This window comes from Micromonospora sp. M42 (genome assembly GCF_000568915.1).
In the GTDB taxonomy this organism is placed as follows: Bacteria; Actinomycetota; Actinomycetes; order Mycobacteriales; family Micromonosporaceae; genus Micromonospora; species Micromonospora chalcea.
The window spans coordinates 4,617,092-4,672,984 of sequence record NZ_KK037233.1; the positions used below are offsets into that span (position 1 = coordinate 4,617,092).

The 55,893-nt window shown below is 73.1% G+C and carries 50 protein-coding genes, 1 tRNA gene and 3 pseudogenes (1 of these 54 running past the window's edge); 26 read left to right on the forward strand and 28 right to left on the reverse strand.

Annotated features, from left to right (window positions below; genetic code table 11):
* Positions 1–777: ABC transporter ATP-binding protein (locus MCBG_RS21260; protein ID WP_043327841.1), on the forward strand; the 777-nt coding region annotated here is incomplete at its 5' end.
* A complete protein-coding gene (locus MCBG_RS21265) occupies positions 774–1,877 on the forward strand; it encodes an ABC transporter ATP-binding protein (RefSeq protein WP_043327842.1) in 1,104 nt (367 codons plus the stop codon). The genes MCBG_RS21260 and MCBG_RS21265, both read left to right, overlap by 4 nt.
* Positions 1,878–1,931: 54 nt before the next feature.
* On the opposite strand, the gene MCBG_RS21270 is transcribed toward MCBG_RS21265, so the two are convergent.
* Together MCBG_RS21270 and MCBG_RS21275 are read right to left on the reverse strand one after the other, a co-directional pair.
* Positions 1,932–2,393, reverse strand: coding sequence for a hypothetical protein (locus tag MCBG_RS21270; protein ID WP_043327843.1), 462 nt, complete (start codon positions 2,391–2,393; stop codon positions 1,932–1,934).
* Positions 2,375–3,034 carry an HNH endonuclease family protein gene (locus tag MCBG_RS21275; RefSeq protein WP_043327844.1) on the reverse strand — a complete coding sequence of 220 codons (660 nt, stop codon included), beginning with the start codon at positions 3,032–3,034 and terminating at the stop codon, positions 2,375–2,377. Before MCBG_RS21275 ends, MCBG_RS21270 begins: the two co-directional genes overlap by 19 nt.
* A gap of 108 nt (positions 3,035–3,142) precedes the next feature.
* Here MCBG_RS21275 and MCBG_RS21280 point away from each other — a divergent pair, with 108 nt between their 5' ends.
* Positions 3,143–4,567: an MFS transporter gene (locus MCBG_RS21280; RefSeq protein ID WP_043327845.1), complete on the forward strand. Its 1,425-nt coding sequence runs from the start codon at positions 3,143–3,145 to the stop codon at positions 4,565–4,567.
* Positions 4,568–4,619: 52 nt separating this feature from the next.
* On the opposite strand, the gene leuA is transcribed toward MCBG_RS21280, so the two are convergent.
* Both leuA and MCBG_RS21290 read right to left on the reverse strand, forming a co-directional pair.
* Complete coding sequence (gene leuA / locus MCBG_RS21285) at positions 4,620–6,365, reverse strand: 2-isopropylmalate synthase (protein ID WP_043327846.1); 1,746 nt, start codon at positions 6,363–6,365, stop codon at positions 4,620–4,622.
* Between the two features lie 238 nt (positions 6,366–6,603).
* Complete coding sequence (locus MCBG_RS21290) at positions 6,604–7,878, reverse strand: MFS transporter (protein ID WP_051611334.1); 1,275 nt, start codon at positions 7,876–7,878, stop codon at positions 6,604–6,606.
* Positions 7,879–7,949: 71 nt separating this feature from the next.
* On the opposite strand from MCBG_RS21290, the gene MCBG_RS21295 reads away from it, so the two are divergent.
* Positions 7,950–8,936 carry a DUF5937 family protein gene (locus MCBG_RS21295; protein WP_043327847.1) on the forward strand — a complete coding sequence of 329 codons (987 nt, stop codon included), beginning with the start codon at positions 7,950–7,952 and terminating at the stop codon, positions 8,934–8,936.
* 10 nt (positions 8,937–8,946) lie between these two features.
* Here the strand turns inward: MCBG_RS21295 and MCBG_RS21300 are convergent, their stop codons facing one another.
* Positions 8,947–9,711: a hypothetical protein gene (locus tag MCBG_RS21300; protein ID WP_051611336.1), complete on the reverse strand. Its 765-nt coding sequence runs from the start codon at positions 9,709–9,711 to the stop codon at positions 8,947–8,949.
* A gap of 238 nt (positions 9,712–9,949) precedes the next feature.
* On the opposite strand from MCBG_RS21300, the pseudogene MCBG_RS21305 reads away from it, so the two are divergent.
* A pseudogene (locus MCBG_RS21305) lies at positions 9,950–11,214 on the forward strand (aspartate kinase).
* A 6-nt stretch (positions 11,215–11,220) separates the two neighbouring features.
* A complete protein-coding gene (locus tag MCBG_RS21310) occupies positions 11,221–12,279 on the forward strand; it encodes an aspartate-semialdehyde dehydrogenase (RefSeq protein ID WP_043327848.1) in 1,059 nt (352 codons plus the stop codon).
* A 99-nt stretch (positions 12,280–12,378) separates the two neighbouring features.
* Here the strand turns inward: MCBG_RS21310 and MCBG_RS21315 are convergent, their stop codons facing one another.
* On the reverse strand, positions 12,379–13,830 hold the full coding sequence (locus tag MCBG_RS21315; RefSeq protein WP_043327849.1) for a sensor domain-containing diguanylate cyclase: 1,452 nt from the start codon (positions 13,828–13,830) through the stop codon (positions 12,379–12,381).
* A 178-nt stretch (positions 13,831–14,008) separates the two neighbouring features.
* Here MCBG_RS21315 and MCBG_RS21320 point away from each other — a divergent pair, with 178 nt between their 5' ends.
* The 3 genes from MCBG_RS21320 to MCBG_RS21330 all read left to right on the forward strand — a co-directional run bounded on the left by MCBG_RS21320 (position 14,009) and on the right by MCBG_RS21330 (position 17,637).
* The gene (locus MCBG_RS21320; protein WP_043327850.1) at positions 14,009–14,788 is read left to right on the forward strand and encodes a phosphodiesterase; all 780 of its coding nucleotides are present in this window, start codon (positions 14,009–14,011) and stop codon (positions 14,786–14,788) included.
* A 206-nt stretch (positions 14,789–14,994) separates the two neighbouring features.
* Positions 14,995–15,579: a hypothetical protein gene (locus MCBG_RS21325; RefSeq protein ID WP_223201288.1), complete on the forward strand. Its 585-nt coding sequence runs from the start codon at positions 14,995–14,997 to the stop codon at positions 15,577–15,579.
* A gap of 315 nt (positions 15,580–15,894) precedes the next feature.
* On the forward strand, positions 15,895–17,637 hold the full coding sequence (locus tag MCBG_RS21330) for a bifunctional metallophosphatase/5'-nucleotidase (RefSeq protein WP_043327851.1): 1,743 nt from the start codon (positions 15,895–15,897) through the stop codon (positions 17,635–17,637).
* An 83-nt stretch (positions 17,638–17,720) separates the two neighbouring features.
* Here the strand turns inward: MCBG_RS21330 and MCBG_RS21335 are convergent, their stop codons facing one another.
* Together MCBG_RS21335 and MCBG_RS34830 are read right to left on the reverse strand one after the other, a co-directional pair.
* Positions 17,721–18,695, reverse strand: a complete 975-nt coding sequence (locus tag MCBG_RS21335) for an MFS transporter (protein ID WP_255358622.1) — start codon at positions 18,693–18,695, stop codon at positions 17,721–17,723.
* Positions 18,695–19,009 (reverse strand): MFS transporter, encoded by a 315-nt coding sequence (locus tag MCBG_RS34830; RefSeq protein ID WP_255358623.1) that lies wholly within the window; start codon positions 19,007–19,009, stop codon positions 18,695–18,697. The genes MCBG_RS21335 and MCBG_RS34830 overlap by 1 nt, the downstream gene beginning before the upstream one ends.
* Before the next feature lie 110 nt (positions 19,010–19,119).
* Here MCBG_RS34830 and MCBG_RS21340 point away from each other — a divergent pair, with 110 nt between their 5' ends.
* A complete protein-coding gene (locus MCBG_RS21340; RefSeq protein ID WP_223201289.1) occupies positions 19,120–19,593 on the forward strand; it encodes a hypothetical protein in 474 nt (157 codons plus the stop codon).
* 74 nt (positions 19,594–19,667) lie between these two features.
* Here the strand turns inward: MCBG_RS21340 and MCBG_RS21345 are convergent, their stop codons facing one another.
* The 4 genes from MCBG_RS21345 to MCBG_RS21360 all read right to left on the reverse strand — a co-directional run bounded on the left by MCBG_RS21345 (position 19,668) and on the right by MCBG_RS21360 (position 22,729).
* Positions 19,668–20,771 (reverse strand): calcium:cation antiporter, encoded by a 1,104-nt coding sequence (locus tag MCBG_RS21345; protein WP_043330855.1) that lies wholly within the window; start codon positions 20,769–20,771, stop codon positions 19,668–19,670.
* 77 nt (positions 20,772–20,848) lie between these two features.
* Positions 20,849–21,523 carry an HAD family hydrolase gene (locus MCBG_RS21350; RefSeq protein ID WP_043327853.1) on the reverse strand — a complete coding sequence of 225 codons (675 nt, stop codon included), beginning with the start codon at positions 21,521–21,523 and terminating at the stop codon, positions 20,849–20,851.
* Positions 21,524–21,605: 82 nt separating this feature from the next.
* Positions 21,606–21,682: transfer RNA gene (locus tag MCBG_RS21355), tRNA-Pro, on the reverse strand.
* A gap of 153 nt (positions 21,683–21,835) precedes the next feature.
* On the reverse strand, positions 21,836–22,729 hold the full coding sequence (locus MCBG_RS21360) for a metallophosphoesterase (protein WP_043327854.1): 894 nt from the start codon (positions 22,727–22,729) through the stop codon (positions 21,836–21,838).
* Positions 22,730–22,754: 25 nt separating this feature from the next.
* Between MCBG_RS21360 and MCBG_RS21365 the strand changes: the two genes are divergently transcribed.
* Entirely contained in the window at positions 22,755–23,210 is a 456-nt protein-coding gene (locus MCBG_RS21365; protein WP_043327855.1) for a GatB/YqeY domain-containing protein, read from the forward strand.
* A gap of 69 nt (positions 23,211–23,279) precedes the next feature.
* Here MCBG_RS21365 and MCBG_RS21370 read toward each other — a convergent pair whose 3' ends face one another.
* On the reverse strand, positions 23,280–25,718 hold the full coding sequence (locus MCBG_RS21370; RefSeq protein WP_043330857.1) for a penicillin-binding protein: 2,439 nt from the start codon (positions 25,716–25,718) through the stop codon (positions 23,280–23,282).
* A gap of 402 nt (positions 25,719–26,120) precedes the next feature.
* On the opposite strand from MCBG_RS21370, the gene MCBG_RS21375 reads away from it, so the two are divergent.
* Positions 26,121–26,441 carry a WhiB family transcriptional regulator gene (locus tag MCBG_RS21375; protein WP_043327856.1) on the forward strand — a complete coding sequence of 107 codons (321 nt, stop codon included), beginning with the start codon at positions 26,121–26,123 and terminating at the stop codon, positions 26,439–26,441.
* A gap of 8 nt (positions 26,442–26,449) precedes the next feature.
* Here the strand turns inward: MCBG_RS21375 and MCBG_RS21380 are convergent, their stop codons facing one another.
* From MCBG_RS21380 to MCBG_RS21390, 3 genes and pseudogenes are all read right to left on the reverse strand, one after another.
* Positions 26,450–27,598 (reverse strand): ArsA family ATPase, encoded by a 1,149-nt coding sequence (locus tag MCBG_RS21380; RefSeq protein ID WP_181373731.1) that lies wholly within the window; start codon positions 27,596–27,598, stop codon positions 26,450–26,452.
* A 54-nt stretch (positions 27,599–27,652) separates the two neighbouring features.
* Complete coding sequence (locus MCBG_RS21385; RefSeq protein WP_043327858.1) at positions 27,653–28,627, reverse strand: ArsA family ATPase; 975 nt, start codon at positions 28,625–28,627, stop codon at positions 27,653–27,655.
* Positions 28,628–28,653: 26 nt separating this feature from the next.
* Positions 28,654–29,242: pseudogene (locus MCBG_RS21390) on the reverse strand (hypothetical protein).
* A 336-nt stretch (positions 29,243–29,578) separates the two neighbouring features.
* Between MCBG_RS21390 and MCBG_RS21395 the strand changes: the two are divergent.
* From MCBG_RS21395 to MCBG_RS35280, 8 genes and pseudogenes are all read left to right on the forward strand, one after another.
* A complete protein-coding gene (locus MCBG_RS21395) occupies positions 29,579–30,016 on the forward strand; it encodes a hypothetical protein (RefSeq protein ID WP_043327859.1) in 438 nt (145 codons plus the stop codon).
* A 62-nt stretch (positions 30,017–30,078) separates the two neighbouring features.
* Positions 30,079–30,234 carry a DUF4177 domain-containing protein gene (locus MCBG_RS32610; RefSeq protein ID WP_013289021.1) on the forward strand — a complete coding sequence of 52 codons (156 nt, stop codon included), beginning with the start codon at positions 30,079–30,081 and terminating at the stop codon, positions 30,232–30,234.
* A 5-nt stretch (positions 30,235–30,239) separates the two neighbouring features.
* Positions 30,240–30,701 carry a RidA family protein gene (locus tag MCBG_RS21400; RefSeq protein WP_043327860.1) on the forward strand — a complete coding sequence of 154 codons (462 nt, stop codon included), beginning with the start codon at positions 30,240–30,242 and terminating at the stop codon, positions 30,699–30,701.
* Positions 30,702–30,824: 123 nt separating this feature from the next.
* Positions 30,825–31,619: an MBL fold metallo-hydrolase gene (locus MCBG_RS21405; protein ID WP_043327861.1), complete on the forward strand. Its 795-nt coding sequence runs from the start codon at positions 30,825–30,827 to the stop codon at positions 31,617–31,619.
* Positions 31,616–35,196, forward strand: a pseudogene (locus MCBG_RS21410) (adenylate/guanylate cyclase domain-containing protein). Before MCBG_RS21405 ends, MCBG_RS21410 begins: the two are co-directional and overlap by 4 nt.
* Positions 35,197–35,329: 133 nt before the next feature.
* Positions 35,330–35,788 carry a hypothetical protein gene (locus tag MCBG_RS21415; protein ID WP_043327862.1) on the forward strand — a complete coding sequence of 153 codons (459 nt, stop codon included), beginning with the start codon at positions 35,330–35,332 and terminating at the stop codon, positions 35,786–35,788.
* 30 nt (positions 35,789–35,818) lie between these two features.
* Positions 35,819–36,979: a serine/threonine-protein kinase gene (locus tag MCBG_RS21420; protein WP_369799319.1), complete on the forward strand. Its 1,161-nt coding sequence runs from the start codon at positions 35,819–35,821 to the stop codon at positions 36,977–36,979.
* An 80-nt stretch (positions 36,980–37,059) separates the two neighbouring features.
* Positions 37,060–37,284 carry a hypothetical protein gene (locus MCBG_RS35280; protein ID WP_369799320.1) on the forward strand — a complete coding sequence of 75 codons (225 nt, stop codon included), beginning with the start codon at positions 37,060–37,062 and terminating at the stop codon, positions 37,282–37,284.
* On the opposite strand, the gene MCBG_RS21425 is transcribed toward MCBG_RS35280, so the two are convergent.
* The 10 genes from MCBG_RS21425 to MCBG_RS21470 all read right to left on the reverse strand — a co-directional run bounded on the left by MCBG_RS21425 (position 37,271) and on the right by MCBG_RS21470 (position 48,734).
* On the reverse strand, positions 37,271–37,723 hold the full coding sequence (locus MCBG_RS21425; RefSeq protein WP_043327863.1) for a hypothetical protein: 453 nt from the start codon (positions 37,721–37,723) through the stop codon (positions 37,271–37,273). The genes MCBG_RS35280 and MCBG_RS21425 overlap by 14 nt on opposite strands.
* Positions 37,724–37,999: 276 nt before the next feature.
* A complete protein-coding gene (locus MCBG_RS21430; RefSeq protein WP_043327864.1) occupies positions 38,000–39,163 on the reverse strand; it encodes an acyl-CoA dehydrogenase family protein in 1,164 nt (387 codons plus the stop codon).
* Positions 39,160–41,175 carry an ATP-binding protein gene (locus MCBG_RS21435; protein WP_043327865.1) on the reverse strand — a complete coding sequence of 672 codons (2,016 nt, stop codon included), beginning with the start codon at positions 41,173–41,175 and terminating at the stop codon, positions 39,160–39,162. The genes MCBG_RS21430 and MCBG_RS21435 overlap by 4 nt, the downstream gene beginning before the upstream one ends.
* Before the next feature lie 12 nt (positions 41,176–41,187).
* Positions 41,188–42,795 carry an acyl-CoA carboxylase subunit beta gene (locus MCBG_RS21440; protein WP_043327866.1) on the reverse strand — a complete coding sequence of 536 codons (1,608 nt, stop codon included), beginning with the start codon at positions 42,793–42,795 and terminating at the stop codon, positions 41,188–41,190.
* On the reverse strand, positions 42,792–43,931 hold the full coding sequence (locus tag MCBG_RS21445) for an acyl-CoA dehydrogenase family protein (protein WP_043327867.1): 1,140 nt from the start codon (positions 43,929–43,931) through the stop codon (positions 42,792–42,794). Before MCBG_RS21445 ends, MCBG_RS21440 begins: the two co-directional genes overlap by 4 nt.
* A complete protein-coding gene (locus MCBG_RS21450) occupies positions 43,928–45,604 on the reverse strand; it encodes an acyclic terpene utilization AtuA family protein (RefSeq protein WP_043327868.1) in 1,677 nt (558 codons plus the stop codon). The genes MCBG_RS21445 and MCBG_RS21450 overlap by 4 nt, the downstream gene beginning before the upstream one ends.
* On the reverse strand, positions 45,601–46,395 hold the full coding sequence (locus tag MCBG_RS21455) for a TIGR03084 family metal-binding protein (RefSeq protein ID WP_043327869.1): 795 nt from the start codon (positions 46,393–46,395) through the stop codon (positions 45,601–45,603). The genes MCBG_RS21450 and MCBG_RS21455 overlap by 4 nt, the downstream gene beginning before the upstream one ends.
* Before the next feature lie 30 nt (positions 46,396–46,425).
* Entirely contained in the window at positions 46,426–47,046 is a 621-nt protein-coding gene (locus tag MCBG_RS21460) for a TetR/AcrR family transcriptional regulator (RefSeq protein ID WP_043327870.1), read from the reverse strand.
* Between the two features lie 105 nt (positions 47,047–47,151).
* Positions 47,152–47,895, reverse strand: a complete 744-nt coding sequence (locus tag MCBG_RS21465) for a metallophosphoesterase family protein (RefSeq protein WP_043327871.1) — start codon at positions 47,893–47,895, stop codon at positions 47,152–47,154.
* A 161-nt stretch (positions 47,896–48,056) separates the two neighbouring features.
* Positions 48,057–48,734 (reverse strand): Crp/Fnr family transcriptional regulator, encoded by a 678-nt coding sequence (locus tag MCBG_RS21470; protein WP_007466162.1) that lies wholly within the window; start codon positions 48,732–48,734, stop codon positions 48,057–48,059.
* Positions 48,735–48,953: 219 nt separating this feature from the next.
* Here MCBG_RS21470 and MCBG_RS21475 point away from each other — a divergent pair, with 219 nt between their 5' ends.
* The 6 genes from MCBG_RS21475 to MCBG_RS21500 all read left to right on the forward strand — a co-directional run bounded on the left by MCBG_RS21475 (position 48,954) and on the right by MCBG_RS21500 (position 54,343).
* Positions 48,954–49,631, forward strand: a complete 678-nt coding sequence (locus tag MCBG_RS21475) for an adenosylcobinamide amidohydrolase (RefSeq protein WP_043330858.1) — start codon at positions 48,954–48,956, stop codon at positions 49,629–49,631.
* Positions 49,632–49,716: 85 nt separating this feature from the next.
* A complete protein-coding gene (locus tag MCBG_RS21480) occupies positions 49,717–50,958 on the forward strand; it encodes a CapA family protein (RefSeq protein WP_223201290.1) in 1,242 nt (413 codons plus the stop codon).
* Between the two features lie 59 nt (positions 50,959–51,017).
* Complete coding sequence (gene nth / locus MCBG_RS21485; protein WP_043327873.1) at positions 51,018–51,797, forward strand: endonuclease III; 780 nt, start codon at positions 51,018–51,020, stop codon at positions 51,795–51,797.
* Positions 51,797–52,399, forward strand: a complete 603-nt coding sequence (locus MCBG_RS21490; protein WP_043327874.1) for a TlpA family protein disulfide reductase — start codon at positions 51,797–51,799, stop codon at positions 52,397–52,399. Before nth ends, MCBG_RS21490 begins: the two co-directional genes overlap by 1 nt.
* The gene (locus MCBG_RS21495) at positions 52,396–53,088 is read left to right on the forward strand and encodes an NUDIX hydrolase (RefSeq protein ID WP_043327875.1); all 693 of its coding nucleotides are present in this window, start codon (positions 52,396–52,398) and stop codon (positions 53,086–53,088) included. Before MCBG_RS21490 ends, MCBG_RS21495 begins: the two co-directional genes overlap by 4 nt.
* A 76-nt stretch (positions 53,089–53,164) precedes the next feature.
* On the forward strand, positions 53,165–54,343 hold the full coding sequence (locus tag MCBG_RS21500; RefSeq protein WP_043327876.1) for a MarP family serine protease: 1,179 nt from the start codon (positions 53,165–53,167) through the stop codon (positions 54,341–54,343).
* 15 nt (positions 54,344–54,358) lie between these two features.
* Here MCBG_RS21500 and MCBG_RS21505 read toward each other — a convergent pair whose 3' ends face one another.
* Both MCBG_RS21505 and MCBG_RS21510 read right to left on the reverse strand, forming a co-directional pair.
* The gene (locus MCBG_RS21505; RefSeq protein ID WP_043327877.1) at positions 54,359–55,084 is read right to left on the reverse strand and encodes a phosphatase PAP2 family protein; all 726 of its coding nucleotides are present in this window, start codon (positions 55,082–55,084) and stop codon (positions 54,359–54,361) included.
* A gap of 30 nt (positions 55,085–55,114) precedes the next feature.
* On the reverse strand, positions 55,115–55,893 hold the 3' portion of the coding sequence (locus MCBG_RS21510; protein WP_043327878.1) for a phosphatase PAP2 family protein. Its footprint extends 16 nt past the window's final position; 779 of the gene's 795 nt are visible here — the last part of the coding sequence; the start codon falls outside the window, past its right edge; the stop codon is at positions 55,115–55,117.

Here is a 55,893-nt window from a genome sequence, read left to right on the forward strand (position 1 = left end):
GTGACCGAGGTGCTGACCCGCCACCGGGGGATGAAGGGTGAGGCGGCCGCCAAGGAGGCCGCCGCCCTGCTCGACCGGGTGGGCATCCCGGACCCGCGTCGCCGGCTCAAGGAGTACCCGCACCAGCTCTCCGGCGGCATGCGGCAGCGGGCGCTGATCGCCATGGCGGTCGCCTGCCAGCCCCGGCTGCTGATCGCCGACGAGCCGACCACCGCGCTGGACGTCACCATCCAGGCGCAGATCCTGGAACTGCTGAAGGACCTGGTCCGCGACTCCGGCACCGCGCTGGTGATGATCACCCACGACCTCGGGGTGGTCGCCGGCATGTGCGACACCATCAACGTGCTCTACGCCGGCCGGGTGGTGGAGACGGCCACCCGCCGTCCGCTGTTCCGCCAGCCCCGGCACCCGTACACCGAGGGGTTGCTCGGTTCGGTGCCCCGCCTGGACGCCGGCCGCGGCGAACGGCTCAACCCCATCCCCGGCTCGGTGCGCGACGTGCTGCCCTGGCCGGACGGCTGCGCGTTCGCCCCGCGCTGCGCCCGCCGCGTCGACGAGTGCGTGGGCGAGCCGCCGGAGATGGTGCTCACCCACGACGCGCGCAGCTACCGCTGCGTCAACCCGGTGCCGATCCCCGGCCTGACCCCGGAGGCGGACGTCCGGGCTACCGCGCCGACGACCGCCGAGCCGGGTACGGTGCCGGCCCAGGCCGAGCCGGCCGACCCGCCCGCGGCGCCCGGTTTCGGACCGGCTCCGCGCGAGGAGGAGACCACATGAGCGACAACGACATCCTCGTCGAGGTCCGCGACCTGAAGGTGCACTTCCCGATCCGGCGGGGCGTGATCTTCGACCGGACCGTCGGGCACGTCAAGGCCGTCGACGGGGTCGACCTGAGCATCCCGCGCGGCAAGACGTACGGGCTGGTGGGCGAGTCGGGCTGCGGCAAGTCCACGCTCGGCCGGGCGCTGCTGCAACTCACCCCGCCGACCGCTGGTGAGGTGAAGTTCGACGGCGTCGAGCTGACCACGCTTCCGGCCGGAAAGCTGCGGACGATGCGCCGCCGGATGCAGATGATCTTCCAGGACCCGATGTCCAGCCTGGACCCCCGGCAGAACGTCGAGTCGATCCTCACCGAGGGCCTCCAGACCCACGGCATCGGCACCGACCGCGACGACCGGCGGCGAATCATCGGCGAGACGCTGGACGCGGTGGGACTGCCGAAGTGGGCGCTGTCCCGCTACCCGCACGAGTTCTCCGGCGGCCAGCGCCAGCGCATCGGCATCGCCCGCGCGCTCGTCCTCGGCCCGGAGCTGATCGTCGCCGACGAGCCGGTCTCCGCGCTCGACGTGTCGATCCAGGCGCAGGTGGTGAACCTGCTGGACGAACTCCAGGACAGCCTCGGCCTGACCTACCTGGTCATCGCGCACGACCTGGCGGTGGTGCGGCACATCTCCGACATCGTCGGCGTGATGTACCTGGGCGCGCTGGTCGAGGAGGCCCCGAGCGACCGGCTCTACACCGAGCCGCTGCACCCGTACACCCGGGCGCTGATGTCGGCGGTCCCGGTGCCGGACCCGGACGTGGAGGACCGGCGCGAGCGCATCCTGCTCGCCGGGGACCTGCCGTCGCCGGCCAACCCGCCGTCGGGCTGCCGGTTCCACACCCGCTGCCCCTGGGCCCAGCCGACCCGCTGCGCCGACGAGCGGCCGGAGCTGCGCCAGATCGGCGCCAGCCGGGTGGCCTGCCACTGGGCCGAGCAGATCGCCGCCGGTGAGCTGCGCCCGCACGAGGTGACCGCGAAGATCACCCGGCCGGAGGGCGAGGGCGAGGAGCCGGGCGTGGTCTCCGCGCCCAGCGAGCCCGGCTCGTACGTCTGACCCGAAAAGGCGCGTCCCCACCCGGGCCGGGTGGGGACGCGCCTTGTCTGTCGGTCAGCCCTCGGGGCGGTTGAGCAGGCCCACCGCGATCGTGTGCACCGCGTCCAGCGCGGCCGGGTCGGCCAGCGGCGCGGAACCGCCGGTGACCGCGTACCACTCGTCGGCGTCCTTGTACTGCACCCGCAGCGTCACCCGGCCGTCGGCGTGCTCGGTGCGCAGCGTCAGCTCGCCGGTCACCACGCCCACCTCGTCGGTCATGACCCCGCCCGGACCGGGGACGATGTCGGTGGTCCGGTCCGCCGGTCCGGCCGGCGCGCCCCCGGCCGGCGCCCCCGGCACCGCGTCGGCGGTCATGCCCGCCCCGGCGACGTCCGCGGGCTCCGGCTGCCGGCCGTCCGCCGTCATCCCGGCCGAAGCCGGACCGGCCGCCGTCTCCGGGGCGGGTGCCGCAGCCGACTCTGGCGCCGGTGTCGGTGTCGGTGTCGCGTCCGGCCCGGTCACGGTTTGCTCGCCCATGTGCAGCCCTCCAGCATGTCGGTGAGAGCGGCCTTCTCGGCACTTGTCACAGTCAGCCGCCAGTAGTGCTTGACCGTCACCCAGTCCGCCGCGTACTGACACCAGGAGGACCGGTTCGGCGGCTTCCACTGGGACGGATCCTGGTCACCCTTTGCCCGGTTGGACCGCGCCGAAACCGCGATGAGCTGCGGCCGGGTCAGGTCGTTGGCGAAGTCGCCGCGCTTCGAGTCGTCCCACTCGTCCGCGCCCGACCGCCACGCGGCGGCCAGCGGCACCGTGTGGTCGATGTCCACGCCCGACGGGTCGGTCAGCACCACACCGTCGTAGACGCTCTCCCACCGGCCACCCACCACGTTGCAGCCGGACAGCTTGATGCCCTCGCCGTCGCGTTGCAGCACACTGTCGCGTACGTCGCAGTTCTTGCCGGTGCCGCGCCAGTGCGGGAAGCGGGAACGGCTGTAGCCCTTCATCGACCCGGCGGTGGCCACTGTCAGCTCACCGAGCTGCTTGTTGACGTTCCCGGCGGCGCTCGGCGGCGCCTCCGGCTCGGTGACCGACACCTCGCAGCCGGCCACGCCGAGGGCGAGCACCGCGCTCAGCGCGGCGGCCAGCCCGGCTCGGGCTCCTGATCTCGTACGCACAGACGACACCTCTCCAGCTTGCGTGCTCCGGGCGAGTCCGCACAGTACCCGGCGGCGGTTTCCGCGATTCGTGGCGTCGAGGATGGGCGGCGGGCAGAGTGGTGAGACGTGACCGCACCCGCTCCCGCGCTGCGTACCGGCTCCGCCGCCGGACGCGGCACGCTGCTCGCCGCGATCCTCGCCTCCGGCATGGTGTTCCTCGACAGCACTGTCGTCAACGTCGCGCTGCCGCGCCTCGGCGCCGAACTGGACGCCAACGTCGCCGGTCTCCAGTGGACAGTGAACGGCTACCTGCTCATGCTGGCCGCGTTCGTGCTGCTCGGCGGCGCGCTCGGGGACCGGTTCGGGCGGCGGCGCGTCTTCCTGCTCGGCGTGGTCTGGTTCGCGGTGGCGTCGGTGCTCTGCGGGCTGGCCCAGGACACCGGCTGGCTCGTCGCCGCCCGGTTCCTCCAGGGGGCAGGCGGGGCGCTGCTCACCCCCGGATCGCTGTCGGTGCTCCAGGCCAGCTTCCACCCGGACGACAGGGGCCGGGCCATCGGCACCTGGTCCGGACTGTCCGGGGTGTCCACAGCGCTCGGCCCGCTGCTCGGCGGCTGGCTCATCGACACGCTCTCCTGGCGGTGGATCTTCTTCGTCAACCTGCCGCTGGCCGTCGGCGTGGTGCTCGCCGCGCTGCGCTGGGTGCCGGAGAGCTGCGACGAGGAGGTCTCGCGTACCGGGGAGGGGCGGCGGTTCGACGTGGCCGGTGCGCTGCTCGGCGCGCTCGCGCTCGGCGGAGTCACGTACGCGCTGATCGACGCCCCGGCGCAGGGCACCTCCCCGGCGGTGCTGGTCGCAGCAGTGCTCGGGGTGGTCGCCGTGGTGGTCTTCGTGCTGGTCGAGCGGTGGCGCGGCGACACCGCGATGCTGCCCACCGGGCTGTTCTCCAGCCGGCTGTTCTCCGTGCTGAACGTCTTCACCGTCGTGGTTTACGCCGCGCTCGGCGGGTTCACCTTCTTCCTCGCCGTCTACCTGCAGAACGTGGTCGGCTGGTCGGCGCTGCTCACCGGCCTGGCCACAGTGCCGATGACGGTGCTGCTGCTGGTCGGCTCACCGCGCGCCGGCGCGCTGTCGGCCCGCATCGGCCCCCGCCTGCCGCTGACCGTCGGACCGGTGATCGCCGCCGTGGGTCTGCTGCTGCTGCGCCGGGTCGGTCCGGGCGCGTCGTACTGGGTGGACGTGCTGCCGGGCGTGGCGCTGTTCGGCGCCGGGCTCACGCTCGTGGTCGCGCCGCTGACCACGTCGGTGCTCGGCGCGGTCTCGGACCGGTTCGCCGGGGTGGCGAGCGGCTTCAACAACGCCGCGTCCCGGGCCGGCGGCCTGCTCGCGGTGGCCGCGCTGCCGCTGCTGGTCGGGCTGTCGGGCACCGGGTACGAGCAGAAGGGCGCGCTCGCAGTCGCGTACCGGGGGGCGTTGGCGTGGTGCGCGGGGCTGCTGCTCGCCGGCGCGGTGCTAGCCGCCGTGCTGATCCACCGCCCCGGGCGGAAGCGTTAAGAAGGGCCCCCTCCTATGCAGAATGCGTTAAGAAGGGGCCCTTCCTTACACCTCAGGCGCGGGTGCGGTTCACCGCGCTCGTGACCGCCTTGATCGAGGCGGTGACGATGTTCGCGTCCACCCCGACGCCCCACACCGTACGGCCGTCCACCTCGCACTCCACGTACGCGGCGGCCTGCGCGTCCCCACCGGAGGACAGCGCGTGCTCGTGGTAGTCGAGCACCCGTACCGCCACGCCCAGGGACTGCAGCGCGTTGACGTACGCGTCGATCGGGCCGTTGCCGACGGAGGTCAGCGCGCGGGTCTCCCCGCCGAAGCCGACGCGGGCGTCGATCTCGACCTTGCCGTCGACGGTGCCGATGGTGTACTCGGCCAGCTTCACGGCCGGGTCGACCTGGTGGTCGACCAGGTAGTTGCGGGCGAAGATATCCCACATCGAGCCCGGCTCGACCTCGCCGCCGTCGTGGTCGGTGACCTGCTGCACCACGCCGGAGAACTCGATCTGGAGGCGGCGCGGCAGGTCGAGCTGGTGCTCGGTCTTCATGATGTACGCGACGCCGCCCTTGCCGGACTGCGAGTTGACCCGGATGACCGCCTCGTAGGTGCGGCCCAGGTCCTTCGGGTCGATCGGCAGGTAGGGCACCGCCCAGGTGAAGTCGTCCACCGGCACCCCGGCCGCCGCCGCGTCGGCGTTCAGCGCGGCGAAGCCCTTGTTGATCGCGTCCTGGTGGGAGCCGGAGAACGCGGTGTAGACCAGGTCGCCCGCGTACGGGTGGCGCTCGTGCACCGGCAGCTGGTTGCAGTACTCGACGGCGCGCTTGATCTCGTCGATGTTCGAGAAGTCGATCATCGGGTCGATGCCCTGGGAGAACATGTTCAGGCCCAGCGTCACCAGGTCGACGTTGCCGGTGCGCTCACCGTTGCCGAACAGGCAGCCCTCGATCCGGTCCGCGCCGGCCAGCAGGCCCAGCTCGGCGGCGGCCACGCCGGTGCCCCGGTCGTTGTGCGGGTGCAGGCTCAGCACCAGGCTGTCCCGCCGGGGCAGACGCCGGTGCATCCACTCGATCGAGTCGGCGTAGACGTTCGGCATCGCCATCTCGACCGTGGCCGGCAGGTTGATGATCAGCTTCCGGTCCGGCGTCGGGTCGATCACGTCGATCACCGCCGAGCAGACCTCCAGCGCGTACTCCAGCTCGGTGCCCGTGTACGACTCCGGCGAGTACTCGTAGTGGATGTCGGTGTCCGGGGTGTGGATCTCCGCGTACTTCTGGCACAGCCGCGCGCCCTGGGTGGCGATGTCGGTGATGCCGTCGCGGTCCAGGCCGAAGACCACCCGGCGCTGCAGCGTCGAGGTGGAGTTGTAGAAGTGCACGATGGCCCGGCGGGCGCCGCGCAGCGACTCGAAGGTCCGCTCGATCAGGTGCTCCCGGCACTGGGTCAGCACCTGGATGGTGACGTCCTCCGGGATCAGGTCCTGCTCGATCAGCTGCCGTACGAAGTCGTAGTCGGTCTGGCTCGCCGACGGGAAGCCGACCTCGATCTCCTTGTAGCCCATCTGCACCAGCAGCTGGAACATCCGCCGCTTGCGCTCGGGCGACATCGGGTCGATCAGCGCCTGGTTGCCGTCGCGGAGGTCGACTGCGCACCAGCGGGGCGCGGCCTCGACGCGGCGGGTGGGCCAGGAGCGGTCCGGCAGGTCGACGCCGAACTCACGGTCGTACGGGACGTAGCGGTGGACCGGCATCCGGCTGGGGCGCTGGCTGGCGAACGGATCGGTGGCGGTGACAGGTTGAGCCATCTCGGAGTGCTCCCTGGAACATGTGGCGTCAGCAGATCGGAAAGGTGTCGGCGGAATGCCGGGCGACGGTGCGCGGCGGTGCCGAGAAGAAGATCGGATGTGCTGGACGGCGCGTAGCGACTCCGCGACGAGGTGCCGGCCGGTCAGGCCTCGTCGCGGCAGCCAAGGAGAAGGTACGCGCGCCACATGACAAGGTCACCCTACGTGGTGGGACGTGCGGTGGGAAGGCTGGTCCGGACTATGGGACCAGAGTCACGGAGCCGGAGGGCTTCGCCACGTCCGGTAGCCGAGGTGTCCGTTCCGCCCGGGTCACCGCGGGCACGATCGCCAGTCCGACGAGGATGAAGATCGCCGAGGCCGGGTACCAGCCCCAGCCGCCGGTGCTCACGCCGAGCGCGGTCAGCCCGGCCGGAGCGATCAGGAACTGCAACTGGGAGCCGAGCCCGAACGCGCCGACGTACGCGCCGCGCTGGGCGGCGGGTGGCAGCGTGGCGGTGAGTCCCCAGGCGCCCGCCGACTCGATCAGCTCCGCCAGGATGAGCAGTGTCGCGGCGGCCACCAGCGCGACCACGGTGAGCGCTCCCCGGGTCGCGCCGGAAATCGGCAGGACCAGGCAGAACAGGGCGATCAAAACCGCGCCCCGACGGGACGCACGGGCCGCGCCCGGCGCGTCGTCCGCGCCCCGGCTGGCGCGTACCTGGAACAGCACGATCAGCACGGTGTTGAGCAGCACCAGCCCGGCGATGATCGTCTTCGGCGCGTCGGTGTGGGTGAGGATCCACAGCGGCATCACCGTCAGGTAGAGCGTCTGGTGCGCGGTGAGCAGCCCGGAGAGCAGCGCGACGGTCATGAACGGCCGGTCCCGCAGCACCGCCAGCCGGCTCATCGGCTCGGCCGTGCGGGTCACCTCCGGCAGTCGCGGCAGCCGGCGGACGAAACCGGCGGTCACCAGGAAGACCACGGCGATGAACCAGACCATCCCGCGGTACGCCCAGATCGTGTCGACGGCCAGCACCAGGCCGCTGATCAGCGCGCCGATCCCGAAGCCGACGTTCAGCGAGGAGCGCTGGTAGGCCATGGCGGTGACCCGTTCCTCCGGGCGCAGCACGTTGATCGAGTAGACCTGGCGGGCCACGCCGGTCGCCGCGCCCGTCACGGCCAGCGCGATCACCACCGCGAGGAACCCGGCGAAGCCGCCGACGAACGGGTACGCCGCGAACAGCGCCGCGTCCAGCAACAGGCAGACGATCCACACCCGCTGCGGCCCGTACCGGTCGGTGAGCCCGCCCAGCGGCACGGTGCCGAGCAGTGACGCGCCGGCGGCGAGGGAGAGGCCGAGACCCACCTGGGCCGGACTCAGCCCGAGCGCCCGGGTGAAGAACACGGCGCTGCCCGCCTGGAACAGTCCGGTGCCGACGGCGTAGACCATCGCCTGCACGGCCAGGGCGCGGGTCAGCCCGGCCGGTGGTACGACGTCGCGGACGGCGGTGCGGATGCTCTCTCTGGCCCCCATGACCGATGAGCAGATCGTGCCCCCCACGCGCCGGTCGAGCCTTTTAGGCTGAGGCGAATCGGGGGGTGCGCATGTCCGAGTTGCGGTTCACGCTGGCCGACGTCGCGGGCGTGCGATTCGGTGTGTCGCCGGCCAACGAGACGGTCATGAGCCTGTGGGCGCTCGCCGATCCGGCCCGCTATCCGGTGCACCTGCAGTGGATCGACCGGGCCCGGGCGACGCTGCGCCGCCCGGAGGTGGCCGAGCGGGTCGCTCCGCTGGTGCACCTCACCCTGCCGCGCCGCTGGCTGCCCGACTTCCTCACCCCGGCGGCCCGCCCCGGGGTGGAGATGGACGGCCAGCTCGACCAGATCGCCGCGACGCCGCCCGACGTGGTGGTCCGGGACCTGCTGGCGACCACGCCGAGCGGACCACTACGCCCGTTCGGGCGGGCGTTGCTCGCCGACCCGACCGAGCTGTTGCCGCCGCTCGTCGAGGCGATGCGGGTCTGGTACGACGAGGCGATCGCCCCGGACTGGCCGCGGATGCGAGCGGTGCTCCACGCCGACGTCGCGTACCGGGCGGCCCAGCTCGCCGAGGGCGGGACGGGGAATCTGTTCGAGCGGCTCCACCCCGGCCTGCGGTGGCTCGGCGACCGGGTGGTCAGCGACGACCCGTTCGAGCGGGACTTCGACCTGCGGGGGCGAGGGCTGGCGTTGAACCCGAGCGTGTTCAGCCGCCAGCGGGTGCTGTGGAACCTGCTGGAGGACTCGTTGCCGGCCGCGGCGTACCCGGTTCGGGCGGTCGGGACGCTGTGGGAACGCGGACCTGAACCGGCCGGCGACGCGCTCGCCCGGGTGGTCGGCGGCGGTCGGGCCGCCCTGCTGAACCTGCTCGACGCGGCGACGACCACCACGGACCTCGCCCGGCTCACCGGGCTGTCCGCCGGGAACGTGTCCCAGCACCTCTCCGCGCTGCACGCCGCCGGTCTCGTCACCCGGTCCCGCGCCGGGCGGCACGTGCTCTACCGCAACACCGAGGTCGGTGCCGCGTTGCTCCGCGCCGCGCGTGGCGGCTGAGCGGAACGCGTCATGGCGCTCCCGGGCTCGGGGCGTCCCGGCTCACCGGCTCGCCGTCGGTCACCGCGCCGGCCAGTTCGACGGTGCCCGGCGCGGCGCCGGGCTCGCCGGTCAGCGTCAGCGTGCCGAAGCCGGCCCGGACCGCCGCCGGTGTGCCGTCCTCCCGGAAGCAGTAGATGCCCACGTCCAACGGCGCGTTCAGCGAGGCGGAGGTCGTGTCGACCGAGTAGCACCGGCCGGTGACGCCGGGCAGCGGCGCGGCGGGGGAGACAGCGAGCGGCGCGCGCCTGTCGGTCAGCACCTCCAGCCAGTCGGTGAACGGGTGCTGCACCCGGGGGTCCAGCCGGCGGGGCACCGCGTCGTCGGCGTCGCCGAGCCGGACACAGCTGGCCGCCTGCGTCCAGCCGGCCGAGGGCAGCGCGCACTGGAACAGCCCGTCGGAGGTGGCGGCGAGCGAGACGTCCACCGTCCCGTCCCGCCCCCAGCCGGGCACGTCGACCCGCCAGCTGCCGTCGTTGGCGCTGGTCACCGCCACCGTGCGGGGAGCGCCTTCGGCCGGGGTGAAGGAGTACGCGGCGGTGTGGTGCCGGTCCTGCGCGGCGGCGGCCAGCCCGGCCAGCTCGTCGCGGGCGGCGTCCACCTGCACCGGCACCGGGTCGGCGGAGCCGGTGGGCGCCGTTTCGGGCCGGTCGTTCACACAGGCGGCCAGCAGCGTCGGCAGGATGAGCGCGAGCGCGCCGGTCGCCCGGCGGGCCGCGCGTCGATGAGCGTGCACCGGCTCATTCTGCGTCGTCCGGGCGGCCGCGGACAGCCCACCGTACGGCTGTACCGCTTGGCGTGTCGCGTACTCCGGGGCTGGTGAGCCGCCCCACGCCGGGGCCGGATGGTGGGATCACCCGACCCGGCGTCGCGGGCCGCCCGATAGGCTGAGGCGGTCTGACACGCGCCGCCGGACCGAGAGACCCGGCGGCGTCGGCACGCTCAGGGTCGTCGCTGGGAGGGAGTGCACCGTCGTGGCACTCGTGGTGCAGAAGTACGGCGGGTCCTCCGTCGCCAACGCCGAGCGGATCAAGCGGGTGGCCAAGCCGAACGTGTACGCGATCCGGCCGGCGACGACGTGGTCGTGGTGGTGTCCGCCATGGGCGACACCACCGACGAGCTGCTCGACCTCGCCAACCAGGTCAGCCCGCTGCCGCCCGGCCGCGAGCTGGACATGCTGCTCACCGCCGGGGAGCGGATCTCCATGGCGCTGCTCGCCATGGCCATCCACAACCTGGGGTACGAGGCCCGCTCGTTCACCGGTTCCCAGGCGGGCGTGATCACCACATCGGTGCACGGCCGGGCCCGGATCATCGACGTGACCCCGGGGCGGCTCAAGGGCGCGCTGGACGAGGGCGCGGTGGTCATCGTCGCCGGCTTCCAGGGCGTCTCGCAGGACACCAAGGACGTCACCACACTCGGGCGGGGCGGCTCGGACACCACCGCAGTGGCGCTCGCCGCCGCGCTGGAGGCGGACGTCTGCGAGATCTACACCGATGTGGACGGCATCTTCACCGCTGACCCGCGGATCGTGCCGAACGCCCGGCACATCACCCGGATCACCTACGAGGAGATGCTGGAGCTGGCCGCCTGCGGCGCGAAGGTGCTGCATCTGCGCAGCGTCGAGTACGCGCGGCGCGCGGGCTTGCCGATCCACGTCCGTTCGTCATACTCGACCAACACCGGCACGATGGTCACCGGATCGATGGAGGACCTTCCTGTGGAACAGGCACTGATCACCGGGGTCGCCCACGACCGCAGCGAAGCGAAGATCACGATCGTCGGCGTGCCCGACGAGCCGGGCGCCGCCGCGCGCATCTTCGACACGGTCGCCGGCGCGGAGATCAACATCGACATGATCGTGCAGAACGTGTCCACCGAGGGCACCGGCCGCACCGACATCTCGTTCACGCTGCCCAAGGCGGACGGCCCGACCGCGATGACCGCGCTCAGCAAGATCCAGGAGACGGTCAAGTTCAAGGGCCTGCTCTACGACGACCACGTCGGCAAGGTCAGCCTGATCGGCGCCGGCATGCGCTCGCACCCGGGCGTGGCCGCCGGCTTCTTCGCCGCCCTCGGCGCGGCCGGCGTCAACATCGAGATGATCTCCACCTCGGAGATCCGGGTCTCCGTGGTCTGCCGCGACACCGACCTGGACAAGGCGGTCCGCGCCATCCACGACGCCTTCGAGCTGGGTGGTGACACCGAAGCCGTCGTCTACGCCGGCACCGGGCGGTAACGCGCCGTGGCGTCGCTGCCCACCCTCGCCGTGGTCGGGGCGACAGGTGCCGTCGGTACGGTGATGTGCCAGATCCTCTCCTCCCGGCGCAACGTGTGGGGCGAGATCCGGCTGCTCGCCTCCGAGCGGTCGGCCGGCCGGCGCGTGCAGTGCCGGGGCGAGGAGCTGACCGTCCAGGCCCTCACCGCGGACGCTCTCGACGGCGTCGACGTGGCCATGTTCGACGTGCCGGACGACGTGTCGGCGCAGTGGGCCCCGGTCGCCGTCGCGCGCGGCGCGGTGGTGGTCGACAACTCCGGCGCGTTCCGGATGGACCGCGACGTGCCGCTCGTCGTCCCCGAGATCAACCCCGACCAGGTACGCAACCGACCCCGGGGCATCATCGCCAACGCCAACTGCACCACGCTGGCCATGATCGTGGCGATCGCCCCGCTGCACCGCGCGTACGGCCTGCGCGAGCTGGTGCTCGCGTCGTACCAGGCGGTGTCCGGGGCCGGGCAGGCCGGCGTGGACGCGCTGCACCTGCAGCTCGGCAAGATCGCCGGGGACCGGGCGCTCGGCTCCCGCGCCGGTGACGTGCGCCAGGCCGTCGGCGACGAGCTGGGTCCGTTCCCGGCGCCGCTGGCGCTCAACGTCGTACCGTGGGCGGGCTCGCTCGCAGACGACGGCTGGTCGTCGGAGGAGTTGAAGCTCCGCAACGAGTCCCGCAAGATCCTCGGGCTGCCCGATCTCAAGGTCTCCGCCACCTGCGTACGGGTGCCGGTGGTGACCGGTCACTCGGTCGCCGTGCACGCGGTCTTCGCCACCGAGGTGGACGCCGAGGAAGCCCGCGAGGTGCTGCGCAACGCGCCGGGCGTGATCCTGGTCGACGACCCGGCGTCCGGGGAGTTCCCGATGCCGATCGACGCGGTCGGCACCGACCCGTCCTGGGTGGGCCGCATCCGCCGCGCGGTGGACGACCCGAGAGCCCTCGACCTCTTCGTGACCGGCGACAACCTCCGCAAGGGCGCCGCCCTGAACACGGCCCAGATCGCCGAACTCCTCGCCAGGGAACTCACCGCCTAGCCCCGTCGATCTTGCACTTCGCGCCTTGGCATAAGGGGTAAATGCCCCGTGCTTCGGGCCGCAAGTGCAAGATCGCGGGATCGCGGGGGAGAAGGTGGGTCAGGCGGCGGAGAGGTGGACTCCGTCTCGGCCGTGGCGCTTGACCGCGTAGAGGGCCTGGTCGGCTCGGTGCAGGGTGCGTTCGGGGGACTCGCCGGGCCGCGGCAGCGCGATGCCGACGCTGATCGTCCGGCCGGTACGGCGGGCCGCCTCGGTGAGCCGCTCCGCGATCCGGACCGCCTCCTCCGGGCGGCTCACCTCGATCACCGCCACGAACTCGTCCCCGCCGGTCCGGTACAGCTCGTCGCCCTGGCGCAGCGCGCCCTCCAGTGCCCGGGCCAGCCCCACCAGCAACCGGTCGCCGGCCTGGTGGCCGTACGTGTCGTTGACGTCCTTGAACCCGTCCACGTCGATCGCCAGCAGGGCGGTACGCCCCGGCGTGGCGGTGGCGATCCGCTGCCCGAACGAGCCGGTGTGCCGTAGCCCGGTGAGCGGGTCGGAGCTGGCCTGCTCGCGCAGCCGGGCGAGCGTACGCAGCCGGTCCAGGCAGGTCCACGCCTGCCCGGCGAGCAGTTCGATCAGGTTGACAGTGGTCGGGTCGGGGCGCAGGCGCTGCTCGTCGGCGACCAGCAGCACGCCGCCGGCAGCCGGCGTGCCGACCGGCACCGCCACCAGTGTGCGCGCGCCCGCCCGGGTCAGCGGCAGGTACTCCTCGGTGGGCGGGTGCCCCGCCTCGCCCAGCGTGTACGCCGAGCCGTACCGGTGGGCCCGGTCGATCATGCGGTCCAGCGCGGCCGGGCCGGCCTCGGCCAGCTCGGCGCGGATGCGTGCCTCCAACTCGCCGGGGGTGTCGGTGGGCGCGCCGAGGCGTGGGCCGCTCCGCCCGGTGAGGACCAGCACGGCGGCGGAGAGCGCCGACACGTCCCGGGCCGCGGCGAGCGCGGCGGTCATCAGGTCCCAGTCGGTCGGGGCGGCGGTGAACGCGGCGGCGTGCCGGAGCAGCTTCTCGCTGCGGCTCTCGGCCGGTGACCCGCCGAGCGCGGCGATCCGCCCGCCGAGGCGGTCGGCCACCAGTTCGGCGGTCTCCCGCCACGCCGCGAGCGGGACGGGCTCGCACCACTGCAGGTCGAGCACGCCGATGGGCCGGCCGTCCGGGTCACGTACCGGAACGCAGAGTTCGGCGGTGACGTCCGGCCGGACCGGCAGGTAGTCGGGGTCGGCGCTCACGTCGGGCACGACGGCGGTCACCCCGGAGGCGTACACCCGCCGCACCACCGAGGGTTCGGGTCGGTGGCGGGCGGGCGCGTCGGCGGTCGCCGGGACGTGCGAGAAGACCTGCCACGCGCCGGTGGCGGCGACGCAGCGCAGACGGTCGTGGACCCGGAGCAGGACGGCGGCGGTCGCCGGGGTGTGCCGGGCGAGCGCGGCGACCGTCCACTGGCACGCCTCCGGGACGGTGGACGCCGTGGGGAGGCGCACCGTGACGTCGCGGAGTACTCGCTCGTGATCCACGTCGTTCCTGCTCGGAGGGGGTAGGTCGCGATCAAGCGTACTCAGCGCGACCGTCACCGACCTTCGTACACATGTGCTATCCACAGGCTGTGGACGCAGCCTGTGGGCGGGATCGGGCCTGCGCGGGGAGGGCGCGCGGCGATAGCGTGAGGGCCCGGGCACCCCGAGGAGGCGGCCGATGCTCATCGCCCAGCTCAGCGACCCGCACGTGACCACCGGCCCGCTCGCGGCCGACCCGGCGTCCGGGCTGCACCGGGCGCTCGGCACGGTGCTCGCGCTGCGTCCCCGGCCCGACTGCGTGGTGATCACCGGCGACCTGACCGCCAACGGCCGGCCGGACGAATACCTCGCCCTGCGCGAGATCGTCGGCGCGTTCCCGCTACCGGTGCACCTGGCCACCGGCAACCACGACGACCGCGAGTCGCTGCTCGACACGTTCGGCGGCACCCCCTACCTGGCCGGCGGCTTCTCGGCGCACTACCACGTCGACCTGCCGGACGCGACGCTCGTGGTGCTCGACTCGCTCACCCCGGGCAGCACCGGCGGCCGGCTCGGCGACGAGCAGCTCGCCTGGCTCGACGGGGTGCTCGGCGGGCGTACCGACGCGCCCGCCGTCGTGTGCCTGCACCATCCGCCGGTCGCGGTCGGCGTACCGGGCATGGACGCGATGGGCCTCGCGGACGCCGACGCGCTCGCCGCCGTGGTCGGCCGGCACCCCCATGTCGTACGCGTCGCCGCGGGGCACCTGCACCGCCAGGTGACAAGCGCGTTCGCCGGTACGGTGCTGACCGTCGCGCCGAGCACGTGGATCCAGGTGAGCCTGAGTATGTCCGACGAGGAGGAGCCGGGGTTCGTCGCCGAGCCGACGGCCTTCCTGCTGCACCTGGTCGCCGACGGCGGCTGCGTGACACACACCGTCCAGGTCAGCCACGCCGCCGGGCGCACCTGCTGGTTCTGACGGCGACGCCGATGCTCTGGTACGTCGCGTACGGCTCGAACCTGCACGCCGCCCGGCTCGACTGGTACCTGCGTGGCGGACGCCCACCCGGCGGGCTGCGCACGTACCCCGGCTGCCGGGACTGCCGGCCACCGCGCCGGACCGTCCCGGCGCTGATCCCCGGCGGGGTCTATTTCGCGGGCGAGTCGCGGGCCTGGACCGGCGGCATGGCGTTCTACGACCCGCAGCTGCCCGGCCGGGCGGCGGCGCGCGGCTACCTGGTGACCGTCGAGCAGTTCGCCGACATCGCGGTGCAGGAGATGTACCGGCCGCCGGGCGCCGACCTGGCCGGTATCCGCGCGGCGGTCGAGACCGGGCGGGCGAGGCTCGGGCCGGGCCGCTACGAGACGCTGCTGCGGGTCGGCGTCCGCGAAGGGCTGCCGATGCTCACGTTCACCGCGCCGCACCGCGCGGTGGAGGTGCCGTGGACCCGGCCCGCTCCGCTCTATCTCGGGATGCTGGCGCGCGGTCTGCGGGAGGCGCACGGCTGGGACACCGCGCGGATCGTCGGCTACCTGGCGGGCCGTCCGGGAGTCGCCGGGCGGTGGAACCGGCGGGCGTTGCGCGGGCTCGTCGCCGCCACCCACAGCCGGCTTTCGAACCGGCTCTCCGGGGCTTCGGTCGAATTCGGACAGTCCGTTGCGGATGTCGATCCGTCAGACGTGAACGACCGTTCGGCTCGCGATGGGTGTCCGCCAGGCGCTGATTCCGGCGAGGACGGTTGCCAGCGCAAGGAATTGCGCGTGACATGAGCGTCGGCGCCGGCTCCCTGTCCCTGGGAGCCGGCGCCCTTCACGACGCGGGCATCGACAGCGAGCGCCGCGCGGAAATTCACCAGACCGTCATGTCCGACTCGTCCGGCGGACCGGTACGGGTCTCCCACCACGTCGACGATTCCGAATGCCACCCCGGTCGACCTGAGGCCCGGTGGATGAGAAGCTACCCCCGAGCGGGGGTGGCGTTCCCCGATTGCCGCCTTCCACGATCGACCCCTGTCATGGCACGGACCAGGGCCACCGGGCGAACCATCGTCCGGACACCAGCATCGGTATCTCACGAGGAGTTCCATGTCCGTCACCGGGATGCGACGCCGGGCCGTAGTCGGCCTGGCCGCACTCGCCGCGACCGCGTTCACCGCTGTCGCCGTCACCCCCGACCAGGCCGAGGCGCGCCCGAAGCCGGTCGACGTCCAGCTGCTCGCGATCAACGACTTCCACGGCAACCTGGAGCCGCCGAGCGGGTCCAGCGGCACCATCGACGGCCAGCCGGCCGGTGGCGCGGAATACCTGGCCAGCCACCTGAAGTCGATGCGCGCCGAGGCCAAGAAGCAGGGCAAGGGCACCGTCACTGTCGCCGCCGGTGACCTGATCGGCGCCTCGCCGCTGCTGTCCGCCGCGTTCCACGACGAGCCGACCATCGAGGAGATGAACCTCGCCGGGCTGGAGTTCGCGAGCGTCGGCAACCACGAGTTCGACGAGGGCGCGGCCGAGCTGCTGCGCATGCAGCGCGGCGGCTGCCACCCGGTGGACGGCTGCGCCGACGGCACCCCGTTCGGCGGCGCCAAGTTCAAGTACCTCTCGGCGAACGCGTTCAAGACCTCCACCGGCCTGCCGCTGATGCAGCCGTTCGGCATCAAGATCGTCAAGGGTGTGCCGATCGGCTTCATCGGGATGACCCTGGAGGGCACCCCGAACATCGTCAGCCAGCAGGGCGTCGCCGGCCTGCGGTTCAGCGACGAGGCCGACACCGCCAACAAGTACGCCAAGATCCTGCGCCTGCTCGGCGTCAAGAGCATCGTCGTGCTGCTGCACGAGGGCGGCGTGCAGAACGGCGGCGGCATCAACGACTGCACCGGGTTCAGCGGCCCGATCGTCGACATCGCCAACCGGATGGACCCGTCCATCGACGTGATCGTCAGCGGGCACACCCACGCCGCGTACAACTGCAACATCAACGGCAAGCTGGTCACCAGCGCCAGCTCGTTCGGCCGCCTGGTCACCCAGATCGACCTGAAGATCGACCCGCGTACCCGCGACGTGGTGAGCGCGTCCGCGAACAACGTGGTGGTCACCCGGGACGTGGCGCCGGACAAGCCCTCGACCGACCTGATCAACCGGTACAAGACCGCGCTCGGCCCGGTGGCCGACCGGGTCGTCGGCGAGACCACCGCGGCGATCACCAAGACCCAGGAGAACCTGTACCAGACCGGGGTCGACGTCAACGGCAAGCCGACGTACCAGACCGGTGAGTCGCCGCTGGGCAACGTGATCGCCGACGCGCAGCTCGCCGCGACCGACACCGAGCAGAACGCGGTCGCCGCGTTCATGAACCCCGGTGGCGTACGCGCCGACCTCGACGCCGGCCCGGTCACCTACGCCGAGGCGTTCACCGTGCAGCCGTTCGCCAACAACCTGGTGACGCTCGACCTGACCGGCGCGCAGCTCTACTGCATGCTGGAGCAGCAGTTCACAGTGGCGCGCGTGCTCTACGCGTCCTCGACCGTCAACTACGTCGTGGACGTCGACGGCACCACCGCGCCGGCCGGCACGCCGTGCGCCGGCACCCGGGTGGTCCGGGGCAGCCTCACCATCAACGGCACCCCGGTGACGGACACCGCCACCTACCGGGTCACCGTGAACAACTTCCTCGCCGGTGGCGGTGACGGCTTCAGCGTCCTGACCGGCGGCACCAACGCGGTGACCGGCCAGATCGACCTGGACGCCTTCACCGCGTACCTGACCGAGAAGTCGCCGGTCTCCCCGCCGGCGCTGGACCGGATCCGCACCACCACCGAGGTCGCCGCCGGCTGACCGCCGACCGCACCGCCGACGGGCCCCGGAGCGAATGCTGCGGGGCCCGTTCGCGTGTCAGGCCGCCGGGGACGTGTCCCGGGTCAGGTCGCCCGCGCGGGCTCGGGCTCCGGCGTCTCGGCGGCCGTCAGGCGGCCGTCCTGCGCGGCGGTGAGCAGCGGACGCAGCGACAGCGCGAGCAGCGAGGCGGCCAGGCAGCCGCCCACCACGACCGCCACCCAGACCCGGCCGTTCGCCGCGCCGATCAGCGGCCCGGCGGTCACCGGGCCGACCACACCGCTGATCCCGAAGATCATCGAGCTCATCGCGTTGTACCGGCCACGCAGCTCGTCGGTGGCGAGCGCGTTCGTGAGCGCGGGCATGACCGGAGACAGCATCGTCTCGCCGAACCCGAAGATCGCCGAGCAGGCCACCACGCCGAGCGCCGCGAGCAGCGCGTTGCCGCTGCCCACCACGCCGGCCGCGCCGAGCACCAGCCACGCGCCGGCGAACACCGCGCCGACGGTGGCCAGGGCACGGGTACGGCTGCGCCCCTCCAGCCGCCGGATCACCAGCAGCTGGGAGAGCACGATCATGACGGTGTTCGCGGCGAGCGCCCACGCCACCACGCGCGGCGTCACCTCGACCACCCGCACCGAGTACGCCGCGAAGCCCACCTCGATCTGCGCGTACCCGCAGGTGGTGAGCACCAGGCCGAAGATGACCAGGCGGCGGAACGGCCGGTCCCGCAGCACCGTGAGGTAGCCGCCGGTCCTCCGATCGGCGGCCTTCGCCCCCGTGGCCGCGACCGGCCGGCGCCCCACGTGCGGCAGCGTCAGCAGGATCAGCGCCGGCGTCAGGTAGCTCACCGCGTCCAGCAGGTAGATCACCTCGAACGTGACCGGACGGGCCACGTCGACCACCGCGCCGGAGATCAGGCCGCCCGTGCCGATACCGAGGTTGAGCAGCGCGAAGTTGAGCCCGAAGACGCGCTGCCGCTCGCCGTCGTCGGTGAGCGAGGCGAGGATCGTGTTCTGCCCGGCCCAGATCGCCGAGCTGCCGACGGCGATGAGCGTCATCACGCCGAACGCCGAGGCGGTCGAGTAGACGAGGTGAGGCAGATGACGCCGATCGCCTCGATCACCAGGCAGGGCAACACGACCCGGCGCGCGCCGAAGCGGTCGATGAACGTGCCGGCCAGCGGCGAGAGCGCCAGCGTGACAGCGCCGAACCAGCCGATCACCAGCCCGGCCCGGGTGTCGGTCAGGCCGCGTACGTCGGTGAGGTAGATGAACAGGAACGGCAGGGTGAGGCCGCGACCGACCGCGGAGAACAGGGTGCCGAGCAGGATCCGGCGGGCTTCGGGACGGGCGGGCAGGGCGCGGCGCAGCATGGCAGGGATTCTGTGCTTCGGGTACGACTCTCGCGACCCGTTTACCCCTTACACACGCGGTCGCTGGGCCGGAAGGTGAGCGAACACACGTGCTCTGCCATGCTGACCCGGTGACGACGACCTGGCGGCACCTGCCCGCACCGGCCCGCGAGATCGCCGAGACGGCCACCGACGCGGTGGGCGCCGCGCAGGCCCGCGACGCCGAGGCGTACGCCCCGGCCGTCGAGCGGCTGGCCACCGCCGACCGGTCCGGGCTGGTGCTCGGCGGTGTGGTCCGGCTGCTGCTGGAGGAGGGGCATCCGGACGGGCTGGACGGCGACGACGTACGCCAGGTGCTGGAACAGTGCGTCCGGTCGGCGGCGGCCTGGTGGCCCGACGTCGACCCGCACGTGCTGCTGGTGCTGCTGGCCGGGGCGCTCGGCGTCTACGACCCCGGTGACGACGACAATCCGCCCGGCCCGGCAGCGGTCGCCCGGCACGCGCCGCTGCTCGTGGCCGACCTGCTGGCGGTCACCGGACGACCGTTCGCCGAGTACCTGACCGCCGCGTTCGCCGAGGTGGCGCGCACGGAGACGCACGACTGACGGACCCGTTGGCCGGCGGCTCACCGGCCGGCGGCTGGCGCGTCGGTTTACGGGCCCGCGGCTGGCGCGTCGGCCTACGGGCTCGCGGCCAGGAAGACGAACGCGGCGAGCAGCACCAGGTGCACGCCACCCTGGAGCACTGTGGCCCGACCCGGCACCACGGTGAGCACCGCTGTGACAGCGGTCAGCGCCAGCAGCGTCATCTGGGTGCCGCCCAGGCCCAGCATCAGCGGCCCGTCCAGCCAGATCGAGGCGATCGCGATGGCCGGGATGGTCAGGCCGATGCTGGCCATGGCCGAGCCGAGCGCGAGGTTGAGGCTGATCTGCACGCGGTCCCGCCGGGCCGCCCGGGCGGCGGCGAGCGTCTCCGGCAGCAGCACCAGCAGCGCGATGACCACGCCGACGAACGCCTGCGGCAGGTTCGCCGCGCTGACCGCGGTCTCGATCGCCGGAGAGATCGTCTTCGCGTCGCCGACCACCGCGACCAACGCCACCACCAGCAGGGCCAGGCTGGCCAGGGCGGTACGTGTGGACGGCGGCTCGGCGTGGCCGTCGCCGGTCTTGTCCTCGGCGAGGATGCTGCCCTCCTGGGTGACCGGGAGGAAGTAGTCGCGGTGCCGGCCGGTCTGCACCATCACGAACAGCAGATAGAGGGCCAGCGAGGCGACCGCCGCGAAGGCGAGCTGGGCGGGGGAGAACTCCGGACCCGGCCGGCTCGTGGTGAACGTCGGCACCACCATGCTGAGCGTGGCGAGCGTCGCCACCGTCGCCAGCGCCCCTCCGGTGCCCTCCGGATTGAACACCGCCACCTGCCGGCGCAGCGCGCCGAGCAGCAGCGACAGGCCGAGGATGCCGTTGCAGGTGATCATGACGGCGGCGAAGACGGTGTCCCGCGCCAGCGCCTGCGTCTTGTCCCCACCGCTGATCATCAGCGTGACGATCAGACCGACTTCGATCACGGTGACCGCCACCGCCAGCACGAGCGAGCCGTACGGCTCACCGACCTTGTGCGCCACCACCTCGGCGTGGTGTACGGCCGCCAGCACAGCCGCGGCGAGCAGGGCCGCCACCACGAAGATGAGCGGGCCGGGCAGCTCCCGTCCCCAGGTCATCACGAGCACGAGCACGGCGACCAGGGGCGCGACGGTGGTCCAATCGGTCAGGCGGGATCGGATCATCGGCGGCATGCGCATAACTTTGCCAGGCGGCAGGGTCGACGCCGCGTGGCGGGGTGGCCTCGGGCAGTCCTGTCGATCTATTCGGTCGAGGCCGTTTGCTCCACATGGGTGGGCAGGTCACGGAGGTTCGCGATCACCGGTCCGATCCAGCCGGGATCGGTGTCCTGGTGCTCGGTGGTCCGCAGCACCGTCATGCCGACCGCCGCCGCGCCGGCCAGTTCGCCGTCCGCGCCGTCGCCCACGTAGACGCATTCCGCCGGCGCGACGCCCAGGCGCTGCGCGGCGGTGCGGTAGATCGCCGGGTCCGGCTTGGCCAGCCCGACCGCGCTGGAGAAGACCGCGACGTCGAAGCGCCGGGCGAGTGGGCCGGCCGCCCACGCCTCGGCGGTCTCGGAAGTGGCATTGCTGATCAGGGCCAGCCGGTGGCCGCGCTCGCGCAGCGCGTCGAGCACGTCCAGGGTGCCGACCGGGACGCGGCCCAACACGCGGCGGGCCAGCGCACGCCGATGCGCGGCGGCGCGGCTTACCTGCTCGTCCGTCGGCGAGCCGCCGAGGCGTTCGGCGAGGATGCGGACGGTCTCCTCCGCGCTCCACCGGACGAGCCGGTCCCGCCACGTCGCGTGGTACGCGGCGACGAGCGCCGCCGGAGCCACCCCGACCAGGAGCGCCATCTCGCCGACCACCCGGTCCCGCTCGTCGTCGGCGCCGTGGACCAGGGTGTGGAAGAGGTCGAAGACGACCGGCCGTGGCATGCCGGGATCCTACTGCGAGGGTGATCACGGCTGGGGAAACGCAGAGGGCACATCCGATGGATCGGATGTGCCCTCTTACCTCTGGTCGGGGTGGCCGGATTCGAACCGACGACCTCTTCGTCCCGAACGAAGCGCGCTACCAAGCTGCGCCACACCCCGAGGCGTGCCGACAAATAGTAGCCCACCCGCCCGCACGGTCAAACTCGGTACCCCCCCGCCCCGCGCGGGCGGCAGATCTTGGTACGAACCGGCCCTCGGAGGGGCGGGCGCGTACCAAGATCTGCCGGGAAGCGGGGACGCCGGGCGGCGGGGTCAGCGGGAGATCAGCGTGAGGATGCTGGCCTCGGGGGGGCAGGCGAAGCGGATGGGGGCGGTGGGGTGGGTGCCGAGGCCGGCGGAGACGTGCAGCCACGAGTCCGAGCCGGGCCAGCGGTGCAGTCCGCGCGCCATCGAGCGGGGCAGCCCGCAGTTGGTCACCAGCGCGCCGTACCCGGGCACGCACACCTGGCCGCCGTGGGTGTGCCCGGCGAGCAGCAGGCCGAAGCCGTCGGCCGCCATCCGGTCCAGCACCGCGGGCTCGGGGGAGTGGGACAGCGCGATCGACAGCGCCGCGTCGCCGCTGACCGGGCCGGCCACGGCGTCGTAGTCGTCGCGTTCGATGTGCGGGTCGTCCACGCCGACCAGCTCGATCTCCCGCCCGCCGGCCTTGAGCGAGGTGCGTGCGTTGTTCATGTCGACCCAGCCGGCGCCGGTGAGGATGTCGCGTAGTTCCTCGTACGGCAGGGGCGTGCCCTCGGTGTACTCCCGGTCGGGCAGGAAGTAGGTGAAGGGGTTCTTCAGGACCGGGCCGGTGTAGTCGTTGGAGCCGAAGACGAACGCGCCGGGCAGGTCGAGCAGCGGTTGCAGCGCGCGCAGCACGCCCGGCACCGACTCCGGGTGGGCCATGTTGTCGCCGGTGACCACGACCAGGTCCGGGTCGAGCGCGGCCAGCGAGGCCACCCAGTCCTGCTTGCGCCGCTGGGCGGGCATCATGTGCAGGTCCGAGAGGTGCAGCACCCGCAGCGGTTCGGCGTCGGTCGGGAGCACCGGCACGTCGTACCGGCGCAGGGTGAACATGTTGCGCTCGATGAGCGACGCGTACGCGAGGGTGGCCGCCCCGGCGGCGACGGTTCCGGCCGCGAGACGGAATAGTGTGCGCTTTCGCATGGCGTTCAGGGTAGTTTCACCGTCCATGAGCACGCTGAAGGACCGTCTCACCGCCGACATGCGCGCCGCCCTGAAGGCGCGCGACGAGCTGACCACCTCCACGCTTCGCATGGCCCTCGCGGCCGTGGGCAACGCCGAGGTGGCCGGCCGGGAAAAGCGCGAGCTCAGCGACGACGAGGTGCTCGCGGTGCTGGCCAAGGAGGCGAAGAAGCGCCGCGAGGCGGCAGTGGCGTTCGCCGACGCCGGGCGCGCCGAGCAGGCCGGCAAGGAGACCGCCGAGGGTGAGGTGCTGGAGCGCTACCTGCCCAAGCAGCTCTCCGACGAGGAACTGGCCGAGCTGGTCTCGGGGGCGCTCGCCGCGGGCGGCTTCACCGGCAAGGCGCAGATGGGCCCGGCCATGAAGGCTGCCCAGGCCGCGGTGGCCGGCCGCGCCGAGGGGGGCCGGGTGGCCGCCGAGGTACGCCGCCAGCTGGGCCTCTGACCGTCCCGTAGACACAAGAAGAAGCGACGGCCACCCCCTTCACGGAGGTGGCCGTCGCTTCGTCTGGGATCAGTTCCCCGGTCGTCCTGGTCGGCCGTTACCCGGTCCGCCCGGGCCACCTGGTCGGTCCGGCGTCGCGGTGCCGCCCTGGTCCGAGTCGCCCTTGCCGGAGCTGACCTCGATCATGACGACGCCGCCCTTGATGGTGCGCCCGTTCGGGCTGGTGCCGGCCGCGGTGCCCGCCGGGCAGTCCGACGCCACCTTGTTGCTGGAGACCACCGGCTCGAAGCCGGCGCCCTTGAGCCGGGACTTCGCGCTCTCGATGGACGCGCACTTCACATCCGGGATGGACCGCTGGTCACCCAGGACGATCTTGCCGCTGGGCGGGGTGAAGTTCTTCCGGTCCTTGCCCTTCATGGCGTCCCGCAGCGTCTCGTAGACCGCCGGGTTGATGCCGGTGGGCACGTCGTGGCCCATCTTCTGGTTGGTCTGCGGCCAGTCCGGGTCGGCCATGATGCCGGCGACCGCGTACTGCTTGGTCATGGCGACCAGCGAGGAGGTCTTCTCCGAGTCGGTGGTGCCGGACTTGCCGGCCACCGGCGCGTCGACGATGTTGCGGACGTTGCCGGCGGTGGCGGTGCCGCACTTCGTGGTCGAGGAGCGGTCACCCACCGGGCAGCGGGCGGCGTCCACGGCGGCCCGGGCCACCTCGGTGCTGACCCGCTGCTCGCAGCGCGGGTTCGCGACGTCGAGCTTCTCGCCCTCCGGGCCGCGGATCTCCTGCACCGGGATCGGCTCGCAGTACTTGCCGTCGGCGCCGAGCGTCGCGTACGCGTTCGCCAGCTCCAGCGGGGTGGTCTGCGAGACGCCGAGGCTGAACGCGCCCCACTGGTGCGGGTTGGCGGCAAGTTGCGCGTCGCTCGACGAGCGGAACGAGATGCCGAGCTTCTGCGCCGCCTTCACCACGTTCTCCGCGCCGACCCGCTGCTGCAGGTCGATGAAGAACGTGTTGACCGAGAAGCCGAAGCCGCTCCACATGTTGTGCATGCCGGCCATCGAGGCGTTGGCGTTCTTCGGGCAGTACTTGTTGGTGCCCGGGCAGGCGGCCGGCGAGTTGAACTCGACCGGGTAGTTCGACTTGAACACCGGCTGCGCGTTGATCGGGTAGCTGAGCGGGTAGCCCTTCTCCAGCGCGGCCACCAGCGTGAAGATCTTGAAGGTCGAGCCCGCCTGGTAGCCGGCGATGCCGGGGCCACCGGTGATCAGCGGGTTCACCGTGTTGGGGTAGTTGCCCCGGATCTTCTTCTTGGCCTTCGCCGGGTCGCTGGAGATCTTGTTCTGCGGGTCGTCCGGGTCGTCGAGCTTGAAGTTGCGGTTGACGGCGACGGCGCGTACCCGGCCGGTGCCGGGCTCGACGGCGGCCACCATCCGGGCCGCCTTGCTGCTCTCGCCCAGGTTCTTGCGGACGGCCTTGTCAGCGGCCTTCTGCGCCTGCACGTCGAGCGTGGAGATGATGGTGTAGCCGCCGCTCTTGAGCCGCCGCTCACGGTCGTACGAGGTGGCGCCGAACGTCTCCTGCTGCAGCCACCAGCGGTAGAGGTAGTCGCAGAAGAAGCCCCAGGAGCGGGTGGTGGTCTGGGTGCAGCCGTTCGGGGTGCGCTTGCCCTTGACGACGAGCTTGATCTTCTTGGCGGCGTCCGCCTCCTGCTGGGTGATCGCCCCGATCTGCACCATGTTGTCGATGACGTAGTCGCGCCGGCCGACCGCCTCGGGATAGCCCGCGGGGGTGGTCGGGTCGAACGCGGTGGGCGCCTTCACCATGCCGGCGAGCATGGCCGACTCCTGGATGTCCAGCTTGCTCGGCGGCTTGTTGAAGTAGACCTGGCTGGCCGCCCAGATGCCGTACGCGCCGTTGCCGAACGCGGCGATGTTCAGGTAGCGCTCCAGGATCTCGTCCTTGGAGAGCTCCTTGTCGATCTGCAGCGCCAGGCTCATCTCGCGCAGCTTGCGGGCGCTGGTGTCCTCGGTGGCGGCGACCACGTCGGCCGGGTGGGTGGCCGAGTAGGAGATGGCCAGCCGGACGTACTGCATGGTCAGCGTCGACGCGCCCTGCCGGGAGGAGCCGGCGGCCTGGTTGTTGACGAACGCCCGTGCCACACCGTTGAGGTCCACGCCGTTGTGCTTGTAGAAGTCGTGGTCCTCGGCCGCGATGATGGACTTCTGCATGTGCGGCGAGATGTCCTTGAGCTTGACGTCCTTGCGGTTCTCGTCGTACATCGTGGCCAGCACGGTCTTGCCGTCGGACGCGAGCAGCTTGGTCATCTGCGGCGACCGGGCGACTGTGAGCTCCTTGGGCAGCGCGCCGAATGTCTCCGAGCCGGCCTTCGCGGCCAGTCCGGTCATCGCCACCGCGGGGAAGGCCGCCGCAGCGACCACCACTCCGGCCAACAGGCCGCAGATCAGCAGCGATGCGGCGTTGGTCAGCACGTTGTGGTCACGTTTCCGCATCCAGGTCACCTCGACAGGGTACGCGAGCAGGGATCGGCGGGCGCGCGGGGAACTTTCCCCATTTCCTGCATGCGCCGGCCTCGTTGTGCTAAACGCACGAGCCCTGGTCCTGGGTTGCGTGAGATCCGGCGGAAGTCTCTCTGAAACCCGGGAGGGGCGCAGCGTTTTCACGTACCCGGGCGGGGTAGACGCCGGGCGAAAGCCCGGGAAGCCGGGAGTGTCCGGAATGATGGATTTCGCCGACAACGTTGCGTAATCGGGCGACTACACAGCATGATGGTGGCGGCGAAGGCAGCCGTGCGTCGTTCGTGCCGCCCTGGGGAGGCCGGCGCGGACGACCGGGGGGAGTTCGAGGGCTGCTCGCACGAAGTCGGTAGGTACTGCAAGGGGGGACGTGTACAGATGGGCATGATCACTGACTGGCCGTCACTGGCGGCATGTCAGAACGGAGACCCGGACGCGTTGTTCGTACAGGGCGCCGAACAGAACGTGGCGAAGAGGATCTGCCGGAGCTGCCCAGTTCGGTACGAGTGCCTGGCCGACGCGCTCGACAACCGGATCGAGTTCGGTGTGTGGGGTGGCATGACCGAACGCGAGCGCCGGGCGTTGCTGCGCCGTCACCCGCAGGTGACCAGCTGGCGCAAGATGTTCGAGGCGGCCATGAAGAAGAACGCCAAGGAGAAGGCCGGCAAGGACAAGGTCCTGGTGACCACTGCCACCTGACCGCCAGGTCAGCTCCGGCTGATCGCCTCGCCGATCGTCCGCAGCCCGTCGACGTCGTGCACGTCGGCGGGCTGCGCGGCCACCGACACCGCCGGCACCGCCGGGAACGCCTCGGTGAACCGGGCCGCCACCTGCTCCTCGCGTACCGCCTGCTGGGCCAGCGCGGCATGCGCGCGCAGCACTTCGACGGTGCCCTCGTGCCCGCCCGCCGCGGCCAGCCGCTCCGCGGCGGCCAGGCTCTCCGCCGCGGACAGGTCCGCCGCCGGCCGGTGTACCCGGTTGAGCACCAGCCCGGCCAGCGGCATCTGCTCTTCCCGCAGGCGACCCGCGAAGTAGGCGGCCTCCCGGACCGCGTCCGGCTCCGGGGCCGCGACCAGCAGGAACGCCGTCTCCCGGGCCTGCAGGATCCGGTACGTCTGCTCGGCCCGCTGCCGGAACCCGCCGAACATCGAGTCGAGGGCGGCGACGAAGCCGGACAGGTCGGTGAGCAGTTGGGCGCCGAGCACCTTCTGCACCACCTTGGAGAACATCCCGAAGCTCGCCGTCACCAGGTTGAACATGCTGCGTCCGCCGGTGCGCGCCGGGGCCAGCAGCAGCCGCAGCATGCGGCCGTCGAGGAATCGGGACAGGCGGGCCGGAGCGTCCAGGAAGTCGAGCGCGGACCGAGACGGCGGCGTGTCCACCACGATCAGGTCCCACTCGCCCCGGGCGTGCAACTGGCCCAGCTTCTCCATCGCCATGTACTCCTGCGTACCGGCGAAGGTGGAACTCATGGCCTGGTAGAACGGGTTGGCGAAGATCTCCGCGGCCTTCGCCGGGTCGGTGTGCTGGAGCACCACGTCGTCGAACGTGCGCTTCATGTCCAGCATCATGGCGTGCAGCTCGCCGCCGCTGGCCTCGACGTCGATGCCCTTGACCTGGCGGGGTGTGTTGTCCAGCTCGGTCAGGCCGAGCGACTGCGCCAGCCGGCGGGCCGGGTCGATGGTGAGCACCACGGTCCGGCGGCCGTGCCGCTCGGCCGCGCGCAGCGCCAGCGCCGCGGCGGTGGTCGTCTTGCCCACGCCGCCCGCCCCGCAGCAGACCACGATCCGTACACCGTCGTCGGCGAGGATCTGGTCGACGTCAAGCGGAGGCGCCGCGTCTTCGGAAGGCACCAATCGAGCGTATCGGTCCCGAGGGGCACTCTGCTCCGTGCCGGTCGCAGGTGTGAGTCAATCCGCCCGGACGAGGGTCTCGGCGAGCGCCTCCAACCCGGCCCGGTCGACTCCTCCGGGCAGCAGCGGCAGTTCGATCATGGGCAGGCCCAGCTCCACCAGGTCGCCCCGGAGCGAGTCCTCCAGCTCTCGGCGTACCTGCTGGTCGTGGGCCTCCTCGACGAGCCCGGCCACGGTCGGGCCGTCGGTCGGCAGGCCGGCGGCGGCCAGCCCGCGCTCCAGCTCGGCCGCGGTCACGGCCCGGCCGGCCGGCACCGGCGGGCGGACGCCGTTGACGATCACCCGGCCGACCGGGAAGCCGAGCTGGGTCAGCTCGGCGACTGCGTCCAGCGTCTCCTGGACCGGCATCTCCTCCAGCAGCGTGACCACGTGCACGGCTGTCATCGGCGACCGGAGCAGCGCGGAGACGCCCTCGCTCTGGGTCTTGATCGGGCCGACCTTGGCCAGCCGGGCGGTCTCCGCTGTCACGTTCAGGAAGCGGCCGATGCGCCCGGTCGGCGGCGCGTCCAGCACGACCGCGTCGTACGTCCGGCGCGAGCCGCTGGTCCGGGTGGTCGCCTCCTTGACCTTGCCGGTGAGCAGCACGTCGCGCAGGCCCGGCGCGATCGTGGTGGCGAAGTCGATCGCGCCGAGCTTGCGCAGCGCCCGCCCGGCCGCGCCGAGCTTGTAGAACATGTCCAGGTATTCCAGGAGCGCCGCCTCGGCGTCGACCGCCAGCGCCCGCACCTCACCGCCGCCGGGCGCGTCGGCGAGGTGCCGCTCCTCGTACGGCAGCGGGTCGGTGCCGAAGAGCTGGGCGATGCCCTGCCGGCCCTCCACCTCGACCAGCAGGGTGCGCCGGCCCCCGGCGGCCAGGCCGAGGGCCAGCGCGGCGGCCACGCTCGTCTTGCCTGTGCCGCCCTTGCCGGTCACCACGTGCAGGCGGGCCGGCCATCTGCCGGCGGACTCGGCCGGCTGCTCACTCGCTGCCACTCGTCGAGCCTAACCAGCCGGCCGGATCAGCCGACCTCGCAGACCCACCAACCCGTCTTCCGCACCACTGTGAAGCGCAGGGACTGCTCGGCGACCTTCTCGTCGGCGGTGGTCATGGTCACCCGGGCGGAGACGGTGGCCCGGTCGCCGGTCTCGTTGTCGACGGTCGGGTTGCTCCAGCGGAACCGGGGGTTCTGGTACTGCTCGGCGTACTTGCGCACCTCGGCGACCTTGGCGGCGATCTTCTCGTCGTCCCGGGCCGCCGAGCAGACGAACGTGGCCGCCTTCTCGGCGTCCCGCTCCTGGTAGACGGCCTTGAGGAAGCCGTCCACCGCGATCTGCGGTTCCTTCGCTCCCTGGCCGTTCTCGGCGTCGCGCAGGACCAGGAACGCGGCAGTGCCCCCACCGCCGCAAAGAAAAGACCGCGGCGGCCAGCACCAACGAGGCGATGAGCAGCGCCGGTCGCTTGCGTGGCGGGCCGCCGGGCGGGCCGGGCGGATACGCCGGTGGCCCGGCGACAGGAAAGGCGCCCGGCGGTGTGCCGCCGCCGGGCGGTGATTGTGGGTGCGGGTCGCCGGGCGTGCCGGTGTCGCCACCGGCGGGCGGTTGGGTCATCTGTCTCCCCCGGGTTGCGGCTCCCGTCGCCGCCCCAGGCGACGGGCACGGGTCGAGGTGGTCGGGCGCGCGTCCGCGCGTGCCCAGTCCGGAAGGGTAGCGGTCGGCGGGGCGCTTGCCAGCCCCGCGTACGCACCGGCGGGAGGCGAGTTCGCGGTCGCGTTCCGGACCAGGCTTGTGTCACATATGTGACTGGTTGTGACGAAGCATGCGCGTCCCGTTGCCGGGACTGGCCGGAGGTCCTACGTTCGTCCCGACACGGAGAGCCGGACCCGCCGGACGGTGCCGAGGCGGATGGCGGTGTCAGTGAGCAGGTACGACGCCCGGAGGCGACGCATGCGCGACGCGGAGAACACCCCCCGAGCCCAGTTCCCCGGCGACCGGTCCGGCCGGCCCGGCGAGGCCGACGTGCCCGCCTCGTTCAACGAGCGGTCGTACCGCCTTCCGGTCGAGGTGGTCCGGACGCCGTCCCGCCCCGGCGCGAAGGGGCGGGACGAGGACGAGCCCGGCTACGTCATCCACCTGCCGGTACGGGTGGCCGACCTCGCCGCGGCCACCGCGCTCGCCGGCACCGTGGCCACCTCGCTGAGCTTCCTGGTGGAGCTGGACGCGGGCGAGACCACCGTCTCCACCGCCGACGACCAGAACAACAGGCACCGGGTCTTCTGCGATCTGCTGCTGCCCGACCGCAGCCGGTGCCCGCAGCGCTTCGAGCACGAGGGCCCGTGCGGCGAGCCGCCCTCCGCGCCGGAGCCGCGTCCCGCGTCCCGTTGACGACGGCGGACCGTAGGCTGTGCCTGACCGAAGTCCAAGTCAGGCAAGGGAGCCCTCCTCCGATGCAGAAGTGGGAATACGCCACGGTGCCGCTGCTGGTCCACGCGACCAAGCAGATCCTCGACAACTGGGGCGAGGACGGCTGGGAACTGGTCTCGGTGGTGCCCGGCCCGAACCCGGAGCAGCTCGTCGCGTACCTGAAGCGCCCGAAGGGCTGACCGGCATGAGCAACGGACCCCACGCGAAGCTCGCCGAACTCGGCCTCGCACTGCCCGAGGTGGTGCCGCCGGTGGCCAGCTACGTGCCGGCCGTCCAGTCCGGGCAGCACGTCTACGTCTCCGGCCAGCTGCCGATGGCCGAGGGCAAGCTGCTCGCCACCGGCAAGGTCGGCAACGGCGTCTCCGCCGAGCAGGCGAAGGACCTGGCGCAGCGGTGCGCGCTGAACGCGCTGGCCGCGATCGACGCGCTGGTCGGGCTGGAGAACGTGGTGAAGGTCGTGAAGCTGACCGGCTTCGTGGCCAGCGCGCCCGGCTTCACCGGCCAGCCCGGTGTGATCAACGGTGCCTCGGATCTGTTCGGCGCCGTGTTCGGCGAGGCCGGCCGCCACGCCCGCAGCGCGGTGGGCGTGGCCGAACTCCCCCTCGACGCCCCGGTAGAGGTAGAGGTCATCGTCGAGGTCGTCTGACCCGCGCCGACGAGCCCGCGATCTTGCGGTTACCGCCCTGGCAGAAGCCCCAGACGGGGACAAACCAGCGGCGGGAACTGCAAGATCGCGGGGAGTGGCCGGGGGAGTCGTACGATCGCTGCCATGGGTGGGCGTGTGACCGGGGCCGCTGGGGCGCTTGCAGATGGGCTGCCGGGGTGGGTGACGCTGTTGCGCGCGCCCAATCCGGGGCCGATGACGCTCGACGGGACCAACACGTGGGTGCTGCGGGCCGGGCCGGACGCGCCGGCCCTGGTGGTCGACCCGGGCCCCACCGACGAGGGGCACCTCGCCGCGATCGCGGCCCAGGGGCCGATCGGCGCGGTGCTGATCACGCACGGGCACCCCGACCACACCGAGGGCGCGCCCCGGCTGCGTGAGCTGCTCGACGGCGTACCCGTGCTCGCCGCCGACCCGGCCCACACCGCCGGCGGTGACCCGCTCACCGCCGACACGCGCCTCGACCTGGGGCTCGACCTGCGGCTGCTGCCCACCCCCGGGCACACCGCCGACTCGGTCTGCCTCCTCGCCGAGCACGACGGCGATCGGGTGGTGCTGACCGGCGACACGATCCTCGGGCGGGGCACCACCGTGGTGGCCCACCCCGACGGGCACCTCGGCGACTATTTGTCGAGCCTGGAACTGCTCTCCACGTACCGGGAGGTCCCGGTGCTCCCGGGCCACGGCCCGGCGCTCGCCGACTGCGGCGCGGCGGCCGACTTCTACCTGGCCCACCGGCGGGCCCGGCTGGACCAGGTGCGCGCCGCCGTGGCCACGGGCGCCACCACCGCGCCCGAGGTGGTCGCCGTGGTCTACGCCGACGTCGACAGGTCGCTGTGGTGGGCCGCCGAGTGGTCCGTCCGCGCCCAGCTCGAACACCTCGGAGTGGAGCAGCCGTGACCTGCCCGGTGTGCGGGACGGTAGCGGTACCCGGGGCGCGGTTCTGTCACAACTGCGGCGCGGCGCTGCCGGCCGCCGCCACGCTGCCCGCCGCCGAACGCCGCGTGGTGACAGTGCTCTTCGGTGACCTGTCCGACTTCACCTCCTGGTCGGAGGACCTGGACCCGGAACGGGTCGGCGCGGTCACCGACCGGGTGCTCGCCGCCCTCGCGGGCGCGGTCAAGACGTTCGGCGGCCACGTCGACAAGCTCACCGGCGACGGGATCATGGCGGTCTTCGGCGCGCCGGTCGCCCACGAGGACGACGCCGAGCGGGCGGTCCGCGCGGCGCTGTCCATGCAGCGCGCGGTGCGGCGGGTGCTCGACGACGAGCGGGGCGGCGGCGCGCCGCTGGGCCTGCGCGTCGGCCTCAACACCGGGGACGTGATCGCGGGCATCCAGGCGGCGATCGAGTACACGGTCATCGGCGACACGGTGAACACCGCCGCGCGGCTCGCCGACGCCGCCGCGGTCGGCGCGGTCTACGCCGGGGCGCGCACCTCCGCCGCCACCCGGCACGTCGCCTCCTGGCGGGCGCTGCGCCCGCTGCGGCTCAAGGGCAAGCGGGAGCCGGTCGAGGCGTACGAGCTGCTGGGCCTGCTGGACGCGCCCGGCACCCGGTCCGGTCTCGGCGACGAGGCGCCGTTCGTGGGCCGGGAGACCGAAATCGGCCGGGTCGCCGGCCGGCTCGCCGAGGTGATCGACCGGGGCGAGCCCCGGGTGCTGCTGATGACCGCCGAGGCGGGCATCGGCAAGTCCCGGTTCGCGGCCGAGGTGGAACGCCTCGCCGCCGGATACGACGTCGGCGCCGGCCGGTACGCCGCGCACACCGGCGCCCGGGTGCTGTCGGTGCGGTGCGCCGCGTTCGGCGAGCGCCGCCGCCTGGCCCCGCTGGCCGACCTGGTCCGCGCCGCCGTCGGCCTGCCCGGCGACGCGGCCACCGCCGTCACCCGCCCGGCCGTCGAGGAGCGGCTGCGCCGCCTCGGCCAGCGCCTGTCCCGGCTCCCCGGCGACCCGCCACCGATCGCCGTGGACCAGCTCCTGGCCCTGCTCGGGTACGCCGAACTGCCGCCCGCCACGGAGAACGGTGAGTGGAACGCGGCCGGGCCGCCACCGGACGACGAAGCCGTGCCGACCGCTGTCGCGGACCTGCTCACCGCGCTCGCCGTGGAGGCGCCGCTGGTGATCGTGGTGGACGACCTGCACGACGCCACGGCCGAGACGCTCAAGGCGTTGGCGCTGACCCTCAACCGGCTCAGCGGGCCGGTGCTCGTGCTGCTGCTCGGCCGTCCCGAGCTGGTGCGGACCGCCGGCGCGCTGACCCGGGTCGCGGACGCCGAGGTGCACGCGCTGCCGCCGCTGCGCGGCGCGGACGCCTCCCGGCTGCTCACCAGCTACCTCGCCGGTGGCCGCATGCCCCAGGCCGACACGGACCGGCTGCTCGCCACCGCCCAGGGCAACCCGTTCTACCTGGCCGAACTCGTAACGCTGCTGATGGAGCGCGGCGCGCTGACCGCCGGGCCCGGCCGCGGCGCGGACGTCGGCTGGCGTCTCGCGCCCGGCTCGCTCGGCAGCCGGCTGCTCTCCCGGGACCTGGCCGCGGTGCTCGCGGCGCGTATCGACGCGCTGCCGCCGGATGCCCGCTCGGCGCTGCGCGACGCCGCGGTGGTGGGCGACACAGTGCCCGCCGGTGCGCTGGAGGCGCTGCGCGAGCAGCGGCTCGGGCAGGACGGCCGGCCCGCCGCGGTGGCCGCCGTCGAGCTGGACCGGGCCGTGGAGGAGCTGCTGCAACGCCGCATGCTGCACCGCACCCGCACCGGGTTCGCCTTCGCCACCCCGCTCATGCGGGAGGCCGCGTACGCCGGGGTCAGCAAGGCCGAGCTGGCCGAACGGCACGCGGCGCTGGCCCGCTGGGCCGCGCCGGAGAGCGTGGACGGGACGGGCGGCGCCCCGGCGGGCGCCTTCACCGAGGCCGCCCGGGACGACTTCGTCGCCGAGCACGTCGAGCGGGCCACAGCGCTCGCCGACGCGGTCAAGCTGCGCCCGGACGCGCCGGCCCGGGCGGTCACCCCGCTGGGCGTGGCCGCGCTGGGCCGGGCCGCCCGCCGGTCACTGCGGTCGGGGGAGCCGGCTCTCGCGGTCGAGTACGCCGAACGCGCGGCCGAGCTGGCCCGCGACGGCGTACCGCCGGCCGACCGGGTGACGCACGCCCGGGCGCTGCTCCAGATCGGCCGCCCGGCCGACGCGCTCGCGTTCGCCGAGAAGATCGCCGCGAACACCGGTGACCCGGCCACCCGGACCGCCGCGCTGCTGCTGGCCGGGCAGGCCCAGCAGACGCTGGGTGACGCCGAGCGGGCCGAGCGCAGCTGGCAGGAGGCGTTGCAGGTGGCCACCGACGCCGACCTGCCCACCATGCGGGCGTCGGCGATGCGGCGGCTCGGCATGGCCGACTTCATCGCCGGCCGGCTCGGGCAGGCGAGCAGCCGGCTGGCCGCGTCCTATCAGGTCAGCCTGGCCGCCCGGGATCCGCGCGGGCAGGCCTGGTCGTTGCAGAACCTGGCCTGGGTGACCACCACCCGGGGCGACTTCGCCGGCACCGACGCGGTGCTCGGGCGGGCCGCCCGGCTCTTCGCCGAGCTGAAGGACCCGTACGGGCGGGCCTGGCTGCGCGGCACCACCGCGTTCGCCCGGCTGCTCGCCGGACGGCTGCGGGAGGCGTGCCGGATGGCGCGGGTGTTCCTGCCGTTCGGGGAGCGGGTCGGCGAGGCGTGGGCGGTCGGCACGCTGCGCGCGGTCGAGGCGTACGCCACCGCCGAGCTGGGCGACCTGGCCGAGGCGGACCGGGGGCGCGGCGCGCGTACCGGGACTTCGCCGAGGTGGGCGACGACTGGGGACAGGGCTTCGCGCTCGTGGTGCGCGGCGTGGTGGCGCGCGGGCTGGGCGAGCCGGAACACGCCGCTGACCTGTTCACCGACGCGCTCGAGTACGCCGACCGCACCACCCACCCGCTGCTGACCGGCATGGCCGGGACGCTGCGCGGCTTCGTGGCGCTGGACATGGGCGACCACGAGACCGCCGAGCGGGAGGCACGGTCGGTGCTGACCCGGGTGGAGCCGCACAACCCGCAGGCCCCGGCCCAGGTCGCGCCCCGGGTGCTGCTCGCCATGGCCCGCCTCGCGGCCGGTGACCCGGGCACCGCCGGGGGCTGCTCGCCCCCGGTCGCCACCGGCGCGGCGAACGCGCCCTCGCTGCTGTTCTCCCGGCGGCAGACGATGGCCCGGTACGCCGCCGCGCTGCTCGCCCACGGCCAGCGCGAACAGGCGCTCGACTGGGCGCAGCGGTCGATCACGGCGCCGGCCGAGGACGTGCGCAGCCAGGTGGTGGCGCGGCTGGTGCTGGCCGAGGCGCTCGACGCGTGCGGCCGCCGGGCCGAGGCGCTGACGAACGCGGAGGAGGCGGTACGCCTCGCGTACGCCACCGAACAGCGCAGTGAGCGGATGGTCGCCGACGCGTTGCGGGTCCGCCTCTCCGGCGGCTGATCGCCCGTGTTCTGACGGTTCCGGGGATGTGTTCGTCGGTGGAGCCGGTTAGCGTGGGCGGCGACAGTCGTGGATCGACTGCCGCCTCCCGGTGCGCGCCTGCGTCACCGGCGGACCACGCTGGGGAGGGACGATGAGGCTGCCGCGCTCGGGCGCCGGCTGGACGATCGCGGTCTTCGGGCTCCTCGCGCTGCTCCTCGGCGCGCTCGGCCTGATCTGGCCGGAGACTCAGCTTCGTCTGCTCGGCTTCGAGGTGCCGGCCGAACGCGCCCCGGGCGACTACACCGGCACGTTCCTCACCGCGTCGTCGATGGCCTCGTTCAACATGGGGGTCTACTACCTGCTCGCCGTCGCCACCGAGTGGCGGCCGTTCTACCGCTTCACGGTCTGGTTCCGCCTGGTCACGTTCACCGTCTTCACCATCGCGGTGCTGTCCGACGTCGCGCCGGACCGGTTCTTCGCGGTCGCCGCGTGGGAAGGGCTGGGCGCGGTCGCGACAGCCGTCGGCCTGTGGTGGGACGCGCGCCGGGCGGGCACCGCCACTGACGACTCCGCGCCGGATCCGGTGCCGGCCACCGATGCGGCCCGCTGAGCGGCCGGACCAGTTGGGTATTTTCGAACCGTGACCGAGACCCCGCCCGGCGCCGTGCGGCTGCCAATCGTGCCCGGTCTGACCGATCTGCAGGTGTTCGCCCGGGGCGGCTACGCCACCATCTACCGGGCCACCCAGATCTCGGTGGGGCGCGAGGTGGCGGTCAAGATCGAGAACCGGACGCTGGACAGCGAACGCGACCAGGCCCGCTTCCTGCGCGAGGCCCGCGCCGCCGGGCGGATGTCGTCGCACCCCCACGTGGTCGACCTCTTCGACGTCGGGGTCACCGTCGACCAGCACCCCTACCTGATCATGGAACTGTGCGACGGCTCGTACGCGGAGCGGATGCGCACCTCGCCGCTGGGCCCGGAGGAGACCCGCGACCTCGGCGTGAAGATCGCCGACGCGCTGGCCCACTCGCACGCGGCGGGCGTGCTGCACCGGGACGTCAAGCCGGCAAACATCCTGCACTCCGAGTTCAACTCGGCGGTCCTCGCCGACTTCGGCCTGGCGGTGCTCGCCGAGTTCCGTGACTCCTCGGTCATGCTGGAGGCGCTCACCCCGGCGTACGCGCCGCCCGAGACGTTCAACCACAGCCCGCCCAGCCCGGCCGTCGACGTCTACTCGCTGTGCGCCACCCTCTACGCGGTGATGTACGGCCGGCCGCCGCGCTGGCACTCGGAACGCAACCCGAGTCTGGTGACCGTGCTGGAGATGTTCCAGCAGCCCATCCCCGGGCTGCCCGGGGTGCCCGGCGAGCTGATCGACGTACTCCGGCTGGGGATGTCGAACGACCCGGGTGCGCGTCCCTCCGCGGTCGAGTTGCGCGGCCTGCTCGCCGGGCTGCCGCTGGACGGCGCCCCGGCCGGCGGCGCGCTCTACGACGGCGCCGAGCGCTACCGCCGTAGCGGCGGCCCGAACCCGCGCCCGCCCGCCGACGACGACCACCCGACTGTGGCGTCGCGGGCCCGCCGCTGGCCCAAGCGCTGGTTCCTCGGCGGCGCCGGGGTGCTCGCGCTGGCGGCGTCGGCCGGTGGCGGCTGGCTGGCCGCCGGTCACACGCCCGCCGCTCCGCCGACCCCGGTGACGAGCGGCGTGGCCGGGGGGCCGGTGCCCGGCTGCGCGTCCGCCGACGTGCGGCTGCCGGCCGGCGGCGGTGCGCTTCCGAGCTGGAGTGCTTCGGTCCGGTAAGACTGCGCCGCGACCGGGCCGAGGCGAGCCGGGTTGCCTGGGAACGGCCAGCACACCTGGAAACGTACGCCGCGGGTGACATGCCGCCCGGTCTCGCCGGCGCCAAGCACGACGCGGTGGTCGCCGACCCGGCCGTCGGCAAGGTGTGCAACCCCGACACGTTCCGGGTGGTCAGTGGCGCGGACCCGGCGAACGGATGGAACCTCGAGGTGCTGCCGCCGGAGACCGACGCCGACCGCACCTACCGGTGCCTGGCCGGGCGGGGAGTGAACGCGCTCGCCGGGCCCACGCTCACCGGCCGCTGAGCCCTCGGCTCTGCCGCACCGACCTCGGGTCGAGCGTCTCCAGCGTGTCGGCGTCCACCGCGGTCTGCGTCCGCAGGCCGCGTACCGCCCGCGGGTCCAGCGTCTCGAGCGTGTCCGCGTCGACCGGATGGCCGCCGGGGGCGCGCAGGTTCCGTACCGCCCGGGGGTCGATCGCCTCGAGCGTGTCGGCGTCCACTCCGTACCCGGCCTCGGGCAGCCAGGTCTCGGGCGACGGGGTGTGCCCACCACCGCTGACGGGCTGGCGGGCCGCGGTGATCGTCACCCCGGCGATCATGCCCAGCACGACGCAGACCAGGGCCAGCACGACCGACAGGATGCCGGGCGGGCGCCACACCGCGAGGGCCACCACCGCCGCAACCGTCGCCAGGGACGCGACGACGGCCTTCGCCCGCGCATCGGGCTTCGGGAACGATCTCACCCGACAAGCATGGCCCAGCGCGGCAACCTGTCAACCGGCGGGCCGAGACGGCTTCCCGTCAGTCACGCTCCACTTCGGAGCGGCAGAAGCGTCGATCGAGCAAAAATCGTTACATCTGTTGGCCGGCTGCCGTATCGCTCCGGGTTGGGAAGCCGCTACCGTGAGCGTCGATCCGGGAGTGGCGAGGCCGAGGTCTCCTCGACCACACCGCCCAGTGACGGACCCCCGGGGTACGGCAGGTGATCGGGCACCCGCCGTACCCCGGGCCCACCTCGGTCAGTAGGACTTGTCCTGGCCGAGGACGTGCTGGGCGACGAAGTTGAGGATCATCTCGCGGCTGACCGGGGCGATCCGGCCCGCGCGTACCGCGCCGAGCAGCGTCGACACGCCGTACTCGGTGGTCATGCCGGCCCCGCCGAGCGCCTGGACGGCGGTGTCGACGGCGAGCGCGGCGGCCTCACCGGCCGCGTACTTGGCCATGTTGCCGGAGATGCCCGCTTCCAGGTCGCGACCCGCGTCGTACAGCGTCGCCGCCTTGTAGATCATCAGACGGGCCAGCTCGACCTGTACCGCCGCGTGCGCGAGCGGGTGCGCCACGCCCTGGTGCGAGCCGATCGAGTTCCCGCCCCACACCTTGCGGGTGGCGGTGTAGTCGCTCGCCCTGTCGATCGCGTACCGGCCGGTGCCGGCGCCCATCGCGGCCACCGTGATGCGCTCCGGGTTGAGCCCGGCGAACAGCGCCGGCAGCCCGGCGTCGAGCGACTCGCCGACGAGCGCGTCGGCGGGCAGCCGGACGTCGTCGAGGAAGAGCAGGAACTGGTTCTCCGGCGACAGGATCTCCATGTCCAGCTTGGACTTCTCCAGGCCCGGCGCGTCGGTCGGCACGATGAACAGCGCCGGCTTCAGCTTCCCGGTGGACGCGTCCTCGGTGCGAGCGACCACGAGGACGTGCCCGGCCTCGTCCACGCCGGAGATGTAGATCTTCCGGCCGCTGAGCAGCCAGTCGTCGCCGTCGCGGCGGGCCACTGTGGAGAGCCGGTGGAAGTTCGAACCGGCGTCCGGCTCGGTGATCGCGAAGACGATCTTCTCGGAGCCGTCGGCGAGCCCGGGGAGGTGCTTCTTGCGCTGCTCCTCCGTGCCGTGCTTGCTGATGATCGTGGCGGCGATGGCGGGGGAGACCACCAGGAGCAGCAGCGGGCAGCCGGTCGCGGCCAGCTCCTCGCAGACGAGCGCCAGATCGGTGATGCCGCCGCCCCCGCCGCCGTACTCGGTAGGGATGTTGACGCCCAGGTAGCCCAGCCGGCCGGCCTCGTGCCACAGCTCGGTGGTGTGCTCGCCGGCCTTGGCCTTCGACACGAAGTAGGAATGGCCGTACTTGCGTCCCAGCTCCCGTACCGCATCGCGGAGCTGGTCCTGTTCGGGGGTGAGGTCGAAGTTCACTGGGGGTCCTCCTCGGGGTCCACGACGGCCAGTACGGCACCCGTCTCGACCTGGCCGCCGGCGGGCACCGGCAGTTCCGTCACCACGCCGTCGGCGGGGGCGAGCACGGGATGTTCGAGCTTCATCGCTTCGAGCGTCAGCAGCAGGTCACCGGCGGCGACGCGCTGACCGACCTCGACGTGCACCCGGGTGACCGCCCCGGGCAGCGGCGCGAGCAGCGACCCGGCCGCCAGCTCCGCGGTGGGCAGGGGCAGGCGGGGCAGCTCGGTGAGGCTCGCCGCCCCGTCCGGGCCGTCCACGAAGACCGACGACCCCACCCGGTGTACGCGGAAGGCCCGCCGAACCCCGTCGACGTCGAGCACCACCCGGGCCGGGGCGGCTGTCACCAGCTCGACCACCGGCAGCTCGGTGTTAACAGGGGACCCTTCCTCTACCGGATCCGTTAAGAGGGGGCCCTTCCTTCCCCACTCGGCGAGGGCGCCGGTGCGGTCCAGGCGGTAGTGGACCTCGATCTCCTCGTCGCCCGGGCCGGTGAACCGGGTGACCTGCGGGAAGGAAGGCACGTTGCGCCAGCCCGACGGCAGCCCGGCCAGCACCGGGGCGGCGGCCCGGCGCGCGGCGGCAGCGGCCAGCGCGGCGGCCAGCGCCACCACCGGAAGCTGCTCGGCCGGCAGCAGCGGCTCGAACACCTCCGGGTGCCGGTCCAGGAAGCCGGTGTCGACGTCCACGGCGGCGAACTCCGGGCTGCGCAGCACGCGTACCAGCAGGTCCCGGTTGGTGGCCACGCCATGCAGCTCGGCGCGGGCCAGCGCGCCGGCCAGGGCGCGGGCCGCCTCGGTGCGGGTGGGCGCCCAGGCGACGAGCTTCGCCAGCATCGAGTCGTAGTGCACGCTCACCGTCGAGCCGTCCACCACGCCCGAGTCCAGGCGCAGCCCCCGGGCCGGACCGAACTCGGCGGCGACCCCGGGGATCGCGAACCGGTGCAGCGTGCCGGTGGCCGGACGGAAGCCCTGAGCCGGGTCCTCGGCGCACAGCCGTACCTCGATGGCGTGGCCGTCGGCCGGCGGCGTGGTGGTGACCGGCAGCGGCTCGCCCTCGGCGACGAGCAGTTGCAGCCGTACCAGGTCCAGCCCGGTGGTCAGCTCGGTGACCGGGTGCTCCACCTGGAGGCGGGTGTTCATCTCCAGGAAGTGCACCTGCCCGTCCGGCGCGAGCAGGAACTCCACTGTTCCCGCGCCGACGTAGTCGACGGCCCGCCCGGCCGCCACCGCCGCCTCGTGCAGCGCCGCGCGCACGTCGTCGGGCAGCACGCCGGGCGCCTCCTCGACGATCTTCTGGTGGCGGCGCTGGATCGAGCAGTCGCGTACCCCGAGGGCCACGACGGTGCCGTGGGTGTCGCCGAAGATCTGCACCTCGACGTGGCGGCCGCGTTCCACGTACCGCTCGATGAAGACCGTGCCGTCGCCGAACGCCGCCGCCGCCTCGCGGCGCGCGCCCGCGACGGCCTCGGCCAGCCCGGCCGCGTCGTGGACGATCCGCATGCCCCGGCCGCCGCCACCGGCGGCGGCCTTGACCAGCACCGGGAAGGCGGTGACCTCGGCCGGGTCGGTCCAGGTGGGCAGCATCGGCACGCCCGCGTCGGCGAGCAGCGCCTTGGCGGCCATCTTGTCGCCCATCGCCGCGATCGCCTTCGCGGACGGCCCGACCCAGGTCAGACCCGCGTCGGTCACCGCCGCCGCGAACTCGGCGTTCTCGGCCAGGAAGCCGTAACCGGGGTGGACGGCGTCCGCGCCGGACCGGCGGGCCGCGTCGAGGATGGCGTCGACGCGCAGGTACGTCTCGGCCGGCGTGTTGCCCGGCAGCCGTACCGCCTGGTCGGCGTCGGCGACGAACGGCGCGTCGGCGTCCGCGTCGGAGTGCACGGCGACGGTGGCCACGCCGAGGGCGCGGCAGGTGGCGAAGACCCGGCGGGCGATCTCGCCCCGGTTCGCAACCAGAAGCTTGGTGATCATTTGAGTACGCCCCTACATCCGGAAGACGCCGAAACCGTCGGCGCCCTTCACCGGTCCGTTGTGGATCGCCGACAGGCACAGCCCGAGGACGGTACGGGTGTCCCGAGGGTCGATCACCCCGTCGTCGTAGAGCCGCCCGGACAGGAACAGCGCGCCGGACTGCGACTCGATCTGCTGCTCGACCATCATCCGCATGGCGGCGTCGGTGTCCTCGTCGTACTCGCGGCCCCGGGCGGCGGCGGCCTGCCGGGCCACGATGGACAGCACCCCGGCGAGCTGCGCCGGGCCCATCACCGCCGACTTCGCGTTCGGCCAGGTGAACAGGAACCGCGGCTCGTACGCCCGGCCGCACATGCCGTAGTTGCCGGCGCCGTAGGAGGCGCCCAGGTTGACCGTCAGGTGCGGCACCTTCGAGTTCGACACCGCGTTGATCATCAGGGCGCCGTGCTTGATGATGCCGCGCTGCTCGTACTCGGTGCCGACCATGTAACCGGTGGTGTTCTGCAGGAAGACCAGCGGTGTGTCCGCCGCGTTGGCGAGCTGGATGAACTGCGCGGCCTTCTGCGCCTCCTCGCTGAACAGCACGCCCCGGGCGTTCGCCAGCACGCCGACCGGGTAGCCGTGCAGCTCACCCCAGCCGGTCACGAGCGCGGTGCCGTAGCCGGGCTTGAACTCGTCGAACGCGCTGTCGTCGAGTACCCGGGCCAGCACCTCGCGCGGGTCGAACGGCACCTTCAGGTCGGCGCTGGCGATGCCGAGCAGCTCCTCCGGGTCGTACCGGGGTGGCAGCGGGTGCGGGTTGCGGGGCGGCGGGCCCTGCTTGCGCCAGTTGAGCCGGCGCACGCACTGCCGGGCCAGCCGGATCCCGTCGCGCTCGTCGGAGGCGAGGAAGTCGGCCAGGCCGGACGTGGTGGCGTGCATCGCCGCGCCGCCCAGCGACTCGTCGTCGGTGACCTCGCCGGTGGCCATCTTCACCAGCGGCGGCCCGGCGAGGTAGACCTGCGAGCGGTCCCGGATCATGATGGTGAAGTCCGACATGCCGGGCACGTACGCGCCACCGGCGGTGGCGTTGCCGAAGACCACGCTCACCGTCGGGATCCGCTGCGCCGACAGCCGGGTCAGGTCCCGGAACACCCGACCGCCCGGAATGAAGATCTCCGCCTGGGTGGGCAGGTCCGCCCCGGCCGACTCGACCAGGTTCACCATCGGCAGCCGGTTCGCCGCCGCGATCTCACCAGCCCGCCGCGTCTTCGCCAGCGACCACGGGTTGATCGCGCCGCCGCGTACCGTCGGGTCGTTCGCCACGATCAGGCACTCGACGCCCTCGACCACGCCGATGCCGGTCACGGTGCTGGCGCCGACCGGGAAGTCGGTGCCGAACGCGGCCACCGACGACAGCTCCAGGAACGGGCTGTCCGGGTCGAGCAGCAGCTCGATCCGCTCCCGCGGGAGCAGCTTGCCGCGACCGTGATGGCGGGTCACGTACTTCTCGCCGCCACCGCCCCGGGCCTGGTCGAGCGCCGCCTCCAGTTCGGCGAGGCGTTCCAGCAGCGCCTCCCGGTTGGCGGTGAAGGCGGGCGCGGACGGGTCGATCGTGCTCTGCAGAACTGTCGTGCTCACAGGCCCATGCCCTTCGCGATGATCTCGTTCATGATCTCGGTGGCGCCGCCGCCGATGCCGAGCAGCCGGGCGTCGCGGTAGTGCCGCTCCACCTCGGCGTCACGCATGTAGCCGAAACCGCCGTGCAGTTGCAGCGCGGCGTCGACGACGAAGTCGCACGCGGACACCGCCACGTTCTTCGCGATCGCCACCTCGGTCACCACCGGCTGCCCGGCGGCGACCCGCTCGGCGACCTCGTGCACGTACGCCCGGGCCGCCTCGGTACGGGAGTGCATCTCGGCCAGCCGGTGCCGCACCACCTGCCGCGAAACGAGCGGCCGGCCGAACGTCTGACGGTCCCGGCACCACCGCACCGTCAGGTCCACGCAGCGCTGCGCGGTCGCGTACGCCTGCGTGGCGAGCGACAGCCGCTCGGCGGCGAACTGCTGCATGATGGCGAGGAAGCCGGTGTCCTCCGGGCCGACCCGGTTGCGCACCGGCACCCGGACGTCGACGAAGGACAGTTCGGCCGTGTCGGAGCAGTGCCAGCCCAGCTTCTCCAGCCGCCGGCCCACCGTGAACCCCGGCGTGCCCTTGTCGATCACGAGCAGGCTGAGCGAGCCCGACCCGGGAAAGTCGGTGCAGACCGCAGTGGTGACGAAGTCTGCCCGGACCCCGCTGGTGATGTACGTCTTGGCGCCGTTCACGACGTAGTGGTCGCCGTCGCGTACGGCGCAGGTGCGGATGCCCGCCACGTCCGAGCCGCCGTCCGGCTCGGTGATCGCCAGCGCGCCGATCATCGTCCCGGCGAGCGCGGGACGGACGTACTTCTCGATCAGCGCCTCGTCCTGAGCCTGAACCATGTGCGGCAGCGCGATGCCGTGCGTGAACAGCGCGGCGATCAGCCCCGACGACCCGCCCGAGCGGATGATCTCCTCGGTGACCACCATCGAGTCGAGCAGGTCGCCGCCGCTGCCGCCGACCGACTCCGGGAAGCCGATGCCGAGCAGGCCGACCTTCGCGGCGGTCTCGTGCAGCGACCGGGGCAGTTCGCCGGCCCGCTCCCAGTCGGACAGGTGCGGCAGCACCTCCCGGACCACGAACGAGCGGGTCAGCTCGCGTAGCTGCCGGCGTTCCGGCGTGTCCACGATGGTCATGCCGCAACCTCCGTCGGAAGGTCGACCACTCGCGAGCGCAGCAGCTCGCCGAGCGCCTTGGCCTGGGGGTCGAACCGGGTGGACGCGGCCACGCCCTGCCCGAGCAGCCCGCGGATCACGAAGTTGACGGCGCGCAGGTTCGGCAGCTCGTACCGCTCGACGGTGAGCGACGCCGTCTCCGGCAGCAGCTCGGCCAGCCGTTCCACGGTCAGCCAGTCGCGCAGCCACGGCCAGGTCGCGTCGGTACGCGCCCAGACGCCCAGGTTGGCGTCGCCGCCCTTGTCGCCCGAGCGCGCGCCGACCAGCTCACCGAGCGGCCCCCGCCGGGTGGCGTGCAAGGAAGGGCCCCCTGTTAACGCCTCGTGTTGTACAAGGGTCCCTTCCAAACCGCTCGTCACCGTCGGCGGCGGGATCGGCACCCGCTCGCCGGAGGGCAGCACCGCCACGTGCTCGACCGCGTCCTGCGCGATCGCGTCGGCGGTGAACACCCCGTACGGCGTCGCGTCACCGGGCAGCGTGGTGAGCGTGCAACCCGGATAGGAGGCCAGCGCCAGCTCCACCGCCGCCGCCGAGAACGCCCGCCCGGCCCGCGACTTGTCGCCGTCGCGCAGGTGTACGTGCAGCAGCGCGCTCGCCGCCTCGGTGTCGCCGGTGTCCGGGTGGTCGGTACGGGCCAGCGTGAACTCCAGCCCTTCCGTGCCGACCGACTCCTCGATCTGGGCGCGGACCAGTGCCGCCTTGGCCGGGATGTCCAGCCCGCACAGCACGAACGTCATCGAGTTGCGGAAGCCGCCCAGGTTGTTGACGCCCACCTTCAGCGTGTCCGGCGGCGGCGTGCCGCGCACCCCGGACACCCGGACCCGGTCCGGGCCCTCCTGCTCCAGCCGTACCGTGTCGAGTCGGGTCACCACGTCCGGCCCGAGGTAGTCCGGGCCGCCCACCTCGTACAGCAGCTGGGCGGTGACCGTCTCGACCGTCACCGCGCCGCCGGTGCCGGCGTGCTTGGTGAGCACCGACGAGCCGTCCGCGTGCAGCTCGGCGATCGGGAATCCGGGCCGGTGCCCGCCGTCCGGCAGTTCGGTGAAGAAGCTGAAGTTGCCGCCGGTGACCTGCGCGCCGCACTCGATCAGGTGCCCGGCCACCGTGGCCCCGGCCAGCGCGTCGAGGTCGTCGCGGGTCCACCCGAAGCGGGCGATCGCCGGGCCGACCGCCAACGAGGCGTCGGTGACCCGACCGGTGACCACCACGTCCGCGCCCGCGTCCAGGCAGGCCGCGATCCCGAACGCGCCCAGGTACGCGTTGGCGGTCAGCGCGTCCGGCCGCTGGATCGCGTCGCCCTCGACGTACCCGACCCGCACCTGGAGGCCGAGCCGGTCGCCGAGCGACCGGATCGCGTCGGCCAGCCCCGCCGGGTTGAGGCCACCCGCGTTTGTGACCAGCGTGACGCCGCGCTCCAGCGCGGCGCCGAGCACGCCCTCCGCCTGGCGCAGGAACGTCTTCGCGTAGCCCAGCGACGGGTCGCGCATCCGGTCCCGGCCGAGGATGAGCATGGTCAGCTCGGCCAGGTAGTCACCGGTCAGCACGTCCAGCTCGCCGCCGTCGAGCATCTCCCGCCAGGCGGCGAAACGGTCGCCGTAGAAGCCCGACGCGTTCCCGATCCGCAGCACGCTCATGAGGGAACTCCGCTCGCCGGTTCCCGCTTGTCACCGGGCGGGCCGGCGAACGCCTGGGCCACGTCCAGCCACTCGTCGGCCACCGGCCCGGTGGCGGTCAGGGCCAGGTCGGCGCGGTGCCGGCGCTGCGTGACGAGCAGGCAGAAGTCGAGCGCCGGGCCGGTCACCCGGTCGGCCGCGTCGGCTGGCCCGAACTCCCACACGTCACCGCCCGCGGGCGCGGTCAGCTCCACCCGCACCGGCGCCGTGGGCACCGCACGGCCGTGGGCGGCGAAGCCGTGCCCGAGGGTACGGAAGCCGAGGTGCGCGATGTGGCGCAGGCGCTGCGTCGGGGCACGGCTGACGCCCAGCGCGTCTGCCACGTCCTCGCCGTGCGCCCACGTCTCCATCAGCCGGGCCGTCACCATCGAGGTGGGCGACATGCTGGTGCCGTACCAGGGGATCTTCTGCCCGGACGGGACGGCGGTGAGCGCGCCGGCGAGCGCCGACCGGCCGGAACGCCAGCGGGCCAGCAGCGCAGGCGGGGGCGCGAGGAAGGACTCCGCGCCGTCCTCGACCAGGCGCGACGGGTCCGGCGCGGCCATCACCGAGGCGAAGAACGCGGACTCGTCGGTGGCCGCCAGGTAGGCGACGTGGTCGGTCCAGGCCAGGTGTGCGATCTGGTGTGCGACGGTCCAGCCCGGGGCCGGTGTCGGCCGCTCCCATCCGTCCGGCGGCAGGTCCGCGACGAGCGCGTCGAGTTGTTCGGACTCGGCGGCCAGATCCGCGAGCAGGGCTGTCAGGTCGACCATTGTGCCTCCGGACGGGGGTGGGTCAGGGGATCAGTGCCGCTCGCTCTCGGGGGTGAGCAGCGCGGCGAGCTGGCGTTTCCAGGTGTGCAGCAGGGCGGCGCGGCGGGGCGAGTCGTCGCTGAGCAGGTTGGCCACGCCGAGGCCGCGGAGCAGGTCGAGCGTGGCCTGCACCGACTCGCGTACGCCCGGCTTGCGCTCGTCCACGCCGAGCAGCTCGACGGTGAGCCGGTGCATCTCGCGGCCGATCCGCGCCTCCAGCGGCACCAGCGCGGCGCGCAGCTCGGCGTCGGTACGCGCGGCCACCCACAGCTCCAGCGCGGCCGCGAACAGCGGGCCGGTGAAGGAGGCGGCGAGCAGGTCGACCACGCCGTCGAGCCGCTGCGGGCCGACCGGCAGGGCCGCCGCCTCGGCGCGCAGCTCGGCCGCCCGGCGCTCGGTCAGGTGCGCGACGGCGGCGGTGACCAGCGCGGCCTTGGTGGGGTAGTGGTGCAGCTGGGCGCCCCGGGAGACCCCGGCGCGGGCCGCCACCACTGTCGTGGTGGTGCCGGACCAGCCGTGCTCCACCAGGCAGTCGACTGTCGCCTCCAGCAGCCGGGCCTGGGTGGCGCGGCTGCGCTCCTGCTGCGGAACTCGGCTCGGTGCGGTGGACACGCCATCAGCCTGCCGCCCCCAAAACAAACAGTCAAGCCTGACTTTTTTGAAAGGAGGGGGCCCTTGTTAACGCCTGCGGTAGCGGAAGGGCCCCTTTTTAACGCCTCAGCGGCCGTCGCGCGGAGCGAAGACGGTGAGCGCGTCGGCGTCGGAGTGGCGGGAGCGGACGTACTCGTCGGCCCAGGCCGCCGCGTCCGGAAAGGCGGACTCGGTGGCGATCCGGGCGCAGGCGGCGTCCACGTCGAAGCGCGTACGGCGCAGTTGCACGCCCGGACCGAGCAGCGCCCACCAGGCGCCCGCGCCCCCGTACGGCATGCCGACGCTGCCCGGGTTCACCACCAGGCGGCGGTCGGCCAGCCGGGTGAACGGCATGTGCGTGTGCCCGCAGACCACGGTGCCGACCTCGGGCGGCAGGCCGGCGAAGACCTCGGCCCAGCGGTCCAGCCGCGAGTCGACGAGCACGACCTCCTCGTCGTCGCGCGGGGTGGCGTGGCAGAACAGCACGTCGCCCAGACCGGTGACCGGCAGCGTGACGGACGGCGGCAGCGCGGCCAGCCGGGCCACCTGGTCGTCGCGGAGCTGCCCCGCGGCCCAGTTCGACACCTCGATCGGGGACGCCGCCCCGGCACGCGCCTGCACCAGCTCCCGGTCGGCGTTCCCGCCGACCCAGCAGGCCCGGTCGCCGAGCGCGGCCAGCCGGTCCAGCACCTCGACCGGTTGCGGGCCGGCCGCCAGGTCACCGGTGAGGACGATCAGGTCGGCGGCGGCCACGTCCGGCTCGGCCAGCACTGCTTCCAGCGCGGGCAGCACACCGTGGATGTCGGAGAGGACGGCGACACGATCGGGCATCGCCCCAGCCTGGCGACACCGGCCCGGCAGGACCAAGCGATTCTGCGGCGGGCAGAGACGGCACCGGCCCGCTCAGACGCGGCACCGGCCCGATGCGCTCAAGACGGCACCGGCCCGGCTCCGCGCGATGGCGGGCCGGGCCGGAGAAGCCGGTACGGAGGTCAGACCCGCGCGCGGCGGGCCAGGCGCTCCGGGTCGAGGATGATGATGCTCTTGCCGTCCAGTCGCAGCCAGCCGCGCGAGGCGAAGTCGGCGAGCGCCTTGTTGACGGTCTCCCGGGAGGCGCCGACGAGCTGGGCGATCTCCTCCTGGGTGAGGTCGTGCGTCACGCGCAGCACGCCGCCGTCGCGGGTGCCGAAGCGGCCGGCCATCTGGAGCAGGTTCTTGGCGACCCGACCCGGCACGTCCGTGAAGATCAGGTCGGCGAGCGAGTCGTTGGTCCGGCGCAGCCGGCGGGCCAGCACCCGCAGCAACTGCTCGGCGATCTCGGGCCGGTTGTTCAGCCACGGCCGCAGGGCCTGCTTGCGCAGGCGTACGAGCCGGGTGTCGGTGACCGCGGTGGCGGTCGCCGTACGCGGACCGGGGTCGAAGAGCGACAGCTCACCGACCATGTCCGACGGGCCCATCACGGCGATCAGGTTCTGCCGGCCGTCCGCCGCGCGGCGACCCACCTTGATCTTGCCGGACAGGAGGATGTAGAGACTGTCGCCGGGTTCGCCCTCGTTGAAGACGATTTCGCCCTTGCGGACCTCGATCGTCTCCATCTCCTTGGCGAGCGCCTCGGCAGCCTCCGGGTCGACACCCTGGAAGATCCCGCTGCGGGCCAGTACCTCGTCCATCGCGCACCTCCGCCTGCGCGTGCCGTCCGTCGGCCGGGTCCGCCGTCCGCTGATCCCTCGCGCGCCGCCAGTCTAGGCGCACATGAGTAGGAATCAGAGGTGCACCCCTGGAATCTTGATCGTTGGGCGTAACCCGCCCGACCCGGTGAGCAGCTAAGATCCCGCTTCCGGTCCGGGCCGGCGCCACCCGTTCCCTCCTGTGATCGTAGGGTGACCGGCGTGCTGTGTGAGCCGTTCCTGACCACCCGGTCCGAAGCCGGGTGGGACATCCCCCTGCTGGTCTGGCGGCCCGAGACGCCGCTGCTGGCGGTCGGCTCCGCTCCGCTGGGCGGCGGGATCGGCGTCCGCGGGTGGGTGCTGAACGCGACGGTGCCGATGTCGTACGACCGGGACGACCCCGCCGCGCACCTGGCCGAACTGGCGCACGGCCTCGGCCTGGGCGGACCCGGCGTCGGGCTGCTGACCGGCGTGGACGTGACCGAGGTGGTCAGCCGCGCCGACGGCGGCGTCCGGGTCTGGGCGACCGTCGGCCTGGGCACGCCGGTCTGGGCCGCCGCGCCCGAGCCGGCGCGGCCCGCCGTGCCCGAGCCCGCGCAGCGCGTCGGCACGGTCAACATCGTCGCGTACGTGCCGCAGCGGCTCGGCGACGCGGCACTCGTCAACGCGGTGGCCACCGCCACCGAGGCGAAGGCGCAGGCGATCTGGGAACTCGGACTGCCTGCCACCGGCACCCCCACCGACGCGGTGACTGTGCTCTGCCCGGCCGACGGCGATCCGGCCCCGTACGGCGGGCCCCGGTCGGCCTGGGGCGCGCCACTGGCCCGGGCCGTGCACGCCGCCGTCCGCTCGGGCGGCGCCGGAACCGTGGTGCCCTGGTCCGACCGGCGGGCGGGCTGACGTGCGCCCCTCACATGCGACACGCCGGGTTTTCCGACCGATCGGCCCTCGTCGCGGCGTTCCGGGGACGGTAGCGTCGCCGACGATGTACGCTCCCGCCCGTTCTGTGCCCCGTGCCCGCCGCGCCGCCGTCGCCGCGCCGCGCCCAGCCCTCCCCGGACCTCGTCGAGGCGCGGTCCGGACCCGTCTGGCCGCGCTCGCCGCGCTCGCCGCCGTCCTGTTCGCCACCGGCTGCGCCGGTGACGCCGGCGGATCGGGCGGCGACGCGAGGTGGCAGGCCGGTCAGGGCGGCGGGTCGACCGGCGCGGCCGGACCCGCCACCGGTGACCAGCCCGCGGCGCCGAACGCCCCCGACGAGCCGTCGATCTCGCTCACCGCGACCGGCGACGTGATCATGGGCAACGCCCCGGACCGGCTGCCGCCCAACGGTGGCAAGGGCTTCTTCGACGACGTGAAGTCGGCGCTCAAGGGTGACCTGGTGATGGGCAACCTGGAGGAGCCGCTCACCGACGACACCGGCGCCGGCAAGTGCGGCCCGCAGCCGAAGAACTGCTACCAGTTCCGGGCGCCGCCCGGCTACGCCGCGCACCTGCGCTCGGCCGGGTTCCAGCTGCTCAACCAGGCCAACAACCACGGCTACGACTACGGCCGCCAGGGCTACGAGAACACCCAGTCGGCGCTGGAGGCGCACGGGCTCAAGCACACCGGCGCGCCCGGTGAGATCACCGTGGTGGACGTCAAGGGCGTCAAGGTCGCCGTGGTGGGCTTCTCGTCGTACCCCTGGTCCAACAGCCTGGTCGACCTGAACGCCGCCAAGCAGGTGATCGAGATGGCCAAGGAGGCGGCCCAGATCGTCGTGGTGCAGGTGCACATGGGCGCCGAGGGGTCGGACAAGACCCGGGTGAAGCCGGGCACCGAGATGTTCTTCGGCGAGAACCGTGGCGACCCGATCCGCTTCTCCCGCACGGTCATCGACGCCGGGGCCGACCTGGTCATCGGCCATGGTCCGCACGTGCTTCGCGGGATGGAGTTCTACAAGGGGCGGCTGATCGCGTACAGCCTGGGCAACTTCGCCGGCGGCGGGAAGTCGCTGAACAGCTCCGGGCGACTCGGCTGGGGCGGCGTGCTCAAGGTGTCGCTCACCGCCGAGGGGAAGTTCGTCGGCGGCACGTTCACCTCCACCGTGATGAACGGAGTGGGACGCCCGTCGGTCGACCGGCAGAACCGTGGCCTCGGGCTGGTCCGCGAGCTGAACGGGGCCGACTTCCCGGACACCGGGGCGAAGCTCGACGCGACCGGGAGGATCACCGCGCCCGCGGGTGGCTGAGCGCACGACCACCGCGCCGAGCCGCCGGAGCGTCGGCCCCGCGACGTAGGCTGGCCGACGTGACCACGCGCTCCCCCGAGACCGACCTCGGCCGTACGCGCCGCGCCCGGCGCATCGGCCGCGTGCTGACCGAGACGCACCCCGACGCGCACTGTGAACTCGACCACTCCAACGCGCTGGAGCTGGCAGTCGCGACGATCCTGTCCGCCCAGTGCACCGACAAGAAGGTCAACGAGGTCACGCCGAAGCTGTTCGCCCGCTACCGCACCGCGGCCGACTACGCCGGGGCGGACCGCGCCGAGCTGGAGGAGCTGATCCGGCCCACCGGGTTCTACCGCAACAAGACCAGCTCCCTGATCAACCTCGGGCGCGCGCTCTGCGAGCGGTACGACGGCGAGGTGCCCGGCCGGCTCGACGACCTGGTCACGCTGCCGGGGATCGGCCGCAAGACCGCCAACGTCATCCTCGGCAACGCCTTCGGCGTCCCCGGCATCACCGTCGACACGCACTTCCAGCGGCTCGTGCAGCGGTGGGCGCTCACCACCGAGACCGACCCGGTGAAGATCGAGCACGCGATCGGCGCGCTCTACCCGAAGCGCGACTGGACGATGCTGTCGCACCGGGTGATCTTCCACGGCCGCCGGGTCTGCCACGCCCGCAAGCCTGCCTGCGGCGCGTGCACGCTGGCGAAGCTGTGTCCCGCGTACGGCACCGGGCCGACCGAGCCGGCCGCTGCGGCCAAGCTGCTCAAGGGCCCCCGGGCCCGTGACCTGGCGGAGGCCGTCGGCCTCGACCCCGACCTGGTGCCGCAGCAGGCCGCCGCGGCGGACGTGCCGTGATGCGCCGTCTCGCGTACCTGCTCGTCCCGCTGCTGCTCGCGGTGGCGGGCTGCACCGCCACGGCCGACGAGCCGGAACGTCCGGCGCCGGCGACCCGGGCCGAGCGCCCCTCGCCGTTCGCCGACTGTGCTCCGCTGACCGTCGTGCCCGCCGCCGCGGCTCCGACGCCCGCCGGTAAGGCCGGGGACCAGCTCCCCGACCTGACGCTCAACTGCTTCACCGGCGGCGCGCCGGTGAACCTGCGCGACGTCAAGGGCCCGGCGGTGATCAACGTGTGGGCGTCCTGGTGCCCGCCGTGCCGCAAGGAGCTGCCCGCGTTCCAGCGGCTCAGCGAGCGGGCCGACGGCCGGTTCCAGGTCATCGGCGTGAACAGCCGGGACAGCCGCGGCGGCGCACAGTCCATCGGCGAGGACTACGGCGTCGGCTTCCCGATGCTGCTCGACCAGGGCGACGCGTTCCAGCGCGCGCTGGAACGCAACGCGTTCCCGCTCACGGTGCTCGTCGACGCCGACGGGCGGATCCGGCACACCGACGCCACCGGCGCGCTCGACGACGCCCGCCTCGCCGCGCTGCTCCAGCGCCACCTCGGGGTGAAGGTATGACCCGACGGCCGCCGGGGTGGTTCGACCCGCTGCTGGGCCGGCTCGGCACCGCGCGCGCGGAAGACTTCACCCGCATCGTCACGCCGGAGCGCGGCGGCCGGGAGAGCGCCGTGCTGGTGCTGCTCGGTGAGGAGCCCGGCGCCGGGCCGGACGTGCTGGTCCTCCAGCGCGCCGCGACGCTGCGCAACCACGCCGGTCAGCCGGCGTTTCCCGGCGGCGCCGCCGACCCGGAGGACGCCGACGCCCGCGCCACCGCGCTGCGCGAGGCGAACGAGGAGGTCGGGCTCGACCCCGGCAGCGTCACCGTGCTGGCCGAGCTTCCCCGGCTCTGGATCCCGGTCAGCGACTTCGTGGTCACGCCGGTGCTCGCCTGGTGGCACGACCCGCACCCGGTGCACCCGCGCGAGCCGGCCGAGGTCGCGCACGTGGCCCGGCTGCCGGTCACCGAGCTGGTCGACCCGGAGAACCGGATGCGGGTCCGTCATCCGAGCGGCTGGACCGGCCCGGCGTTCTCGGTGCGCGGCATGCTGGTCTGGGGCTTCACCGCCGGCGTGATCGACCGGTTGCTGGAGATGGGCGGCTGGTCCCGGCCCTGGCCGCGCTCACGGGTGGTGGAGCTGCCGCCGGTCGACGCCACACCCGCGCCGTCGGCGGGCACCGAACCGGCCGACGAGACACCCGTGCGTTGATCACCGGTACGCATCCTCGGGTCACGTTCCGCGAGCGCTGAGCCGAGCACGGGCCCGGTGCCCGTACCCTTGGGGCGTGTCCGCCGTGGATCTCGTCCTTCTCCTGCTCATGCTCGTGTTCGCGATCAGCGGATACCGTCAGGGTTTCGTCATCGGGGCCCTGTCGTTCTCCGGCTTCTTCCTGGGCGCGCTGCTCGGCCTCCAGGTCGGGCCGCTGATCGCCCAGCAGTTCACGGCGAGCGGCACCCGCGTGCTGGTCTCCCTGGTGGCGATCTTCGGGCTCGCGGTGCTTGGGCAGGCGCTGGCCGGCTGGCTCGGCTCCAACCTGCGGGCGGCCATCACCGGGCCGGCCGGGCGGAAGGTCGACGACGTCGGTGGCGCGTTCATCTCGGTCATCGCGGTCATGCTGGTGGCCTGGCTGGTCGCCGTGCCGCTCGGCTCCTCCTCGGTGCCGTGGCTGGCCTCCTCGGTCCGTAACAGCGCGCTGCTCACCGTCGTCGACCAGGTGCTGCCGGACAAGGCGCAGGACCTGTCCACCGCGCTGCGTGACACCGTCGACACCAACGGCTTCCCGGACGTGTTCGGCGATCTCGCGCCGACCCGGGCCCGGCAGGTCGCCCCGCCCGACCCGGCGCTGGCCAACTCGCAGGTGGTGCAGAACAGCAGGCGGTCGGTGGTGAAGGTGCTGGGCTCCGCGCCGAGCTGCTCGCGCCGCATCGAGGGCTCCGGCTTCGTGTACGCCGACGACCGGGTGATGACGAACGCGCACGTGGTCGCCGGCACCCGCTCAGTGGCGGTGGAGCTGCGCGGCGAGCGGTACGACGGCGAGGTCGTCGTCTACGACCCGGACCGGGACCTCGCCGTGCTCTACGTTCCCGGGCTGCCCGGCCCGTCGCTGCGCTTCGCCGCCGGTCAGGCCGCCACCGGCGCGGACGCGATCGTGCTCGGCTTCCCGCTCGACGGCCCGTACGACGCCCGCCCGGCCCGGATCCGGGACGTCGACCGGATCACCGGTCCGGACATCTACTCGGCCGGGGACGTCACCCGGGAGATCTACACGATCCGGGCGCTGGTCCGCAGCGGCAACTCCGGTGGCCCGCTGGTCTCCTCGAACGGGCTGGTGCTCGGCGTGATCTTCGCGGCGGCGGCGGACGACCCGAACACCGGTTTCGCGGTGACAGCGGCCGAGGCGCGGCCGGTGGCGCTGGCGGGCGCGGAGCGTACCCGGGGAGTGGCCACCGGCGAGTGCACCTGAGCCGGCCGGCGGCGCTCAGCCGCCCGCCGGCGCTCCCGCCGGTGTCGCCTCGTCGCCGGAGCGGGACAGCGGCAGCCGGGCGCGACCCCAGGTGAGCGTGCGGTCGAGCACCGCCCGCGCCATGATCGCCACGCAGGCGCCGCCGTTGAGGAACGAGGCGACCACGTCGCTGGGGTGATGCATGCCCCGGTACATCCGGGTGAGCGCCACGCCCACCGGCACCAGCACCAGCAGCGCCCACCAGCCCACCTTCACGGGGGTGCTGCGCGCCCGCAGCGCCAGCAGCACCGCGAGACCCACGTAGAGCGCGGTGGCCGCCGACGTGTGCCCGGACGGGAAGCTCGAAGTCGGCGGGGAGGCGTCCATGTGCTCGACGGCCGGACGGTTCCGGTCGATCACCATCGTGGTGAACAGGAAGATCAGTGCCTGCGCGGTCACCGCCGCGCAGAGGAACAGCGGCTCCCGCCAGCGGTGCAGCACCAGCCGCAGCACCAGCGCCGCCAGCACCGTGACCACGACGATCATCTGGGTGCTGGCGAGCGTGCTGAACACCAGCGAGACGTCGTTCCAGCCCGGCGTGCGATCGCCGGCCAGCTCCCGGTTGACCGTGTCCTCCACGGTGAACGGCCAGGTACGCGCCAGCACCCGGGTCACCAGCAGGCCCAGACCCACCATCAGCGCGAAGAGCAGGGCCAGCGGCAGCAGGACACGCCGGGTGACTCGGATCACGACATCGGACATGGGCTCGCCTGTACCCCGTGGTGGCTCCGGCTACGCCCGGCCGTCCTCCGGCCGCTGATCTGCCAGCTCCGGCTCGACGCCCTCGCGGAGCGGACGGGCGGACGGTCGCCCGGATCCGCTGCGCCAGGTGGCGAACGCGGCCGAGGTCGCGGCCACCACCGCCGCCCCGAGCACCCAGCCACCCACCACGTCGCTGGTCCAGTGCACGCCCAGCGCGATCCGGCTGAGCCCGGTCACCACAGTCACCAGCAGCGCGGCTGCCCACAGCATGATCCGGCCGGCGCGGCTGTCCCGGGCGAACGGCAGGAACACCAGCAACAGCACCGCGGCCGCCAGCGCCGCGTTGAGCGCGTGACCGGACGGGAACGAGTAACCGGCCGCCCGGGCCACCGGTTCGAGCAGGTCCGGCCGGTCCCGCCCGACCAGGAGCTTGAGCAGCGCGCCGAGCAGCCCACCGGCGATCATGGTGACGACCACCCAGGCCGCGAGCCGGGACGCGCCGCGCCGGAACAGCCACACCGCCACCACTGCCGCGGCCACCCGCAGCGGGCCGGGCCCGAAGACGTGCGTCCAGACCGTCATCACCGCGACCCAGGCGGGATGGTCCTGCGCGTACCCGTGGAACGCGTCGGTGATCGAAGCGTCCAGCCGGAGCAGCGGCGACCAGGCGCCGAGCACCAGCAGCGCGAGCAGGGCGAACGGGATCAGCACCAGGAACGCGGCGGCGGTGGCCAGGGAGAGCCGCAGACCCAGTGAGTGGTCCCGGTCGAGGCGGCGGCTCCGCCACGACCGGCGGCGCGTGACAGTCG

What these genes read in the sequence shown, in the direction of transcription:
- MCBG_RS34830 (WP_255358623.1), bottom strand. Translation starts at nt 19,009, where the DNA reads ATGCTGCGCCGCGCCCTGCCCGCCCGTCCCGAAGCCCGCCGGATCCTG.
- MCBG_RS21470 (WP_007466162.1), bottom strand. Translation starts at nt 48,734, where the DNA reads ATGGACGAGGTACTGGCCCGCAGCGGGATCTTCCAGGGTGTCGACCCG.
- MCBG_RS21495 (WP_043327875.1), top strand. Translation starts at nt 52,396, where the DNA reads ATGACCCGACGGCCGCCGGGGTGGTTCGACCCGCTGCTGGGCCGGCTC.
- MCBG_RS21295 (WP_043327847.1), top strand. Translation starts at nt 7,950, where the DNA reads ATGTCCGAGTTGCGGTTCACGCTGGCCGACGTCGCGGGCGTGCGATTC.
- MCBG_RS21335 (WP_255358622.1), bottom strand. Translation starts at nt 18,695, where the DNA reads ATGACGCTCATCGCCGTCGGCAGCTCGGCGATCTGGGCCGGGCAGAAC.
- MCBG_RS21490 (WP_043327874.1), top strand. Translation starts at nt 51,797, where the DNA reads ATGCGCCGTCTCGCGTACCTGCTCGTCCCGCTGCTGCTCGCGGTGGCG.
- leuA (WP_043327846.1), bottom strand. Translation starts at nt 6,365, where the DNA reads ATGGCTCAACCTGTCACCGCCACCGATCCGTTCGCCAGCCAGCGCCCC.
- MCBG_RS21435 (WP_043327865.1), bottom strand. Translation starts at nt 41,175, where the DNA reads ATGATCACCAAGCTTCTGGTTGCGAACCGGGGCGAGATCGCCCGCCGG.
- MCBG_RS21265 (WP_043327842.1), top strand. Translation starts at nt 774, where the DNA reads ATGAGCGACAACGACATCCTCGTCGAGGTCCGCGACCTGAAGGTGCAC.
- MCBG_RS21450 (WP_043327868.1), bottom strand. Translation starts at nt 45,604, where the DNA reads ATGAGCGTGCTGCGGATCGGGAACGCGTCGGGCTTCTACGGCGACCGT.
- MCBG_RS21405 (WP_043327861.1), top strand. Translation starts at nt 30,825, where the DNA reads ATGGGTGGGCGTGTGACCGGGGCCGCTGGGGCGCTTGCAGATGGGCTG.
- MCBG_RS21325 (WP_223201288.1), top strand. Translation starts at nt 14,995, where the DNA reads ATGGCGTTCTACGACCCGCAGCTGCCCGGCCGGGCGGCGGCGCGCGGC.
- MCBG_RS21455 (WP_043327869.1), bottom strand. Translation starts at nt 46,395, where the DNA reads ATGGTCGACCTGACAGCCCTGCTCGCGGATCTGGCCGCCGAGTCCGAA.
- MCBG_RS21445 (WP_043327867.1), bottom strand. Translation starts at nt 43,931, where the DNA reads ATGACCATCGTGGACACGCCGGAACGCCGGCAGCTACGCGAGCTGACC.
- MCBG_RS35280 (WP_369799320.1), top strand. Translation starts at nt 37,060, where the DNA reads ATGCCGCCCGGTCTCGCCGGCGCCAAGCACGACGCGGTGGTCGCCGAC.
- MCBG_RS21395 (WP_043327859.1), top strand. Translation starts at nt 29,579, where the DNA reads ATGCGCGACGCGGAGAACACCCCCCGAGCCCAGTTCCCCGGCGACCGG.
- MCBG_RS21415 (WP_043327862.1), top strand. Translation starts at nt 35,330, where the DNA reads ATGAGGCTGCCGCGCTCGGGCGCCGGCTGGACGATCGCGGTCTTCGGG.
- MCBG_RS21370 (WP_043330857.1), bottom strand. Translation starts at nt 25,718, where the DNA reads ATGCGGAAACGTGACCACAACGTGCTGACCAACGCCGCATCGCTGCTG.
- MCBG_RS21400 (WP_043327860.1), top strand. Translation starts at nt 30,240, where the DNA reads ATGAGCAACGGACCCCACGCGAAGCTCGCCGAACTCGGCCTCGCACTG.
- MCBG_RS32610 (WP_013289021.1), top strand. Translation starts at nt 30,079, where the DNA reads ATGCAGAAGTGGGAATACGCCACGGTGCCGCTGCTGGTCCACGCGACC.
- MCBG_RS21290 (WP_051611334.1), bottom strand. Translation starts at nt 7,878, where the DNA reads ATGGGGGCCAGAGAGAGCATCCGCACCGCCGTCCGCGACGTCGTACCA.
- MCBG_RS21505 (WP_043327877.1), bottom strand. Translation starts at nt 55,084, where the DNA reads ATGTCCGATGTCGTGATCCGAGTCACCCGGCGTGTCCTGCTGCCGCTG.
- MCBG_RS21360 (WP_043327854.1), bottom strand. Translation starts at nt 22,729, where the DNA reads ATGCGAAAGCGCACACTATTCCGTCTCGCGGCCGGAACCGTCGCCGCC.
- MCBG_RS21330 (WP_043327851.1), top strand. Translation starts at nt 15,895, where the DNA reads ATGTCCGTCACCGGGATGCGACGCCGGGCCGTAGTCGGCCTGGCCGCA.
- MCBG_RS21375 (WP_043327856.1), top strand. Translation starts at nt 26,121, where the DNA reads ATGGGCATGATCACTGACTGGCCGTCACTGGCGGCATGTCAGAACGGA.
- MCBG_RS21465 (WP_043327871.1), bottom strand. Translation starts at nt 47,895, where the DNA reads ATGCCCGATCGTGTCGCCGTCCTCTCCGACATCCACGGTGTGCTGCCC.
- MCBG_RS21365 (WP_043327855.1), top strand. Translation starts at nt 22,755, where the DNA reads ATGAGCACGCTGAAGGACCGTCTCACCGCCGACATGCGCGCCGCCCTG.
- MCBG_RS21320 (WP_043327850.1), top strand. Translation starts at nt 14,009, where the DNA reads ATGCTCATCGCCCAGCTCAGCGACCCGCACGTGACCACCGGCCCGCTC.
- MCBG_RS21350 (WP_043327853.1), bottom strand. Translation starts at nt 21,523, where the DNA reads ATGCCACGGCCGGTCGTCTTCGACCTCTTCCACACCCTGGTCCACGGC.
- MCBG_RS21270 (WP_043327843.1), bottom strand. Translation starts at nt 2,393, where the DNA reads ATGGGCGAGCAAACCGTGACCGGGCCGGACGCGACACCGACACCGACA.
- MCBG_RS21345 (WP_043330855.1), bottom strand. Translation starts at nt 20,771, where the DNA reads ATGATCCGATCCCGCCTGACCGATTGGACCACCGTCGCGCCCCTGGTC.
- MCBG_RS21480 (WP_223201290.1), top strand. Translation starts at nt 49,717, where the DNA reads ATGTACGCTCCCGCCCGTTCTGTGCCCCGTGCCCGCCGCGCCGCCGTC.